The organism is Companilactobacillus insicii (assembly GCF_003946015.1).
Lineage (GTDB): Bacteria > Bacillota > Bacilli > Lactobacillales > Lactobacillaceae > Companilactobacillus > Companilactobacillus insicii.
In genome coordinates, this window is sequence record NZ_RHNU01000014.1 from 1 (window position 1) to 57,671 (window position 57,671).

The 57,671-nt window shown below is 34.1% G+C and carries 53 protein-coding genes and 1 pseudogene; 10 read left to right on the forward strand and 44 right to left on the reverse strand.

Annotated elements, in window-relative coordinates; all coding sequences use genetic code 11:
• Positions 1-124: 124 nt before the first annotated feature.
• The 10 genes from rpoD to rpsU form a co-directional block, all read right to left on the reverse strand.
• Positions 125-1,246: an RNA polymerase sigma factor RpoD gene (gene rpoD / locus EKM79_RS05870; protein WP_125566854.1), complete on the reverse strand. Its 1,122-nt coding sequence runs from the start codon at positions 1,244-1,246 to the stop codon at positions 125-127.
• 20 nt (positions 1,247-1,266) lie between these two features.
• Positions 1,267-3,093 carry a DNA primase gene (gene dnaG, locus EKM79_RS05875; RefSeq protein WP_125566856.1) on the reverse strand — a complete coding sequence of 609 codons (1,827 nt, stop codon included), beginning with the start codon at positions 3,091-3,093 and terminating at the stop codon, positions 1,267-1,269.
• Positions 3,094-3,174: 81 nt separating this feature from the next.
• A complete protein-coding gene (gene glyS, locus EKM79_RS05880) occupies positions 3,175-5,244 on the reverse strand; it encodes a glycine--tRNA ligase subunit beta (protein WP_125566858.1) in 2,070 nt (689 codons plus the stop codon).
• Positions 5,237-6,148: a glycine--tRNA ligase subunit alpha gene (glyQ, locus tag EKM79_RS05885; protein WP_125566860.1), complete on the reverse strand. Its 912-nt coding sequence runs from the start codon at positions 6,146-6,148 to the stop codon at positions 5,237-5,239. The genes glyS and glyQ overlap by 8 nt, the downstream gene beginning before the upstream one ends.
• 238 nt (positions 6,149-6,386) lie before the next feature.
• Positions 6,387-7,133, reverse strand: a complete 747-nt coding sequence (gene recO, locus EKM79_RS05890; RefSeq protein ID WP_125566966.1) for a DNA repair protein RecO — start codon at positions 7,131-7,133, stop codon at positions 6,387-6,389.
• A gap of 15 nt (positions 7,134-7,148) precedes the next feature.
• Positions 7,149-8,060, reverse strand: a complete 912-nt coding sequence (gene era, locus EKM79_RS05895) for a GTPase Era (RefSeq protein WP_125566862.1) — start codon at positions 8,058-8,060, stop codon at positions 7,149-7,151.
• Between the two features lie 2 nt (positions 8,061-8,062).
• Entirely contained in the window at positions 8,063-8,464 is a 402-nt protein-coding gene (locus EKM79_RS05900; protein ID WP_125566864.1) for a cytidine deaminase, read from the reverse strand.
• Between the two features lie 25 nt (positions 8,465-8,489).
• Complete coding sequence (ybeY, locus tag EKM79_RS05905) at positions 8,490-8,960, reverse strand: rRNA maturation RNase YbeY (protein WP_125566866.1); 471 nt, start codon at positions 8,958-8,960, stop codon at positions 8,490-8,492.
• 11 nt (positions 8,961-8,971) lie between these two features.
• Entirely contained in the window at positions 8,972-9,949 is a 978-nt protein-coding gene (locus EKM79_RS05910) for a PhoH family protein (protein WP_125566868.1), read from the reverse strand.
• Positions 9,950-10,049: 100 nt separating this feature from the next.
• Entirely contained in the window at positions 10,050-10,232 is a 183-nt protein-coding gene (gene rpsU, locus EKM79_RS05915; RefSeq protein WP_025024478.1) for a 30S ribosomal protein S21, read from the reverse strand.
• 122 nt (positions 10,233-10,354) lie between these two features.
• On the opposite strand from rpsU, the gene EKM79_RS05920 reads away from it, so the two are divergent.
• Positions 10,355-11,176: a pyruvate, water dikinase regulatory protein gene (locus EKM79_RS05920; protein ID WP_125566869.1), complete on the forward strand. Its 822-nt coding sequence runs from the start codon at positions 10,355-10,357 to the stop codon at positions 11,174-11,176.
• A 10-nt stretch (positions 11,177-11,186) separates the two neighbouring features.
• On the opposite strand, the gene EKM79_RS05925 is transcribed toward EKM79_RS05920, so the two are convergent.
• The 6 genes from EKM79_RS05925 to hisS all read right to left on the reverse strand — a co-directional run bounded on the left by EKM79_RS05925 (position 11,187) and on the right by hisS (position 17,211).
• Positions 11,187-12,083, reverse strand: a complete 897-nt coding sequence (locus EKM79_RS05925) for a deoxyribonuclease IV (protein WP_125566871.1) — start codon at positions 12,081-12,083, stop codon at positions 11,187-11,189.
• 19 nt (positions 12,084-12,102) lie between these two features.
• Positions 12,103-12,981 carry a YitT family protein gene (locus tag EKM79_RS05930; RefSeq protein ID WP_125566873.1) on the reverse strand — a complete coding sequence of 293 codons (879 nt, stop codon included), beginning with the start codon at positions 12,979-12,981 and terminating at the stop codon, positions 12,103-12,105.
• A gap of 64 nt (positions 12,982-13,045) precedes the next feature.
• Positions 13,046-13,564 carry a peptide-methionine (S)-S-oxide reductase MsrA gene (gene msrA / locus EKM79_RS05935; RefSeq protein WP_125566875.1) on the reverse strand — a complete coding sequence of 173 codons (519 nt, stop codon included), beginning with the start codon at positions 13,562-13,564 and terminating at the stop codon, positions 13,046-13,048.
• Positions 13,564-14,004, reverse strand: a complete 441-nt coding sequence (gene msrB, locus EKM79_RS05940) for a peptide-methionine (R)-S-oxide reductase MsrB (RefSeq protein WP_125566877.1) — start codon at positions 14,002-14,004, stop codon at positions 13,564-13,566. The genes msrA and msrB overlap by 1 nt, the downstream gene beginning before the upstream one ends.
• Before the next feature lie 160 nt (positions 14,005-14,164).
• Complete coding sequence (gene aspS, locus EKM79_RS05945) at positions 14,165-15,934, reverse strand: aspartate--tRNA ligase (RefSeq protein ID WP_125566879.1); 1,770 nt, start codon at positions 15,932-15,934, stop codon at positions 14,165-14,167.
• Positions 15,935-15,939: 5 nt separating this feature from the next.
• A complete protein-coding gene (gene hisS, locus EKM79_RS05950; protein ID WP_125566881.1) occupies positions 15,940-17,211 on the reverse strand; it encodes a histidine--tRNA ligase in 1,272 nt (423 codons plus the stop codon).
• Positions 17,212-17,621: 410 nt separating this feature from the next.
• On the opposite strand from hisS, the gene EKM79_RS05955 reads away from it, so the two are divergent.
• The 4 genes from EKM79_RS05955 (at position 17,622) to EKM79_RS05970 (ending at position 21,514) form a co-directional block, all read left to right on the forward strand.
• Positions 17,622-18,800 carry a hypothetical protein gene (locus tag EKM79_RS05955; RefSeq protein ID WP_125566883.1) on the forward strand — a complete coding sequence of 393 codons (1,179 nt, stop codon included), beginning with the start codon at positions 17,622-17,624 and terminating at the stop codon, positions 18,798-18,800.
• 64 nt (positions 18,801-18,864) lie between these two features.
• Positions 18,865-19,251: a hypothetical protein gene (locus EKM79_RS05960; RefSeq protein WP_125566885.1), complete on the forward strand. Its 387-nt coding sequence runs from the start codon at positions 18,865-18,867 to the stop codon at positions 19,249-19,251.
• 387 nt (positions 19,252-19,638) lie between these two features.
• Complete coding sequence (locus EKM79_RS05965) at positions 19,639-20,940, forward strand: N-acetylmuramoyl-L-alanine amidase family protein (RefSeq protein WP_125566887.1); 1,302 nt, start codon at positions 19,639-19,641, stop codon at positions 20,938-20,940.
• 151 nt (positions 20,941-21,091) lie between these two features.
• Positions 21,092-21,514, forward strand: a complete 423-nt coding sequence (locus EKM79_RS05970; protein WP_125566889.1) for a hypothetical protein — start codon at positions 21,092-21,094, stop codon at positions 21,512-21,514.
• A gap of 83 nt (positions 21,515-21,597) precedes the next feature.
• Here EKM79_RS05970 and EKM79_RS05975 read toward each other — a convergent pair whose 3' ends face one another.
• The 8 genes from EKM79_RS05975 to EKM79_RS06015 all read right to left on the reverse strand — a co-directional run bounded on the left by EKM79_RS05975 (position 21,598) and on the right by EKM79_RS06015 (position 30,032).
• Positions 21,598-23,799 (reverse strand): Tex family protein, encoded by a 2,202-nt coding sequence (locus EKM79_RS05975; RefSeq protein ID WP_246005639.1) that lies wholly within the window; start codon positions 23,797-23,799, stop codon positions 21,598-21,600.
• Between the two features lie 113 nt (positions 23,800-23,912).
• Positions 23,913-24,527: an HAD-IA family hydrolase gene (locus EKM79_RS05980; RefSeq protein ID WP_125566891.1), complete on the reverse strand. Its 615-nt coding sequence runs from the start codon at positions 24,525-24,527 to the stop codon at positions 23,913-23,915.
• 8 nt (positions 24,528-24,535) lie between these two features.
• Complete coding sequence (gene dtd / locus EKM79_RS05985; protein ID WP_125566893.1) at positions 24,536-24,973, reverse strand: D-aminoacyl-tRNA deacylase; 438 nt, start codon at positions 24,971-24,973, stop codon at positions 24,536-24,538.
• Position 24,974: 1 nt separating this feature from the next.
• Positions 24,975-27,206, reverse strand: coding sequence for a RelA/SpoT family protein (locus EKM79_RS05990; protein ID WP_125566895.1), 2,232 nt, complete (start codon positions 27,204-27,206; stop codon positions 24,975-24,977).
• A 446-nt stretch (positions 27,207-27,652) separates the two neighbouring features.
• Positions 27,653-28,402 (reverse strand): RsmE family RNA methyltransferase, encoded by a 750-nt coding sequence (locus tag EKM79_RS06000; RefSeq protein ID WP_125566898.1) that lies wholly within the window; start codon positions 28,400-28,402, stop codon positions 27,653-27,655.
• On the reverse strand, positions 28,383-29,258 hold the full coding sequence (gene prmA / locus EKM79_RS06005) for a 50S ribosomal protein L11 methyltransferase (RefSeq protein WP_125566900.1): 876 nt from the start codon (positions 29,256-29,258) through the stop codon (positions 28,383-28,385). Before prmA ends, EKM79_RS06000 begins: the two co-directional genes overlap by 20 nt.
• 71 nt (positions 29,259-29,329) lie before the next feature.
• A complete protein-coding gene (locus EKM79_RS06010) occupies positions 29,330-29,737 on the reverse strand; it encodes a hypothetical protein (protein WP_125566902.1) in 408 nt (135 codons plus the stop codon).
• Between the two features lie 115 nt (positions 29,738-29,852).
• The gene (locus tag EKM79_RS06015; protein ID WP_125566904.1) at positions 29,853-30,032 is read right to left on the reverse strand and encodes a hypothetical protein; all 180 of its coding nucleotides are present in this window, start codon (positions 30,030-30,032) and stop codon (positions 29,853-29,855) included.
• A 167-nt stretch (positions 30,033-30,199) separates the two neighbouring features.
• On the opposite strand from EKM79_RS06015, the gene EKM79_RS06020 reads away from it, so the two are divergent.
• Positions 30,200-30,709, forward strand: coding sequence for an aminoacyl-tRNA deacylase (locus EKM79_RS06020; RefSeq protein ID WP_125566906.1), 510 nt, complete (start codon positions 30,200-30,202; stop codon positions 30,707-30,709).
• A gap of 52 nt (positions 30,710-30,761) precedes the next feature.
• Here EKM79_RS06020 and EKM79_RS12465 read toward each other — a convergent pair whose 3' ends face one another.
• Positions 30,762-30,890 carry a hypothetical protein gene (locus EKM79_RS12465; RefSeq protein WP_281273211.1) on the reverse strand — a complete coding sequence of 43 codons (129 nt, stop codon included), beginning with the start codon at positions 30,888-30,890 and terminating at the stop codon, positions 30,762-30,764.
• A gap of 159 nt (positions 30,891-31,049) precedes the next feature.
• Here EKM79_RS12465 and EKM79_RS06025 point away from each other — a divergent pair, with 159 nt between their 5' ends.
• Complete coding sequence (locus EKM79_RS06025; RefSeq protein WP_125566908.1) at positions 31,050-31,232, forward strand: hypothetical protein; 183 nt, start codon at positions 31,050-31,052, stop codon at positions 31,230-31,232.
• A 45-nt stretch (positions 31,233-31,277) separates the two neighbouring features.
• Here the strand turns inward: EKM79_RS06025 and EKM79_RS06030 are convergent, their stop codons facing one another.
• Positions 31,278-31,988 (reverse strand): hypothetical protein, encoded by a 711-nt coding sequence (locus EKM79_RS06030; RefSeq protein ID WP_125566910.1) that lies wholly within the window; start codon positions 31,986-31,988, stop codon positions 31,278-31,280.
• Between the two features lie 278 nt (positions 31,989-32,266).
• Between EKM79_RS06030 and EKM79_RS06035 the strand changes: the two are divergent.
• A pseudogene (locus EKM79_RS06035) lies at positions 32,267-33,496 on the forward strand (M20/M25/M40 family metallo-hydrolase).
• A 64-nt stretch (positions 33,497-33,560) separates the two neighbouring features.
• Here EKM79_RS06035 and EKM79_RS06045 read toward each other — a convergent pair.
• The 17 genes from EKM79_RS06045 to EKM79_RS06125 form a co-directional block, all read right to left on the reverse strand.
• Positions 33,561-33,875: a hypothetical protein gene (locus EKM79_RS06045; RefSeq protein WP_125566916.1), complete on the reverse strand. Its 315-nt coding sequence runs from the start codon at positions 33,873-33,875 to the stop codon at positions 33,561-33,563.
• 104 nt (positions 33,876-33,979) lie between these two features.
• Entirely contained in the window at positions 33,980-34,906 is a 927-nt protein-coding gene (locus EKM79_RS12470; protein ID WP_125566918.1) for a glycoside hydrolase family 73 protein, read from the reverse strand.
• Between the two features lie 287 nt (positions 34,907-35,193).
• Entirely contained in the window at positions 35,194-36,108 is a 915-nt protein-coding gene (locus tag EKM79_RS06055; RefSeq protein WP_125566920.1) for a hypothetical protein, read from the reverse strand.
• A gap of 219 nt (positions 36,109-36,327) precedes the next feature.
• A complete protein-coding gene (locus EKM79_RS06060; RefSeq protein WP_125566922.1) occupies positions 36,328-39,948 on the reverse strand; it encodes a BspA family leucine-rich repeat surface protein in 3,621 nt (1,206 codons plus the stop codon).
• A 218-nt stretch (positions 39,949-40,166) separates the two neighbouring features.
• Entirely contained in the window at positions 40,167-40,550 is a 384-nt protein-coding gene (locus tag EKM79_RS06065; RefSeq protein ID WP_125566924.1) for a VOC family protein, read from the reverse strand.
• 10 nt (positions 40,551-40,560) lie between these two features.
• On the reverse strand, positions 40,561-41,550 hold the full coding sequence (locus EKM79_RS06070; RefSeq protein WP_125566926.1) for an aldose epimerase family protein: 990 nt from the start codon (positions 41,548-41,550) through the stop codon (positions 40,561-40,563).
• Positions 41,551-41,566: 16 nt separating this feature from the next.
• Entirely contained in the window at positions 41,567-42,253 is a 687-nt protein-coding gene (gene pgmB, locus EKM79_RS06075) for a beta-phosphoglucomutase (RefSeq protein WP_125566969.1), read from the reverse strand.
• 76 nt (positions 42,254-42,329) lie between these two features.
• The gene (locus tag EKM79_RS06080; protein WP_125566928.1) at positions 42,330-44,573 is read right to left on the reverse strand and encodes a glycoside hydrolase family 65 protein; all 2,244 of its coding nucleotides are present in this window, start codon (positions 44,571-44,573) and stop codon (positions 42,330-42,332) included.
• Between the two features lie 71 nt (positions 44,574-44,644).
• Entirely contained in the window at positions 44,645-45,748 is a 1,104-nt protein-coding gene (locus EKM79_RS06085; RefSeq protein ID WP_125566930.1) for an ABC transporter ATP-binding protein, read from the reverse strand.
• 87 nt (positions 45,749-45,835) lie between these two features.
• Positions 45,836-46,492 (reverse strand): hypothetical protein, encoded by a 657-nt coding sequence (locus EKM79_RS06090; protein WP_125566932.1) that lies wholly within the window; start codon positions 46,490-46,492, stop codon positions 45,836-45,838.
• 15 nt (positions 46,493-46,507) lie between these two features.
• Positions 46,508-47,320 (reverse strand): carbohydrate ABC transporter permease, encoded by an 813-nt coding sequence (locus EKM79_RS06095; protein WP_125566934.1) that lies wholly within the window; start codon positions 47,318-47,320, stop codon positions 46,508-46,510.
• A complete protein-coding gene (locus tag EKM79_RS06100; protein ID WP_125566936.1) occupies positions 47,320-48,180 on the reverse strand; it encodes a carbohydrate ABC transporter permease in 861 nt (286 codons plus the stop codon). The genes EKM79_RS06095 and EKM79_RS06100 overlap by 1 nt, the downstream gene beginning before the upstream one ends.
• A gap of 23 nt (positions 48,181-48,203) precedes the next feature.
• On the reverse strand, positions 48,204-49,517 hold the full coding sequence (locus EKM79_RS06105; protein ID WP_125566938.1) for an ABC transporter substrate-binding protein: 1,314 nt from the start codon (positions 49,515-49,517) through the stop codon (positions 48,204-48,206).
• A gap of 163 nt (positions 49,518-49,680) precedes the next feature.
• A complete protein-coding gene (locus EKM79_RS06110; protein WP_125566940.1) occupies positions 49,681-50,961 on the reverse strand; it encodes an alpha-amylase family glycosyl hydrolase in 1,281 nt (426 codons plus the stop codon).
• On the reverse strand, positions 50,961-52,637 hold the full coding sequence (locus tag EKM79_RS06115) for an alpha-glucosidase (RefSeq protein ID WP_246005640.1): 1,677 nt from the start codon (positions 52,635-52,637) through the stop codon (positions 50,961-50,963). Before EKM79_RS06115 ends, EKM79_RS06110 begins: the two co-directional genes overlap by 1 nt.
• 100 nt (positions 52,638-52,737) lie before the next feature.
• Positions 52,738-53,685 carry a LacI family DNA-binding transcriptional regulator gene (locus EKM79_RS06120; protein ID WP_125566944.1) on the reverse strand — a complete coding sequence of 316 codons (948 nt, stop codon included), beginning with the start codon at positions 53,683-53,685 and terminating at the stop codon, positions 52,738-52,740.
• Between the two features lie 125 nt (positions 53,686-53,810).
• On the reverse strand, positions 53,811-54,314 hold the full coding sequence (locus tag EKM79_RS06125; RefSeq protein WP_125566946.1) for a DoxX family protein: 504 nt from the start codon (positions 54,312-54,314) through the stop codon (positions 53,811-53,813).
• A 414-nt stretch (positions 54,315-54,728) separates the two neighbouring features.
• Here EKM79_RS06125 and EKM79_RS06130 point away from each other — a divergent pair, with 414 nt between their 5' ends.
• Positions 54,729-55,952 carry a glycosyltransferase gene (locus tag EKM79_RS06130; protein WP_246005641.1) on the forward strand — a complete coding sequence of 408 codons (1,224 nt, stop codon included), beginning with the start codon at positions 54,729-54,731 and terminating at the stop codon, positions 55,950-55,952.
• Positions 55,953-56,407: 455 nt separating this feature from the next.
• Here the strand turns inward: EKM79_RS06130 and EKM79_RS06135 are convergent, their stop codons facing one another.
• Positions 56,408-57,154 (reverse strand): TraX family protein, encoded by a 747-nt coding sequence (locus EKM79_RS06135; RefSeq protein ID WP_125566950.1) that lies wholly within the window; start codon positions 57,152-57,154, stop codon positions 56,408-56,410.
• Positions 57,155-57,267: 113 nt separating this feature from the next.
• On the opposite strand from EKM79_RS06135, the gene EKM79_RS06140 reads away from it, so the two are divergent.
• Positions 57,268-57,666, forward strand: coding sequence for a hypothetical protein (locus EKM79_RS06140; protein WP_125566952.1), 399 nt, complete (start codon positions 57,268-57,270; stop codon positions 57,664-57,666).
• Positions 57,667-57,671 lie beyond the last annotated feature (5 nt).

The following is a 57,671-nucleotide window of genomic DNA, read 5'->3' on the forward strand; positions in this document are numbered from 1 at the left end:
TGCCCACCCGCATAGCGGGTGGTTTTTTGTTTCGCACGCTTATGCGCACTCAACTGGGCCTAAAGGCATAATAAAAAGAACAGCATTTTTATCTGCTGTTCTCATAATATTAATAATTATTTTTTTACTCCAAGAAATCCTTCAATTGTTTGGATCTTGATGGATGACGTAACTTTCTCAAAGCTTTGGCTTCAATTTGACGAATACGTTCACGTGTAACGCCAAATACTTTACCTACTTCTTCCAAAGTTCTAGTTCTACCATCATCTAGACCAAAACGTAAACGAAGTACGTTTTCTTCACGGTCAGTTAAGGTATCCAAAACATTTTCAAGTTGTTCTTTTAGTAATTCGTAGGATGCATGATCTTCAGGACTTGTAGCATCAGAATCTTCAATGAAATCACCAAGATGAGAATCGTCCTCTTCTCCAATAGGTGTTTCCAAGGAAACTGGCTCTTGAGCAATCTTCAAGATATCACGAACCTTACCGGTAGGCATATCCATTTCAGCACCAATTTCTTCTGGCAATGGCTCACGACCAAGATCTTGAAGTAATTGACGTTGAATACGGATCAACTTATTAATTGTTTCAACCATATGTACAGGGATACGAATAGTACGGGCTTGATCAGCGATAGCACGCGTAATAGCCTGTCTGATCCACCATGTTGCATAAGTTGAAAACTTAAATCCTAGACGATAATCAAACTTCTCAACAGCCTTCATCAGACCCATATTACCTTCTTGAATTAAATCAAGAAATTGCATACCACGACCGACGTACCTCTTAGCAATAGAAACAACTAAACGAAGGTTAGCTTCAGCTAAACGTTGTTTGGCCTCTTCGTCACCTTGTTCAATTTTCAAGGCAAGATCAACCTCTTGTTGAGCATTAAGCAATGGAACACGGCCAATTTCCTTCAAGTACATACGTACAGGATCATTAACTTTGATATCAGTTGGAGCAGAAGTATCATTTTTCTTCTTAGGATCCTTTTCTTCCTCGTGTTTTTCCTTCAAAAGAGAAAGTTTACTTGGATTACCCTTATCATCAACAACACCGATACCTTGATCTTCTAACTCGCTGATGAAGTTTGTTAGAGCTTCACCTTCTAGACCGTAAGGTTTTATGATTTTTTCTTGCAAATCATCTTCGGTAATTGAACCTGTTTTCTTAAGATCCTTAACAAGTTTCTTTGTAGCATTCTTTAATTCTTTTGATACTGTTGTTTTTTTAGTTGCCATGTATTTTCCTCCAGTATGCTTTAGTTACTTAACAATCTTCTAACATCAATCAATTGTTTTGTCAGTTCCAATTGTAACTTACTGTCACCTACCATTGCTGCCTCTTTCAACTGACGATTAATATCTGAAACCTTAACCTCTAGACTTGAGTTATTAATGTTATTGATATAATCATCAATCTCTTGATCACTATATTCGGCGGGCATGGGCATCATCTCCAATTCGGCTAAAAGATTCTTTTGATCATTATCAAGAATGTTCATAAAATCAGAAATGTTTATCTCTTCCTCATTACTTTGCTCTTGTTCAGAATACGAAAGTAACGAATTAAAGAGATTTTGATAATTAGCATGGACAAACTCAAAACCATTTCCCTTCAAATGAATTCTAACTTCAGGGAAATTGATTGCCCAATAAATTAAACAACGCTCGGACTTCTCAATTCGATCAAAATTTGAACGAACCGTGGATGTTACTTTTTCTAATGCACCTTGCTGAACATTTTTATTATTATTAGCCGGCCGCTTAATTGCCATTTTTCTGCGCAAAGTGTCTAATTCTTTATTAATGGCCTCTTTAGAAACGTCCATTTCATCAGCAATTTTCCCAACGTACATATCAACCTCAACAGGTGATTGTAGCTTAACAATTTCATTTAATGAACGATTAAGAAATTCAATTTGATCATGATCGTTGTTGAGATTGTAGTTTCTACGAAAATAATTTAAAAGAAATGACATTGGTGTCTGTACACCATTTTCAACTAAACTTTTAAACTTGTCCGCACCTTCACTACGAATATATTCGTCGGGATCCTTTTGATTAGGAACACTAATAACACCATATGAAAAACGATCATCATTTAATTGTGTGATAGCTCGATAAGTTGCCTCTACACCAGGATTATCTCCATCGTAACAGATATTAATCTGATTAGTTAAACGACTTAAAGTATAGAGCTGCTGATCTGTCAAACTGGTTCCCATTGAAGCAACACCATTGGTAACACCGGCTTTGTATGCACTAATAACATCCATAAATCCTTCAAACAAAATTACATTCTTGTTATCACGGATAGTTTTCTTAGCATTGCTTAAGTTAAACAAAGCCTTACTTTTATTAAAGATAGGTGTCTCAGGGCTGTTCATATACTTAGCAGTACCCTCTGACTTATTCAAAACTCTTCCAGAAAAAGCAATAATATTACCCGCTTCATCAGTTATAGGAACCATTACACGATCTCTAAATCGATCGAATAATTTGCCTTCCTGATTTTCAGCAAACAATCCCGATTTTCGAAGAGTTGAATCATCAATTTTACGATCTTTGAAGAACTGAAGCAATAAATTAGAATTATTGGGGGCATAACCTAAATTAAAGGTTTCAATTAAACTATTATTAAGGTCACGTCCGTTTAAATATTTTAGTGCTGGTGTACCATTTTCAGTTTTTAAAAGAATATGACTATATAACTTAGCTGCTTCTGAATACATCTTTATCAAAACTTGACTGTCAGAGTTTTGATAGTTTTCATTACTGTTCTGATATTGATCAGGTATAGGAATGTTTCCCATTTGCGCAACTTCTATTACAGATTCAGGAAAAGTTTTGCTTTCCATTTCCATAATAAACTTGAAGACATTCCCACCACGACCGCAACTAAAACAATGGAAGATTTGCTTATCTTCCGCTACTGAAAAAGATGGTGTCCTCTCTTCATGAAAAGGACACAATCCAAATAGGTTTTTACCTGATTTTTTCAGTTGAACATACTTACTAATTACATCTACAATATTAGTTTTTGAGGTAACTTCATCAATAAATTCCTGTGGAATCCGAGTTGCCATTGGCGTCACCTCCTCAAATATACCTGTAAAAACAGTGAACTATAATTTAACATATTGTTACCGCAATTACAAATATTTCGATTACTTAACTACAATTTTAGACAAATCTCCTAATTTTGCAATTAAATGGTTTGCAATTACTAATTGAGTAAGACGGTTATTTTTAATTTTTTCATCTTTGGCCATAATCATATTTTCATCAAAGTAATCATCGATAGCTGGTTTCAATGAAGCCAACTCACCATACAATGCTTCAGCATCTGATTCATTTGATTTAATTATAGCTTGCACTTGATTATCCAATGTTGATTCTGATGGATTTTCAAACAATGATTCATCTAGTTTGAGATCATCACTGTAACCAAATTTAGCTTTTTTAGATAGGTTAACAACACGTCCAAGTGCCTCAATAACAGACTTGAAATCATCATCTGATACGTGTGCTTGTAGTACTTTGGCTGTATCAATCATCATAATTGGATCAATTACAGAACCCGCAGTAACCGCATCAACAATGTCATTTCTAACTTCAGTTGTTCCAAGTAGTTGACGTACACGGTCAACCATAAATTGATCAATATCCTTAATATGAGCTGATAAGTCTAGTTTAGCAGGAACTGTTAAGTTGGACTTCAAATATGCTTGCAAATCATTCAAGTTCAATGACCATTGATACTTATCAAGAATTCTTACAATACCATATGCTTGACGACGCAATGCATATGGATCGTTTGATCCACTAGGAATCAAATCAACTGCATAAAATGTAATAAGTGAATCAATCTTATCTGCAATGGCTAATGTTGCTCCAACTTTTGAAGCTGGCAAGTCACCTTCAGCAGAGATTGGCATATAGTGCTCCTTAACGGCGGCAGCAACTGCATCGTCTTCACCCATCAAGCTGGCATATTTTTCTCCCATTACACCTTGTAATTCTGGGAATTCATCAACCATACTTGTAACAAGATCAAATTTGTAAATATCACTTGCACGTAAAACATCTTTAGTTTCAGTATCTGAAAGACCAAATAGCTTAGATAAGTGCTCAGCTATTTGATGTACACGTTCCATCTTTTCGTACATAGTACCGATCTTAACGTGGAAATTAACTGTCTTCAATTTGTTTACGTAATCAGCAATAGATTTCTTTTGATCTTCTTTATAGAAGAAATCGGCATCTTCCAATCTAGCAACAAGAACCTTCTCATTACCTTGGATAACATTCTCAATATGTTCAGAATTACCATTTCTAACACCAATAAAGTAAGGCTCTAACTTACCTTCATGATTTCTTACATAGAAATATCTTTGGTTATCTTTCATTGATGTGATCAATACTTCTTCAGGAATCTCTAAGTACTTCTTATCAAATGAGCCGTAGAATGTCGTTGGATATTCAACTAAGTTATTAACTTCTTCTAACAAATCAGGATCAACATCAATTACCCAGTTATTATCTTCGGCAATCGTTTGAATTTGATTAGCTATTAAATCCTTACGTTCCTTAGCATCAACAATAACAAATTGTGATCTTAATTTTTCAACATAATTCATTGCATCATCGATTTCAACATCTTCACCTAAGAATCGATGTCCGCGAGTCATACGTCCTGACTTAATATCCAAAATTTGCAATGGAACTTCTTCATTGTTCAACAATGAAACTATCCAATGAATAGGACGAATATATTCAAAATCATATGAGGCCCAGTGCATTCTTGTTGGGAATGTAAGTGATTTTACAACGTCAGTAATATCAGTTAAAACATCTTCAACCTTTTTACCATCTTCATGCTTTTGAATATAAGCATATTCTGTACCCTTTAAGTCTTCGAAGAAAATGTCATCAGGTGACATCCCTTGTCCACGTGCAAATCCTTGAGCAGCTTTTGTCCAATTACCATCAGCATCTTGAGCAATTTTTTTTGATGGTCCTTTTGCCTTAACATCAATATCAGTTTGCTTTTCAGCAATGTCTTTAATAATCAAGGCGAGACGTCTAGGAGTTGAATACTTTTCAATAGTAGAGAAAGAAATACGATTATCCTTTAAAAACTTAGCTGTCTTTTGAGCTAATTGGTTCACACTATTAGTAACAACATGAGCCGGCATTTCTTCCAAACCGATTTCTAGTAGATAATTTTTAGTCATTTTCGTTCTCCTTTACTGCATCACTGTTTGCCAAAAGTGGGAATCCACGTTTCTTACGTTCTTCAACGAACGCCTTAGCAACTTTATGGGCCATTTTTCTAATTCGTGACAAAAAGGCAGCTCTTTCAGTAACTGAAACAGCTCCACGAGCATCTAACAAATTAAATGTGTGGCTACATTTCAAAATATAATCATAAGCTGGGTGAACTAGTCCCAAATCCATTAAGCGATTAGCTTCCTTTTCGTATTCATCAAAGAATTTGAATAACATATCTTGATTACTTTCTTCAAATGAATATTTTGAATGTTCATACTCTGGCTCTTTGAAAATATCTCCATAAAGTACTCCATCACCCCATTCAAGATCATAAACTGAATTAACATCTTGGATGTATGAAGCCAAACGTTCAACACCGTATGTGATTTCACTAGTTACTGGTTTGCATGCAAGTCCACCAACTTGTTGGAAATATGTAAATTGAGAAACTTCCATACCATCAAGCCAAACTTCCCAACCAACACCGGCACAACCCATTGATGGATTTTCCCAGTTATCTTCAACGAAACGAATATCATGTTCCAAAGGTTCAATACCCAAAGCACGTAATGAATCCAAATAATACTCTTGTATATCCTCAGGTGCTGGTTTCATTACAACTTGGAATTGATGATGTTGATACAAACGATTAGGGTTTTCACCATAACGACCATCAGCTGGACGTCTTGATGGTTCAACATATGCTGCATTCCATGGTTCAGGTCCGATTGCACGTAAGAATGTGTATGGACTCATAGTCCCAGCACCCTTTTCAGTATCATAAGCTTGCATAAGCATGCAGCCCTTGTCACCCCAAAACTTCTGAAGTGTCAAAATCATATTTTGTACATTCAATTTTTTCGTCATATTGTCTCCCTTCGGGTAAACACAAAAAGTCCCTTGCAAGGTATAGTTTATCCACCTAGCAAGGGACGAATGATTTCGCGGTTCCACCCTAATTCAGGACTTTAGTCCTGCTCTTTTATTCAAAAAATTAAATTGTTGTTCACCATTAAATCTATAGTGGCTTTCACTATCCCACTTCGCTGTTTTCATAAAGTCAATTATAGCAACTATAAAATTATTGTCAATTGCCTAGTAACTGCTAAATATGCCACGTCTTCATATCATCAATAAATTTTTTACTTTTTGGATAATATCCAACTGAACCCTCATATATTGAGTCGATTGCATGTTGAATCATATCCTTATTGTTATCTTTAATTTCAATTTTACCAATTTGATCAAGATTAATTTTTGTAAACAAACGCAAGAAATAAACTATTCGTTCAGAAATATGTAAACGATGAATATCAGAGTCAAAGTGTTTAGAACAAATTATTCCACCAAGAACAACTGAAAAATCAAATCGACCTTCAGTCTCGCCACCGACAACACACGAATCCATATTCGGAGCAACTCCAAATACTTGTAACAGGTGCATCTGCATGATATTAACTACAATTTGAGCGTCAAATCCATTCTCAATGTACAATAATGCTTTAAACAAACCACGATACCATTCATCTGGTAAGGGATCGTCGATAAATGCATTATGAAATAAATCAAACAGAAAAGTAGCATACGCATTTAATTCTATATCCTTAATTATTTCATCAAATTGTTTAACGTCACTAGCGGAATTTAGATACGACAATCCTTCATCCTTAATAACACCAGTATAGTTACCATAAGAAAATGTGATAACTGATCCAGAAATCTTAGACTTAGAGCCTTGAGTTCCACGGACTAAAAACGTTTTGAACCCGTACTCTTTGGTAAGAATAGTAACTAGTGCATCACGCTCTTTATATCGTTGTCGTCTGACAACAATACCGAAGAAATTTGTCACTTCATTGTGAGACAACTATTTAATATCCTTTACCGAATAGCCTGCTTGACTTAAGAATAATGGATCATCACGCCAATTCTTTTTAACTCTTACCCAAAGTTTTAGATTTATCTTCTCACCAAGTAAATGCTCAATCTTAATACGAGCACCAATACCAATATTCTTCAACATGCTGCCACCTCTACCAATAATAATTGGCTTTTGGCTTTCACGCTCAACGTAAATACTTGCCTCAACTTGAAGTTTGCCGGCATCATTACGTTGATTCATTGATTCAACTATAACAGCAACTGAATGAGGAATTTCATCACGTGTATCTTCAAGAATCTTCTCACGAATTAATTCACCAACAATAAAATATTCCGGATGATCAGTAATTTGATCATCATCATAATATTGAGGTCCATTTGGCAATGCTTTAGTCAATGCATCAAACATTTCCTCAATATTATTACCATTAGTGGCACTAATTGGAATTACTTCAGCAAAGTCCATCAATTCTGAATATTCACTGATCTGTGGTGCCATTTCATCTGGATTAATTAAGTCAATTTTATTAAGAATCAAGAATACTGGTGCTTTGACATTCTTCAATTCATCAATAATAAACTTGTCTCCAGGTCCAGCACTTTGGCCAGCCTCGGTCATGAACAATACAGCATCAACTTCTTTCAATGCAGAAATTGCTGCCTTATCCATATATTGATCCAAACCATTGTGTGGTTTATGAATACCAGGTGTATCTAGAAAAATGATTTGGCGTTCATCATCAGTGTAGATACCTTGAATCTTATTTCTAGTTGTTTGAGCTTTAGGTGATGTAATTGCAATTTGTTCCTTGATAATACGGTTCATAAATGTTGATTTTCCAACATTAGGACGTCCTACAATTGCAACAAATCCTGAACGAAAGTTTTTGTTATCCATAATTAATCCATATCCTTATCACTGAATGCCAGTGGCAAAATTTCTTTGAACTTAAATTCTTTATATTGATTAGTATTGTTAGCTAAAAATACAGGTGCATCTGCTTTCATAAATTCACTCATTACCTGACGACAAGCGCCACAAGGTTTCGACATTTCATAAGTCCCATTAACAATGGCAATGGCTCTAACTTCTTTTGCTCCTTCAGATACAGCTTTAAATATTGCTGTACGTTCGGCACAATTAGTTAATCCATATGAAGCATTCTCGATGTTACCACCAGAATACACTTTCCCATCATCACAAAGTATTGACGCACCGACTGTGTAGTTAGAGTACGGTGCATATGCATGTTCCATAGCTTTAAATGCTACATCAAATAATTCTTGTTCATTAATTTCCACTAGCTCAGTCTCCTATTTTAAAATACTATTTTTTTAAACCATAAGCGCTGAGGATTTGTTCTTGCAAACCAATCATGACTTTTTCATCCTCTGGCTTAATATGATCATAACCGTTAAGATGTAAAATCCCATGAACAATAGTATATCCTAGTTCACGGTCAAATGAATGCTCATAATCCTTAGCATGTTCATCAACTATTTCTACACTAATGAACAAATCGCCTAAATCAAGTGGTAAATCAGGAATTTGTTCTTCCAAATAATCAAGTGAATCTTCACCATCATTGATTGCAAAACTAATTACATCCGTTGCACGGTCAGTATCACGATACTCTTTATTTATTTCGTGAATCTTGTCTTTAGTTACGAAATGAATCGATAATTGTGTATTATCTTTCAATTCTAACTTATCAAAAGTAAAACTCACAATATCGTTGACCCAATCCTCACGTGTTTGATCAATTAAATTATCATCATTATAAATTTCTAAATCCATCTTAATCCCCATTACTTTTCAATTTTGTCAGAGTCATCATAAGCATCGATTATTTCAGCAACTACCGGATGTCTTACAACATCGGCTGAAGTAAAGTCTACGAATTGAATGTGTGGCAAATTCTTTAGAATCTTTTGTGCTTGAACCAAACCACTCCGTGCATTACGTGGAAGGTCAATTTGTGATATATCACCGTTTACTATCATTTTTGAATCAAATCCTAAACGGGTTAGAAACATCTTCATTTGTTCTCTAGTAGTATTTTGAGCCTCGTCTAGAATAACAAACGATTCATCTAACGTACGTCCTCTCATATAGGCCAATGGCGCAATTTCTATTACACCACGTTCAAGCAATCGCCCAGTATGATCTGCCCCTATAATTGCATACAATGCATCATAGATGGGGCGTAAATATGGATCAACCTTTTCCTTTAAATCTCCAGGTAAGAAACCTAAGCTTTCTCCAGCTTCAACCGCAGGCCTTGTTAAAACAATACGTTTAACAGTTCCCTTCTTCAAAGCGGCTACAGCCATTACAACAGCCAAGTATGTTTTACCTGTACCTGCTGGTCCTATACCAAAGGTAATATCATTGTGATTAATGGCGTTAATGTACTGTCTTTGACCAAAGTTTCTAACCCTAACAGGTTTTCCGCTAAAGTCTTTGATCAATTCAGTCTTGTACAAATCTTCAAAATAATCCAGTGTTCCGCGTTCAGCCATCTTCATACCGCTGACAATGTCAGCTGAACCTAGTCCAATACCACTCTCAATTAATCTTATTAATTTGACTACTAGTGAATAAGCTTTGTTAACATTATCCTCTTCACCAGTAATATCGAGTTCCTCTCCAAAGGCGTGAATTTTAATATCCATCCCTTCTTCAATTAACTTAAGGTTGCTATCGTTAATACCGAATAGACTGACTGCATCTTGTGGATTTTTAATATGAATGCTTTTTTTAAATTGCTCTTTATTTTCTGCCAATAAATACACATCCTCCTATTATTACTTGAATGATAGCACACGAATGTAAATTTTTCGTAAAAAAAAGGTTAAAACATAAAATGTTTTAACCTTAATCTTATTAACGACGTTTCTTGTTACGCTTACGAGCGGCCTCTGATTTTAACTTTTTCTTAACACTTGGCTTTTCGTAGAACTCGCGTTTTCTATATTCTTGAAGTGTACCACTTTTTGAAACAGAACGTTTAAAACGACGAAGAGCATCATCGAGCGACTCATTTTCATGAACAACAGTTTTTGACATATGATATCCCTCCTTCCGCTTTGAACGTAACTGCTCTATTTCTTTCACAGCTCATATGTTATTATAACAAAAAGAGTTCAATCTTCAAACATTTTTCTATGTTTTTTTTAGGAGGAGTTTATATGACCCAAAAAATTGACGTTTTTGTTCTATCAGATTCAGCTGGAGAGACTGCTGTACGTGTGGCTAACGCTGCTTTTGCACAGTTTCCAAATATAGAAACTGAGTACACAAAATATCCATTTGTAAAAAACGATAAGCACTTAACTGAGATATTGGAACTTGCAAAGGAAAAAAAGGCCATTGTTTTGCACACAATCGTGTCAAAAGAACTCTGTGATATTATCAATGGATTTTGCCAAAAAAATAAGCTTACTTATTATGATATTCTAAATCCTATCATAGGTACATTCTCTCAGATGACTCATCAAGAACCACTGCGTAAAAAGGGAATTATTCATAACTTAGATGACGAATACTTTGACATGATTTCAGCAATGGAATTCACCGTTTCTAATGATGACGGTCAAAATCCTAAAGGTTTACTAGAAGCCGACCTAGTTCTATTAGGTATTTCTAGAACTTCTAAGACGCCTTTGTCACTATATCTTGCAAATCGAAATATCAAAGTTGCCAACTTACCTATTGTTCCCAAAACTAAAGTTCCTGACGAACTTTGGCAAGTGGACAAATCCAAGATAGTTGGACTTACAAATGATATGAATGTTCTATTAAAGATTCGTCGTCAAAGAATGATTGCCTATGGATTAAATCCTGATACAACTTATTCTGAAGAAGGAGAAATTCAAAAAGAATTAGATTATTCGAATGACATTTATGAAAAACTAGGTTGCCCTGTAATTAATACAGCCGACCGTTCGATTGAAGAGACCGCAGCACTAATAATGGAAAAATTACAAATTAATGGATACAAAAAAGGTTAATCCTCACGGATTAGCCTTTTATTAATTTATTCTTCATTTCTGGATCAAACTTTTGTTCACGCAACATATCAATTTCAGCCTTAAAAGGTGCGATGCCCTTCTTATCATTCTCATCGCGCTTTACATAAGGAGTTTCCATAATTTTTGGAATATCTTCCAACTGTGGATGATGAGCAACGTAATTCAAAGCATCGAATCCTATAGTACCGAATCCAATATCATCGTGACGATCTTTGTGCGAACCACGTTCATTTTTGGAATCATTCAAATGAATAACTGATAATCTATCTAAACCAACAACATGATCAAATTCATTCAATACACCATCAAAATCATCTTTAACATCATAACCAGCATCGTTCATGTGACAAGTATCCATTGTTACGGACAATTTATCATTATTCTGACAATGATCAAATATATATGCTATTTGTTCAAAATTAATTCCTACTTCTGTACCTTTACCTGCCATAGTCTCGATAGCTACACTAACTTTTTGATCAGGTAAAATAGCTTTATCCAATGACTGAGCTATTTGTAAAAGTGCTTTTTCAGGACCTTGCTTTAGATGTGCACCGGGGTGGAAACTTATTGCTTCAATACCCAACGCATCAGCACGTTCAAACTCATCATGCATAAATGAAATTCCAAAAGGTAACTTCTCCGGTTTAACTGTATTACCTAAATTAACAATATATGGCGCATGACCAATTACATGATCTATGCCGTACAACTTAAGTAATCTTTTACCTTCAGGAATATTCATTTCTGAAATATCTTTACGACGAGTATTTTGCGGAGCACCCGTAAAAATCATCATAGCATTTGCACCATAACTGTGGGCCTCTTTAGCTGAACCAGCCAACATACTAGGTGCCTTCATTGCGACATGTGATCCAATTATCATTGAAATAGCCCTCTCTTTTTTAATAGATGTGTTTTTGATAGAACCTACCTAATATCTTAACAGTATCCGTGACACTAACAAAGGCATGTGGATCTGACATTGACATAGCCGTCTCTAGATCATGCAATTCAGCACGAGAAATAACTGTAAATAAGATTGTCTTTTCTTCATGTTTAAATGCACCTTCAGCATCATGCACAATTGTGATACCACGACGCATCTCGCTTTGGATTTCTTTTATAACATACTTCGGTTTTGAAGTAACTATCATAACCTGAAGTTTTTGATCTTTGTTATAAATCATATCTATTACTTGACCATTTATAAAAATACTTATTGCACTATATAAAGCATGCACCCATCCGAACAAGAAGCCCGCACAAGCAATGATGAACAAATTAAACATAATATTAATTGTTCCCACACTTTTACCAGTTTTTTTGCGTAAAATAATTCCAACAATATCAATACCACCTGTTGATATACCGTTGCGTAATGCCATCCCCGTACCAAATCCATTAGCGACAGCACCAAAAATAGCACAGACTAAAGGATCTGCGGTAATTTTAGCAGTAGGAAAAAAGTGCATCATGAGTGAAGCAAACGCTACAGCGATAACTGTAAACACCGTAAAATTGTGATCAATTTTTCTCCATGCCAAAACAAACAATGGCGCATTAAATGCAAAATACATCACAGCGGTAGAAATGTGAAATGGAAACCAGCGCTCAGTAATAGTGGAAATTAACTGGGCAGCACCAGTTACACCTGAACCATAAATACCTCCTGGTGTCCAAAACATATTAACCGCGATCGATACAGCAATTGAGTATAGAAACGCAACTGACATTTTGGATAAGTTCTGATGTCTTTCAATCAGCTTATCTATTTCATCCATTTAAAATTACTCCTAATATCGAATTTACCCTAACAATATTAGCACAAATCGATATTATTTCAGCCTATTTCCAATGTTTTTCAATGAAATCTGCTCTTCCACCACTTTCTTCCAATTCATAGCGAGCCGGATTCTTCTTATAAAATTCTTGATGATATTCATCAGCTGGATAAAATGGTTGGACTGGAAGAATTTCAGTCACAATTGGATCATCAAATTTTTCCGCGTCAGCTAAAGCTTTTTTGGATTCTTCAGCAGTATTCTTTTCAGATTTATCGGAATAATATATCACTGGTCGGTAGTTGTCGCCACGATCTTGGAACTGACCTCCGGCATCAGTTGGATCAGTAACTTGCCAATAAATCTCTACAAGTTGTCTATATGTAACTTTATCTGCATCATAAGTAATCTCAACTGCCTCAGTATGACCAGTCGTTCCTGTACAGACTTGTTCATATGTTGGATTAGGAACATGACCACCTGTAAATCCTGATACTACTTTAATAATTCCGGGTTGTTCATCAAATGGCTTAACCATGCACCAAAAACAACCTCCAGCAAATACAGCTTTCTTTTCGTTCATTATTTATCTCCTTCTTCAACATATTTTTTAAAATCTGAATATCCTTTGTCATCCATTTCTTCATATGGAATGAACTTCAATGCAGCGGAATTAATACAGTATCTCAATCCACCAAGTTCTTTAGGACCATCATTAAAAACATGTCCCAGATGAGATCCAGCATCTTTACTCGTGACTTCAGTACGTTCATGGCCTGTTCTTAAGTCGGTACTTTCATTCAGTTGTGCAATTGGTTGACTGAATGATGGCCAACCACAACCTGCATCAAACTTATGTGTTGATGAAAATAAAGGTTCTCCACTAGCAATATCGACATAGATACCCTTCTTATAAAAATCATCATACTTACCTGTAAACGGCATTTCCGTTCCACAATTTTGAGTTACATCCAATTGTTCATCAGTTAGACCCTCAAGATTCTTCTTATATTCCTTCTCCAATTAAATCACTCCAGTCATAGCATATGCTTATAAGTATACGCAACTTATTGACCATTTCTAGCAAACTGCTCATGAATATTAAAATTAAATTAGTAAAAAAAGCGCCACAGAAAGTAAGTTCTGTGACTCTTCTAATTTATTGTTAATTTAACATATGATTCTATTTATTATCTTTTTTTGAAACTTCGATGCCTAGATCAACTAATTGATTATCAGCAACTTCTCTAGGTGCATGCGTCATTGGTTCCGTGGCATTAGAATTCTTAGGGAATGCAATAACGTCACGAATATTGTCCTTACCAGCTAATAGCATAGCAAATCTATCCAAACCAATAGCCAAACCACCATGTGGTGGGCAACCGTATTGCAAGGCATCTAATAAGAAGCCAAATTGTTCATAAGCTTTTTCTTTAGTGAATTCCAAAGCTTTGAGCATCTTTTCCTGAATCTTGTAATCGTGAATACGAATTGATCCACCACCAAGCTCGTAACCATTAAGAACAATATCATAACTTTGTGCATATGCCTTATGTGGATCTTCATCTAAGTAATGAACATCCTCTTCATTAGGCATAGTAAATGGATGGTGAGCAGCAGTCCAACGTTGAATACCTTCGTCATATTCAAATAATGGCCAGTTAACAACCCATGTGAATGCAAATTCATTAGGGTCATAAAGGTGCAAATTCTTAGCAATATCAACACGCAAATAACCTAATGCATCAGCAACAACCTTTTTCTTGTCAGCAACGAACAATACCAAGTCATTATTTTCAAGGCCTAAGCGTTCTACCAACGCATCGTGTTGTTCAGTAATAAACTTAGCAACTGGTCCAGTAATCTTATCATCATTGTACTTAAGCCATGCAAGACCCTTGGCACCAAAACGCTTGATATATTCCTGATACTCTTCAATATTCTTTCTTGAATATTTATCAGCATTATTCTTAACAACGATTGCCTTAACTTGACCACCGTTATCGATAGTACCCTTGAATACTTTGAATTCAGTGTCTTTAAACACATCATTCAAGTCTTGTAGTTCCATACCAAAACGAATATCAGGTTTGTCAGAACCATAACGAGCCATAGCATCGTCCCAATCAATTCTTGGGAATGGTAATTTTACATCAATACCCTTTTCATCTTTCATAACACGAGCGATAAGTCCTTCTGTAACTGTTTGAATCTCTTCAGCAGACATAAAGCTCATTTCCAAATCAATCTGAGTAAACTCTGGTTGACGATCACCACGAAGATCCTCATCACGGAAACAATGTGCTAATTGATAATAACGATCAAACCCACCGACCATCAACAATTGCTTAAACAGTTGTGGTGATTGTGGTAAGGCGAAGAAATGTCCAGGATATACACGTGAAGGTACAAGGTAGTCACGAGCTCCTTCTGGAGTCGAAGGTGTTAAATTTGGTGTTTCAATATCAATGAATCCATTATCATATAAATATTCATGAACTGAATGCTTGATTTGAGCACGTGTACGAATTGCTTTTTGCATTTCAGGTCTGCGAAGATCAAGATAACGATACTTTAACTTAGTTTCTTCAGAAGCATCAACATCATCAACGATTTCAAATGGTGGTGTAACTGATTTGTTTAATAATTCAACAGTTTCAACGACAACTTCTACTTTACCTGTTGGAATATTTTCATTGATTGCACTCTCGTCACGTAATCTAACAGTACCGATTACATTAATAACATATTCTGATCGTAATGATTCAGCTGTTTCTAATGCCTCTTTGTGATCAGTATTAAATACTAGTTGTACGAATCCCTTGTAATCTCTTAGATCAATGAAGATCAATCCACCAAGATCACGACGTTTTTGTACCCAACCATCTAAAGAAACTTTTTTACCAACATATTCTTCAGTAATATTGCCACAATAATCTGTTCTTTCTTGCATATTGCCTATCCCTCTATCTTTTTTAATTCTTCTGCTAAATTTTCTAACGATACACTAACTTGATCACCTGTAGACATATTCTTAACATTGGCTGTGTCATTCTCTAATTCAGTATCACCAATTGTTACAGTGTACTTAGCATTCAAATGATCTGCTGTCTTAAATTGTGCCTTTATCTTTCGTTGCAAATAATCCTTGTCGGCAGAGAAACCTGCACGACGTAAATTAGACAATATTTTGACAGAAGCACGTTCAGCTTTTTCACCAATTGTAACTAGATAAACATCTAAGTTATTCTCGACATGAATATCTTCATCCTTAAGCAACAACATCAAACGTTCCATCCCTAAACCAAAGCCGATTCCTGGTTCAGGCTTGCCGCCAAGTTCCTCAACCAATCCATTGTAGCGACCACCGGCAAGAACAGTTATTTCCTTGTTGTTAAAGGCTGGATCTGTAACCATAAATTCAAAAATAGTGTGATTATAGTAGTCAAGACCACGAACCATAGTTGGATCAACTACATAATTAATATCAAGATCATCTAATAATGATTTTAAATACTCAAATCTTTCTTTTGATGCATCATTTAAGTAGTCCAAAATTGAAGGAGCATTAGCAACAAGCTTTTTGTCATTATCATCTTTACTATCAAGAATTCTCAATGGATTCTTTTCAAGGCGAACCTTAGAATCATCACTCAGCTGATCTTTGAATGGCGTAAAATAATCAACCAAAGCCTTGTGGTAATTCTCACGTGATTCAGGATCTCCCAAAGTATTAATGGCTACCTTAAGATTATTAACTCCCAATTCATTTAAAAAGTTTAATCCAACAGAAATTACTTCTACATCTAATTCTGGAGAATCTGATCCAAAAGCTTCAAGTCCTATTTGATGGAATTGACGTTGACGTCCTGATTGTGGACGTTCATATCTGAACATAGGTCCCTTATACCAGACCTTATAAGGATGTTGATGTTCTGGACCGTACAATTTATTTTCAATGTACGCACGAACAACCCCAGCCGTACCTTCAGGACGAAGAGCAATGTGTCTGTCACCCTTATCTTTAAAGTCATACATTTCTTTAGAAACAATATCAGATGTATCACCTGATGAACGTTCAAAGACCTCGTATGATTCAAAAATTGGTGTTCTAATTTCTGAAAAACGGTAACGACTAAAAACGTTTTGGGCAACTGATTCTACATATTGCCACTTTTCTGATTCTCCGGGTAAAATATCCGCTGTACCCTTTGGTTTTTGATAGCGCATAAAATCCTCCTTCACGATGCATCGCACATATAAAAAAATACACCCCTGCCTAAATAAGACAAAGGGTGCATTTGCACGGTACCACCTAATAATTTGCTACAGTTAACGCCTGCCACACGATTGATAATACGTCACTCAAATGAATTACTTACCTGATCTCAGCATTCCAGGTTCTCTGTAGAGCAATTTTTAATTTGATTCGAATATAGTTATAAGTTAGTCAAAACTGATACAAATGTCAAGCGCATTACTATTTGAAAGTGATTTCAACATTTCCTTCAAGCAAAAAATAATTAATTTATAATAAAAAATAAAAATTTCACTCATATTAATTCATAGAATATAATTATGAGTTAGTATGTAACATGGTGTATTTATAATGGATTCAATTTTATATCTAGGGGGAAAGTATGTTTTTTAAGATATTATTAATTTCAATTTTAATTTTGATTATTGCCGCAGTAATCTACTTTTTGGTTAAGGGATTCAAAAGTAGAACCGCCAAAAACAAATTACCTAAAATGTTATTAATAGCAATCGTGGTTGCTGTACTTGTCATACCAGTTTCAGCATATGAAATAATTCACACCACAATTGTTTTAGCAACACCAGTACCAACTATTAACTTACCAAGTAATAAGCTTAATATAACTGGAACCAATAGAACAGCAAATCTACACGGTAAAACCACTCCAAATACTAGAGTTTATTTGAAAGAAGTCTCTGATATAGATCCAATCAAAAAAAATACTGTATCGGACAAAAATGGAAACTTTCATTTCAATCACCTTGAAGATTCAATGGATTATAAACTAGTGGCAAAAAATAAATATCATTCATCAAAAGTCACCAAATTTTCAGTCAGCGATATTCCGGATTCTGCCTATACAAAAATTCATTTAAAAAATGAAGATGAAGTTGGAGACTTGGAGATAAAGCAAGATTCAAACAATCAAGTAAATATTTATGGAACCTCAAATAAAAATGCAAAAATAAAAGTAGAAAATGATGACATGAATACTGTTAAAACTATGCATGCTGACAGTAACGGAAAATGGAATCTCACACTACCAGGTGCTGGAGATAAAAAAGAAAAAGATTATACCGTATATGCCAAGATACCAGGGCTTCTTCAATCACTCGGTAATGACATTACAGTAAAAAATCCTAATTATGTAAAACCTACTAAGAAATCTGAAGCAAAAAAAGAAACTCAAAAGTCTGAAAATACAGACTCTAGTGATACTTCAACAAGTAATTCGACACCACATGCAAATAAAAATAAAAGTTCTCAATCAGACGCAAAACAAGGATATACAGACGACATGAATGAATATTTATCCAATAAGTATCCTGATGTAAGCTTTACCCTTTCAGATAATGAAGCTACATTCGTTGTGCCTGATGCAGTCGCATACTTAAAGAAAAATGCAATGAAAGCATATGTTCAGCCATTATTTGATAGAAACGAACTGTTTGCTAACGCAAACGGCTTAAAAGAATCTCCAGCCTTTTTAGTAAAAACACAAAGTGGATCAAATATTGCTAGAACATCTATATTTGGCTTCAAAGTATATGCAGATAAATAATACATTGTCCAAACCTGAAGACTTAAAAAGCTGTGATTATATATATACACGGGGGGAAATATTGATGAAATCTAAAAAGTTAGCTTTAGCCAATGGTATAGTCGGACTAGCTGGCGGTATTTTTATGTTATTCGGATCATTCATCCCTATAATGATGGGTGCAGCAGCTGTTACAGCAAGTGAATCTGACTATGCAAGTATGGGTGCATTTACTGTTTTTTCTGTTGCTGTATTATACATCGTAAAAATAGCAGTTTTAGTGCTAGGTATTTATGGACTCGTTTATTATAAAAATGACTCAAGAATACAAAATTCACCTAATATCCTTTTAATAGTTGGTGGTGCCATTTCATTAATTCCAATGTTGGGATGGATTGGTGGAATACTTTCCATCATAGGTGGATCAATGTGCCTAAGCAGTTTAAAAAAATTTAATACTGACATCAAATAGCTTTTAATTCCTAGAAACTAGGGATGACACAATAAATTTAGCGAAGAGCCTTAAGGGCTCTTTTTTTATATCATCGCTTTCTTATCCAACAGGCCAGACATTAACCACTGGAGATTAAATGATATAAAATAAGCCTTAGAAAGTGTTCAATCGCTTATTTACTGAAAAGTAAAAGACACCCTAAAAAAGCTTTTAATCATGTATGCAAATCATTAATTAATACATATGACACATTATTATAAATAATAAATTGATTTAACGACTAAAATCACTCAAAAATGTCAATTTTCTGTGAATTTTTCACTTTCTGCCTTTTAAGTTGCACTTTTTTTCAGTAAGATATACATATATGATAATCATTATAGCGACAACAAAGGAATCCTTTAAATGAAAAAGATAATTACTTTTTTAATTAAAAACAAGTTATTTGTTGCCATTGTTTTTTTAATTGCCTTATCAAGTTGGTCGACAGTAGCTTTGGCGAATGCAAATGCAATTGTTGTCGAATCTGATTCAGTCAACGTGCGTGTTGGACCAGGGCTCTCCTACTCCAACATGGGTCAAGTAAAAAAAGGCGACAAGTTAGCTATATTAGCTGAAAAAAATAAATGGTATCAAGTTCGTCTCTCTGGAGATCGAATTGGCTGGGTTGCCAGTTGGTTAATTGACAACACAGAAGTAAGTTCTGCAACTAATAAAGTTGGTATTATAAAAGTTCCAAATACAACGGTTTTTAAAAACGATAGCGCTAATAGTGATGTTCTTGGTACAATTGAACAATCACAAAAAGTCACAGTTATGTATCAAGAACAAGAATGGTCACAAATACTCTATAAGGGAACTGCCGGATGGGTAAAGAGTCAATTCATTCAAGGTACAAATGAAACTTCTGGTTCAAGCAACGAATCTAAATCTGATGATAGTGATATTAAGAAAGTAACCGTAACACAATCAAACACCAAACTGCGTATTGAACCCGATAGCAATAGTCGTGTTATTAAAACAGTCAATGTTGGTAAAAAATTCGATTATTTAAGTAAAAGTGGAAAATGGTACAAAGTAAGAGATGATGATGGTTCAGTTGGTTACGTTGCCAGTTGGGTAGTTACAATTTCTGGAACTAAGAGTGCCATTAAATCTGCAGCAACTAATATCTCTGAAGCAACTATCGTAATCGACCCCGGACATGGTGGAAACGATGTTGGAGCCGAGTCCAAGAAGAAGACCTACGAAAAGAACTTTACTCTCACCTACGCAAAAGCTATAAAAGCCGATCTTGAACGAACAGGTGCAAGAGTTGTTCTAACACGTTCTGGAGATGATACGAAGACCTTAGGTGAACGAGCAAGATTATCAAGTAAGATCGAAGCCGACGCATATATAAGCCTTCATTTTGATTCCTCGGGCGAACAAGACTCTGGTACTGGTGTAACAACTTATTACTACAATAAAAACAAAGATGGTAATTTGGCTACGGATATTAATAATCAACTAGAAAAATTAGCTATTAATAATCGTGGCACAAAGCAAAAAGATTTGTATGTATTGCACTATAACAGTCAACCGTCCATTCTAATTGAATTAGGTTATATTAACTCCACTTCTGACTATGGATACATAAAGTCAAATTCGTATAAATCTCAAGTTGCACAAGCTGTAACAACAGGATTAAAAGAATATTTTAAATAATTAAATTTGCAATATAACGAGGACCGTCATGAATAAACTTTGTGACGGTCTTTTTGTGCATATTATTAGTATTAATACATGACATTGTGATTAAATACTCTCAAGTCTATATTGGCTATATTTTACATATTATCTTATGGAGGAATTTTTCATGAAGAACATGAAAAAATTAATACTAGGACTTGTAATCCTTTCTTTACCACTTACAGCACTACCACTATCAAACAACACCACAAACGTCTTAGCTGCAACAAGCTCACAAAAAGCTGAAACACATACATATACTGGCAATGGACCAGTTAAAAAGATAGCTAAAACCGCATACCATTCAAAAGACTCAACTGGTAACATTTATTCAGCTCTATTTATGGCAGATAAACCAACCGTCAAACTAACAAAGAAAACAACATTGGATAAATATCGCACTTCTTGGTATGCAACCAAAAAGATGTCTGTTAAAGTTGATAAAAACCATTCTCGTACATATTACTATGTAACTTCAAGTGATAAAAAAGTATCTGGGTGGACCTGGAGTGGCTATTTAACAAAGGGTATTTTTAAGTCAGCTGACTAAATTAAAAAACTACGATGTCAAAATAAATATGGTCGAAAACCAGAATAGGTTTTCGGCCATATTTATTTCGAACATACTTTAACTTAACCATTACGATGATCTTTACGCATTGTCAATTGTATACGATTGCGATTTTCATCAACGCTCAATACCCAAACAGTCACAATATCACCAATTGTAACCATTGTACTTGGATCACTGACATATCGATCCGCCATTTGCGAGATATGTACCAATCCATCTTGTTTTACTCCAATATCAACAAAAGCACCGAAATCAATTACGTTTCGAATTGTTCCTTGAAGCTCCATCCCCGGTTTAAGATCAGATATACTTAGTACATCTTGCCTTAATAACGGCGCCGGCATACTATCACGAAGATCACGTCCTGGCTTACTTAGCCCATCAATAATATCTGCCAAGGTTTCCTCTCCAATACCCAACTTTTGAGACCACTCATGTTTATTCAATTTCATTAAACTTTGATGTATTTCATCGGTACCAATCATATCAGTGGAAAGGCCAATTTCAGCCAATAATTTTCGTGTAACTGTATAGCTTTCGGGATGAATATCAGTATTATCCAATGGATCACTACCAGATATAATTCTTAAAAATCCGACTGATTGCTGATAGGCTTTAGGTCCCAATCTGGGAACAAGCTTTAAAGACTTTAGATTCTCAAAAGTGCCATTTTCGTTTCGAAACTTAACAATATTATTCGCCGTACTAGACGTTAGTCCGGAAATATGAGTCAACAATTCGGGACTTGCGGTATTAACATTCACTCCAACTTGGTTAACAGCAGTTTCTACTACCCGATCCAACTGTTCATCCAAGTCTTTTTCAGGTACATCATGTTGATATTGTCCTACACCAATTGACTTAGGATCAACTTTGATTAATTCTGCCAAAGGATCCTGTAACCTGCGACCGATACTAATTGCTGAACGTTCTTCAACATGTAGATCTGCAAACTCATTGCGAGCATTCTCACTAGCAGAATAAACTGATGCTCCCGCTTCATTAACAATGACATAGTAAACTGGTCGTTTTAAAGTTTTTAAAATCCCACTAACAAACTCTTCTGATTCCCGACTAGCAGTACCATTACCAATGGCGATCATCTCAACTTGATAATCTTCTAATAATTTTTTAAACTCCTCACTAGCAGCATTTCGCTTTTCTAAACTTGCCGGTTTGTGAGGATAAATTACTTTCTTTGTCAAAAAACGTCCGTTAGCATCTATGATTGCTAACTTACACCCTGTGCGATATGCCGGATCAAAGCCCATGACAATTTTTCCCTTCAAGGGAGACATCATTAAAAGATGATACAAATTATTTCCAAAAATTTTAATTGCATGTTCATTTGCTTGATCAGATAATCCTCGACGAATCTCTCTTTCTATAGCTGGTCCTAAAAAGCGCTTGTATGCATCAGAAAAAGCATCAGTTATTTTTTCAACTGCAGGACCTTGCTTATGCCTGACTATTCTTGAATATCCAAAATTCAAAATTGCATCAGTATCAACAGAAATACCAACAGTCAATATCTTCTCACGCTCGCCACGGTTGATAGCTAGGATTCGGTATGGCGGGATTTTTTTTAACGATTGTTGAAAATCATAATACGTTTCATAAGTTTGTCCATCATCTTTTTCTTCGGCGCCACGCTTCAATTTACTCGTTAATTCACCATTTTTCCAAGTATACTTTCTTATCCATTCACGAAAACTTGCTTCCTCACCAAATTGCTCAGCTAAAATCTCATGAACTCCAGCCCATACAGATTCTATATCAGGCAGATTCTTGTCGAGGTCTATAAAAGAACTGGCTTTATTATCCAAGTTCTCATTTGGAAAACTTAATAGCCAATTTGCTAATGGTCCCAGTCCAGCTTTACGTGCAATACCAGCTTTTGTTTGTTTCTTTTGCTTGTATGGTAGATACAAATCTTCCACTTGTTGCAATACAGTTGCCTGTTCAAGTTTATTCTTTAATTCAGGGGTTAGTTTACCTTGTTCTTTGATCAAATTAATTACATCATTGCGACGTTGATCCAACTTCATCAATCTATGTGCTTCATCTTCTATATTTCGAATTGCTACTTCGTCTAATGTACCCGTCCGTTCTTTTCGATAACGTGCAATAAATGGTACGGTATTCCCTTCATCCAACAACTCGAGAACTGATTCAATTTGTTGAACTTTATATTGATCCAACTGTTGATTGACTGGTTTAGCGAAGTCAGCCAAACTTTTTTCCATTTTATTTACTACCATGTAATCCTCCGACTTGAACTATCTATATGTTGAACAAAAATAAATTTATAAAAGCATTACCAAATAATCCTTCTAGGGACTTTGATAATGCTTTTAATTAAAATTTTTAAATTTTAAAGTATTTTATCGATTTCTTGTAAACTCTTAACTTGATAATCCACATCAAAATCAACTTTCTTATCACTCAACAAAATTGTTTTAGTATGAGCTGCTTTACCAAAATCAATATCTATCTTACGATCACCAATCGACCACATCTCACTAGGATCAATTGAATATTTATTAATCAAGTAATCCAACATCTCAGAATCTGGCTTACGTGTATGACCATCTTCAACACTAATTATTTCAGTAAAATATTTTGCAATATCCAATCGTTTAGCAATATTAAAAATAGAAGTATCTCGATGCGTAACAATAAATTGTTGATATCCTTGTAACTTACAATATTCTAAGATAATTCTTGCATGAGGCATTAATTTGATCTGATCATAATAATTTTGTTCAAATAATTTGTATGACTTATAAAAAGCCTTAGCTTTATCAGCATCCCCATCTAGCAATTCAGTTGTAAGTTTACGTACTGATGTTTTTAATATCTCTTTATAAATTGAATCCTTAGAAATATTAATATCAAAGTTTTCTTTTAAGGATTTTTGAGTTGCCATAACTATCCCAGGATAACTGTTAGCTAATGTCCCGTCAAAATCCCAAACAATACTCTTCATAATATAATTTATCTCTCCATTATTATCGTCACAGGTCCATCATTAATCAGCGATACTTGCATATCAGCACCAAATTCACCTGTGGCAACATTTATATTGTAATTTCTTAAAGCCTCATTAAATTGGTCGTACTTTGCACTGGAAGTCTTAAAATCACCAGCTCCAGTGAAACTGGGCCTATTCCCTTTTTTAGTATCAGCATACAAGGTAAATTGCGAAATAGATAAAATTTCTCCATCAATATCTTTGATCGATAAATTCATTTTATCATCCGAATCAGAAAATACCCGCATATTAGCAATTTTTCGTGCCATATATTCTATTGTTTCATCATCGTCCTCATCAGCGAACGCCACCAACAAACAAAATCCCTGATCGATTTGACCAAGGACTTTGCTGTTTACACTAACTTTTGCTTCTGAGACACGTTGGATAACCACTTTCATATTATTCAACCGTCCTTTTAATTTCGTAAACATCTGGTACATTTTTTAACTTCGAAATAATTTGATCCAAGTGTTCCTTATTGTTAACACCAACACTTACATGAATAACCGCCATTTTTTCTTTATCCAAACGTCCATTAACGTTGATCAAAGAATTAGTATTTGAATTAATTACTTGCAGTAATTCATTCAAAAGACCATTTCTATTAAATGCGTAAATATCAAGCTCAGCGGTGTAACGCTTTTCACGTGTAACATTATTCCAACTAACTTCAATAAAACGCTTTTTAGCTTCTTCACTTTGAACATTTGGACAATCAGCACGATGAATGGTCAATCCACGTCCCTTTGTAATGTACCCAACAATCTCATCACCAGGAATTGGATTACAACACTTAGCCAAACGAATTAGTAGATTATCAATGCCTTGAACAGAAATACTTGTATTAGCATTAGCCTGTTCTTTTTTTAGCTTGGTATTTTCTGGATTAGGCTTTGGAACATTTTCATGTGTTTCGGTAATCACATTTTCTTCTAATTCTTTTTTCTCAGCCTTCTTCTTATTTTCTGGATCTTCACTAATCAGCTTATGAATTACATTAATTGGTGATAATTCACCATAACCAACAGCATTGAATAATTCTTCTTGATCAGTGAAATTAAATATATTAGTTGCAAGTTCAAGGTGTTTTTTATCAAGGTACTTCTTACTAGATAATGAACGATTCTTTAACTCTGTTTCTAGTAACTCTCGACCAATTTGAATATTCTCTTGACGATCTTTAACTCTAAAGTAGCGTTTGATTTTATTACGTGCACGAGAAGTATAAACCATTTGAATCCAGTCACGACTAGGTGTTGAATTCTCATTTGTCAGCATCTCAACAATATCGCCATTCTTGAGTTGATAATTCAATGGTACCATTCTGCCATTAACCTTCGCACCAACAGAATGACTACCGACTTCAGTGTGTACTTGGTAGGCGAAATCCAATGGAATAGACCCCTTAGGCAGCTCTCTTACCTCACCTTGAGGAGTGAAGATATAAACCCTATCATTAAATATCTCACCCTTGACGGATTTCATAAAATCGGCTGCGTTGTCAGAATTTTCTTGTAGCTCAAGAATTTCACGAAAGACATCAATCTTTTGTTCATTCTCGTCCAGATGTACACCTTCAAAGTTACCTTCTTTATATGCCCAGTGTGCAGCCACACCATATTCAGCAATCTCATGCATCTTAAATGTTCTAATTTGAACTTCTAGTGGTTGTCCACCAGGACCAATAATTGTTGTATGTAGTGATTGATAACCATTAGCCTTAGGAACGGCAATATAGTCTTTGAAACGTCCTGGAATCGGCTTCCATTTTGAGTGAATAGAACCTAGAACAGCGTAACAATCCTTTACAGAATCAACGACTATACGAATAGCCAACAAGTCATATAATTCAGAGAACTGCTTATGCTTATCTCGCATTTTTTTATAAATGGAATAAATATGCTTAGGACGACCATAAATATCATATTTGATACCTAACGCATCAACGCTAGTCTTAATGTAGTCAATCGCTTCAGCAATATAAGCCTCACGTTGATCACGCTTGCTATTCATTAAATGGACAATACGGTAATACTGTTGAGGATTAATATAATGAAGTGAAAGGTCCTCTAATTCCCACTTAATTTTACTGATACCTAATCTATCAGCTAGTGGAGCATATATCTCTAAAGTTTCGTTTGCAATTCTTCTTTGCTTATCAGGACGCAATGCTTTTAATGTACGCATGTTATGCAACCTATCAGCAAGCTTGACCATAATGACACGTAAGTCTTTGGCAGTTGCCAAAAGCATTTTACGGTGATTCTCAGCTAGTAATTCTTGATGTGAGTGATACTTATACTTACTGATCTTAGTTACACCATCAACAATTGTTGAAACTTGATTGCCGAATAACTCTTCGACATCGCCGAGAGTAACATTAGTATCCTCGACAACATCGTGCAAATATCCTGCAGCCACAGTGTATGGGTCCATGTGTAATGAAGCTAGAATTTGTGCAACTTGAGTAGGGTGAATAATATAAGGTTCACCAGTAGCTCTCTTCTGCTCCTTATGAACGTATGCAGCAAAATTATATGCTTTATTAACGAATTCGACGTGTTCATCATTCATATATTCACGACAAATATCGAGAACTTGATCAGGAGTATAATCTTCATTTTTTTTCATTTTTGTTCACCCCTTCGATTACAATAAAAAGCACTCTGATTTAAGACGAGTGCTTTTCTTTACGTATTATTATGCTTTCTTTAGTTCTAAAAAACAATCAATTTTCATTATCAAAAAGAAAATATATCAAAATACTTAATACTAAATATATTCCTGATAAAAAATAACCATATCGGCCGTATTTAACAAAAACACTAACGACAAATATTACCGGAAAAATCACCACATTAAAGAATGACAAATGATATTTTCTTGTAAACCAACCGATAAAGCCAGCAAATAAAATATTAATTACAAAAAATAACCAAATAATTCTATTTGTTCTGCCAAGATGAAATAAATTAAATAATATCGGCATAATAAAAACTAAAATAATAGATATTAGTGCAATGTAAGTTGACTTGGACTTCTCAACTTTATTCCAAAGATTCTTCAATATTCATTCCTCATTTTGAATTAAGTTCATATTTATATGATAGCACTGATAGGAAGTACATTGGGGCAGTTTCTGCACGCATTATACGTGGTCCCAATCCTATTGAAACAAACTCATGATTTTTTAGTTCTGAAACCTCTTCGGATGAGAAACCACCTTCTGGGCCAAATGCGCAAATAATCGATTTTGGTGATTTTGATAATGATTGAGCCAAAATACTTGTTTCGCCTTCTTTGGCAGATTCCTCATAAGCAATTAATTTTAATTCCACATCGGAATTATTTAACTTACTGATGTCGCCCAAATAGACTACTTCCGGAATCAACCGGCGTTTCGATTGTTGTGCTGCATTTTTTGCAATTTCCTGTAATCTAGTTAGCTTTTTTTCAATCACATTCGACTTCCAGTGCATTATCGAATACTGGGAATCAAAAAAGATGATTTTTTTAGCACCCAATTCAGTTGCCTTCTGTGTGATCCATTCAATCTTATCTTTTTTAGATAAAGAGCAGGCAACAGTTACGTCCACAGGCAACTCAGTTGATGGCTTATTGCTTTTTTCTATGCTGAATTGAATACATTTATTATTAGTATCAATTTGTGTTACTGTTGCTTGAAATAAATCATTATCCTGATCAACCAAGTAAATCACATCACCTGCTTTGTGACGTAATACAGTAGCCAAATGTTTATAAATTTCTTTATCAGAAATACTAAGTGAATTTCCTTCAACTTTTTTACTAACGAAGTATTGCTCCATTTTGTTCCTCGATATCTTTTGTTCTCTTACAAATTAAAGTTGACCAACCCTTTAGATGAAGAACTTCAATCGCTGAAAAGCCTTGTTCTTTCATTAAGTCGGTAACCAATTTTTCCTTTTCATTAATAATACCAGATAAAATGACAAATCCCTTACTATTTAAATGTGATTCGATATCAGGAATGAATTGTTGTAATACATCTACCAAGATATTGGCAACAATTACATCCACTTTACCTTCTACGCCGTCTAATAACGAATTCTCATAAACCTCAATATCTTCACATCCAGGATTAAGTTTAATATTTTCTTTAGCCGCTGTGACTGCTTCCGATGCCAAATCAAACGCCTTAATGTTATTGACACCTAATTGACGTGCTTGAATGGATAAAATACCCGACCCAGTTCCAACATCATACAATGATTCCGCATTTCCTAGAATCATTTCTAAAGCTTGCATACATGAGAAAGTAGTTGGATGCGTACCTGTACCAAATGATTTTCCCGGATCCATAACAATAATATGTTCATCAATATTCTCAGGCACATAATCAACCCACTTTGGAACAACGGTTAGATAATGACTAATGTGCACGGGATGATAATATTGTTTCCATTCATTCTCCCATGAACTCTCATCAACAGAACTTTCTTCTATTTCAACTCCATCAATATTAAATCCATATTCTGGAAGTTTATTTATTTCTGTCTGCAACTCATTTATTAATTCTGGCTTATAAGTATTTTCATCATCAACGATTTCAGTACCTTGTGCTCCAATCTTCATAAAAGTATCTGAAATTATTTCTTCATTAATTGTGCTTGGGAACAAGACACTAATTTTTTTCCAAATCATAATTTGCCTCCATATCAATAACCTTAAGATTACTAGAAATCGGCCATAAAAAAAAGACGTTTATAACGTCTTTAATCAATATATGATCTAACTTCATTCATAAAGTCCACTTCTCGATCACGAATTACTGATCTTGCCTTAGCAACTTGTGCCTTATTAATAACATTGTTGTCATAGTCCAAGTACTTCAAAGCATCAATTAAAGCAACAAAGTAATTGTTAAGACTCTCATACATCTTGGAATTCTCCAAGTTGTATTTCTCAATATAAGAATTACCTAACTTTATAAATCTTTTAATGTTGTATACATAATTGTCGGCTAGGCGTGAATAATTCTCATATGTCAGAGCCTCGCCTCTTTCAATTAGATTCATTGTCTTGAAATATTCAACGAATACGTCGCGATATGTCAAGAACCTCTCTACGAATACATTTGTTTCCAATACATGTGTTCTCTCTGCACTAATGAAATTCATCATTCCTTCACCTCAATATTTATTTTTTTATAATATACCATAAATTATTGATTATGCAAAGCATAATTTTATTCTTATGCTAAGATAATAAAAAAAGAATGCCATTTGAAATAGCATTCTAAACATTCTTAGATTCAGTCTTTTTTACATTTGTTGCTGGTTGTCTTAAAGACTCATTATTTTTAAACAATTTCTGTGCTTCTGATAATTTCTCTGGGCTTTTTTTGATTTCCTGTGATATTTTGCTGAAATCATTATTAGCAGGGTCATTAGTTTGCTTGTGTCTAAAAAAACTCATGATCATCGCTCCTTCTGTTACATTGGTAACTATTATATAACAAGTATTTATTATTTTAACTTAAAAATTTTCAAAAAATATAATTATTTGGCAGTTCGGCTCACTTTAAAATTTATCTTAGTTTGTTATGATAGTAAGAGTATGAATTTGCAGTTAAGGTGATATATATGGGAAAAAAGAAAAAAATACAAAAAACATTAGTTGAAAAAATTTTGGACAAGGAAAAGGTTGCTTATGAACCAATGACCTTCCCCACTCAAGCAGAAGGAGATACGCAGGAGCTCGTTAACGACGGTAGCGAGAAAGATGGTTATAAAATATATAAGACGCTAGTACTTACTGGTAACAAAACTGGTCCGCTTGTCGGGATGGTAGCATTAGACAAACATTTAAGTTATAAAATGCTAGCAAAATTATCCGGAAATAAAAAAGTTGGAATGGTCCCTCTTAAAGATCTAGTTAAGACCAGTGGTTTTGAACATGGCGCTAATAGTCCAGTTGGTATTCATTCACTGCACAATTATCCTATCTTCTTTGATACCGAGGCAGATGAAGCAGATAAAATAATTGTCTCTGCTGGTAAAATTGGGCAATCAATCTTAGTTGAACCACACGATTTAGCCAAAGCCGTTAACGCTACTTTCGGTACATTTGCTGTCGAAGAACCTGAATCATAAGATACAAAAAAAGACTGAAGCCGAGATGCTTCAGTCTTTTTTCATTCTATAATTAAGCAGCTTGTTTAAGGTTTTCGATAGCTTTTTCAATGGTTGTACCATTACCAAAGCGATTGCTATTATTAACGTCAACTGCTGTGAATAATTGATTATCTAAATCTAATAAAATTCTATATCTCATATTATTCACGCCTCCTTTGTTGTTCCGTATATCTAAGAGGTAGCGATAGATGCTACTATACTAGGATGTTATCAAATAGTCAACCTTTTTTTCATAATTCTTGACAATAACTAATATAAGTAAGATTATATAGACACAAATTAAAAAAGGAGAATTTAATTGGCCGATACACTTTTAAATATTTTAAAATGGATTCTAATTATTGTAGTTGTTGGCTTCTTGATCATTCATGTAGCTATTCCACTAATTATAATTGCTGCAATCGCAGGTGGTATTTACTACCTATATCGTAAGCATAAGGCAAACCAATACACACCCGAGGGTCGTAAAAAAGTAAACTAATCTACACAATAAGCTGTCAATCATTAAGATTGGCAGCTTATTTTATTACTCTTGAATGTAAGGAACTCCCGCTTGATCAGCAGCTAATCGATCAATACCTTCTGTAATTGAATCTTCAGCGTCATTAATGTAAGTAACCTCAAAATCGGCAACTTCACCATTGATTTCACCATCTAAATCCAACTGTTCTATCATTGGACGAATCATTGCAACATATGATTCTGAATCCTTTTCAGTATACTCACCCATACCCATAAAGTAGAACTGTCCAACCATCAAGAATGCGTCCATCAGGTCAAACTTGTAACTACTATCTGAATCACCATAAGTAACCCAAGGGTAGCGGCCAGCTAATTTATCAAGTATCTCAATCAAATCTAAAAATGAGTCATACGCGTTCACATGAGCTTTTTTATATGAATCAAACTCCTCTTTAACCGCATCTTCATCGTTTTCAGATTGAAATAAAATAGTTTGTTCTAAGGCAATCGCACTGATACTTTTTTTAGTGATATTACTATTGAATCTTGCCAATTCATAACTAAGATCATAAATGATTTGAGTACAATCATCCGCAATCGATTGATATGAAGACAACTCTGGTCTGTCACCAAAATCATCTAATAAATTCAACTCAGTTTGAACAGCAACTTGGATTTTCTCAACCCATTCAATCAAATTCCCGTAATTATTAGCGAAATGTACCGAATTGGTCATTAAATAATCTTCAAAAGTAATATTCTTATTGTCGTCCATGTGTTTTCTCCTTAGGATCTTTTTTGTCTGATGTAAAAGATATTATAATTAATAGTAAACCAGCTCCAGCGGCAGACCACAAATAATTTGTCGTAAACCAACTGAAGATAAATCCTAATATAGCAACAACTAACAGAAATATACCTAAATACCTGTCAATTTTCATCAATAAATTCAATATTTAATCCTCTTTTTTTACCGTTTTGCTTAAAAAAATACTAAAATAGAACTGTTGAACTAATTAGTATTATACATAAAAAGTTATCGGAGGACTAGATATGGAAAAATCTGAAAGATTAGAAATTCTGGATGATCTTATCAAATTAAGAACTATAAATGGTGACGAAAAACTGGTTGCAGACTATTTAAAAAAATTATTTGATAAACATGGAATAAAAAATGAATTGGTTAAGTACGATGATAATCGCGACAATTTGATTGCTACTATCAATAAAGGTGATGGGCCGGTACTTGGATTCACTGGACATGAAGATGTGGTCGCTCCTGTTGACGAAAGCAAATGGAATTACGACTCATCGTTCAAGCCAAAACATATCGACGGAAAAATATTTGGACGTGGTGCTTCCGATATGAAGAGTGGATTAGCAGGAATGGCTATTGCACTTATTGAATTAAATAATGATGATTCATTCAAGGGTAACATCAAATTCATCGCTACCGTAGGTGAAGAAATTGGTGAATTAGGAGCTAAACAACTATCAGATGCTGGATATGCTGATGATTTAAAAGCATTAATTGTTGGTGAACCAAGTAATTCTACATCTAAGTTAGTAACTGACAAACTTGCTGCTAGTGGATTGATCAGAATTACTCAACCTAATCCTTCTGAATATGGCCGCCATTCAATTTTCTGCGCACACAAAGGATCAGTTACTTATCAAGTTATTTCACGTGGTAAGGCAGCTCATAGCTCAATGCCAGAGGTTGGGGTCAATGCCCTTGATAATTTGGTTACATATTATAATAAGCAAAACGAATATTTCGCTAAATTAACAAGTGCCGATGACGATGTACTAGGTAAAACTAAACCATCAGTTACAGTATTCAAGTCTGGTGATCAAGAAAATACCATCCCTGATTACGCTGAAATGACAGTAAAAATCAGAACTATTCCTGAATACAACAATGATAAAATAATTACTGAGCTAAAAGAATTGGTAAATAGCATGAATGAAGCTGATCCAAGAATGAATCTTGAAATCAAAATTGATAGTAGTAATTTGCCAGTAAAGACTGATTTAAACTCTGACTTTCTAAAGATGGCACGTGACGCATACAAGGAAATCTGAACACAAGATGCTGTTGCTGTCGGTGCTCCAGGCGGTACAGATGCATCTCAATTTGTAGAGGCCAACCATGACCTTGAGGTGATTGTAGCCGGTCCTGGTAACGAATCAGCTCACCAAATCAATGAATTTGTCTTTGAAGATGATTATTTGAAGTTTATTGATATTTATAAGTTGATTGCGCAAAAGTTTTTTGCATAATTTATTAAGAATAAAACTCCGCTAGAGAAATTTCTAGCGGAGTTTTTTAACATGAAGATAGTATTTAGAATTGTGCTCTTGGATCAGTTGGTCCCATCGGTGAAGCTTGAAATCCTTCGGATCGAGCTAACACTATCAATTGTTTCAAACGATTCCAATTTTCTGAATCGAGCTTTGATTTACTAGTTAGGTTAGCTAGCAAAATGCCATTGACCGTTTTAGAAGCAATTAATTGTGGAGCACTCTTTTTTTTACTTAAGTAAGTACCGGCAGTCATCAATGTCTTTATAACATCTGGATTAGTGTCAGGTTTCTTTGATAATGAGTTGTACATTTCATCAATAATTTCAAAAACTTGATCATAGACTGATTCTTTCATATAAGTTATCTCCCCCTTCGTAAATTGTACTTGAACAGAAAAATACAATCAACAAAGTAAAAATGGTCACATCCACTTAGAATAGTAAATGCAACCATTATATTTTACAATTTATATACATCACTCGAACTAACCCATTCATTAGTAGCAACGTGATACCAAGTTGTTCCATTTGAATCAGTCTTAGTTCTATTGAAGTACCAATCAGAATTAGACATCAATGCTCTATTAGAGATTAATTTATTATCATTATTATAAATTCTGGCATAAGGTGTTACTTTTACATGAACGGTTCCAGTCGTTGCGTCATCTTGAGAGCCACCATTTGTTTCAGCAGCACCGTCGTATTGTGACAAGTTATACGTAGCAATTGTATTATTTAGGATCTCTGCATAATGAGGTTCAGTAGCATATCTTCCTTGCAACCATGCTGTAGCATCTTTATATGATGATGCATTTTCCTTCCATGCACCCTTATAGTAGCTGGAATCCCATGAAACACCATTACGAATCTTATTTCCATTGTCAGCAAATGACTCATAATAACTAGGATACTTGCTGAAGTTAGCATTGATCCAATAGTAATCATTTAGGGAATTACTCCATTCTCTAGTTGGAACAAGATAAGTTGATCCATTATATGAACCTTTCAATCCAAACAAGTTATTAGCATAGACAGCTAAATCAGACTTTCCCCAACCACTTTCAATAATTGCTTGGGCCAACATAACTGAAGCATAAATATTGTATTTTGCGGCAACTTGTTGAGCAATCGGAACGACCTTAGCCATAAAGGCTTGTTGTTCAGCCGGTGTTGCGTAGTTGTTAGTGGCTTGCACGATAACTTGTTGGTCAGAATTTGATTTTGAAACAGGTCCAATACTGTCGGAATGTCCGATAGTTGGATCTGCTTTCTTTACAGATGGACCAACTATTACATTGGTATTCGCAGCATTAACTACCAAAGGTGTTCCCATAGAAGCAAATGTACTTAATACAGCCACACTTGTTAAGATAACTTTTTTATTCATTTATGAATCCCCCTGTACGATCTTGTTTGTTAGAAAATAAAAATCAGCACAAAAAATATAGACTTTACACATCACATATAGAACAAATTATCCCATAATATAATTTATCCATATATTTCATCACTTAAACTATAAACCTAATAATCATTACACATTATCAAGATTTGATTACATTTTGGTTACATTAAAAAATAGCAATTAATATTTCAAAATTTAACCATTTATCTGTTACTCACATAAAAAAAGCCATCCAAAAATGGATGGCTTTATATAACATCTACTATTAACTAATTAATGTAATTATGCTGACCTTTACTAGCATAGTCACTAACATTGACCCACTCATTTGTAGCAACACGAGCATAAATCTTACCATTATAATTTCTAATATTATCTATCTTCCAATCAGTATTAACCTTCAAAGAACGATCATTAATTTGTTTAAATGAACCGTCTTTTTGAAGAGCCATAACTGGTACATATTTACCTTTACTATTAAATAAGAAAATTTCACTTTCATTGTTAGTATCTGCAGTACCATCAGAATAATTTCCATAGTTTGTAATTTCTGAAACATTGTTACGTACTGTATTTAATTTTTTAACTCGTGGTGAGTTAAAATACAAGTTATCCCCTACTTGCCAGCATTCGTTACCGTCAATGTTGACTTCATTAGCTTTCCAATATTGCATCAAAAAACCTTTTGCGGAATTTACACTTTTACCTGTATCAACTAATTTACCATTTTCTTTTTTATAAAGATCGATTGTTGTACTATCTGACCTTGGATCGTTACCTATAAAGACAATGTCTTTACCATCATAATTTGGTAAATCTGGTGTGTAATTAGCATATTTTACCTCATTTGGGTCAGAAATATTACTTGTGATCTTTTCTGAACCTTTTGTACTAAAGTATTCATTCTCAGAAACTTGCCACCAGTCTTTACCATTAACGTTTACTGAATTAGCTCTCCAATTCTTAGGTTGGCCTTTAGCATCGTATATTTCCTCTTTGTTATTCGTCTTAACTATCTTCCCATTTTGCATCTTATAAACTGCAACCTCAGGAGAATTACTCTTCATAAATATTGTATCGGAAGCTTCAAATGTATACGTCTTACTAGATGCCTTGACAACATTAATACTTGTCAAAGTACATCCAATTAATGCTACGGTTAGTGCTAAGATAGATTTTTTCACGATTACCCTCCAGTATTTATCAATATTTTATAACATTGATATTTCACCTTTAATCGTATCAAAGATAACAATACATTTACAATGCTCATAAATAAATATAATTATTTTTTATTTTATGGTCAAAAAGCAAAAAAATTATTGATATAAATTTAAAAAGTACCCCTTAAAGTTAGACTTATACCTAGCTTTAAGGGGTATTAAAATTAATTAGGCTTTAATTTAAATAACATCTGATTTCTTAACAAATTCATCAGTCGCAACCCGATAATAAGTTTCATTATTAATTTGAACCGTCATATCGATCTTATAATCTTCATTTGATAGGAGTGTACGACCAACATCATTGCCTCGCTCATCGAATATAGGCGTTGCATGCTTTGAACGTATTGTATCTGAGTCATCCCAATACTCATACACTTTGTCAGCTGGAACAAATTCATTGGTTGCAACTCGATAATACTTTTCTCCATTAAACATCACATAACGATCAGTTTCCCAATCTGTTGATGGATTAAGACTACGTACATTATCTAAGTGTGCGTTTATCAATTGAACTTTATTTTCTTTATAAGTTCTAACCTTTGAAATATGCTCTACATAAACATAAACTTGGTCAGCTTTAACCCATTCATCTGTAGCGACTCGATAATAAGTTTGTCCATTTAAAGTCATCTGTTTATCATTAAACCAATCGGTATTGACATCCAGGTATTTTCCATCAATTGTATTACCATCAAAATCATACAATTGTGCCTCTGGTCTATCGCTAAATGTTGCGATTGTTTGATTAATATTTGTTACAGTTCTATTTGATGTTGTGCCACCAGAATGGCTGCTACTATTATTGTTGTTGTCGGTACTATCGTTTCCAGTGTTTGGTTTATACGATACATTGATATTAATATTGGCAGGTATTGTAATTACCTGACTAGTCTGATCGGAATCCTGTCCTAATGATTTAATAAGAAGTAAAACAAGATCCTTAATATTCTTAGATGGATTAGATCCACCAAAAGCCTCTGTTTCACTTACTGGATCATCAGAATCAATCGAAATAGTGGTTTTATCAGGGTCCAATTCTTTTACTGTATTCAAGCTTTGCAAAATTGTATTATCCTTAATTGCATCAGGATCATTAACCTGCAAAACTATTTCGTCAGGTACGTCACTTATCTTAATAGTAAACGGAGCTGATTTCTTCAATTTTACAGTAAAGTTTGAATCTTCAATTGGAGAACTTTTATCAAATGTTGGTAATTTTTCTGCATACCCCCATCCCGTTTGCTCAGAATCAGTCTTAACATGATAAGATGCAAAATCAAGTTTATCACCTTTGGAATCATAAACTACACTGGAATCATATCCTGGAACACTTATATCGCTTCCACTTGGAACGGCGACATACCAACCTTCTCTATTTTTTGAATTAAAATCATATATCTCTTTACCAGTTTCGAAGTCAACATACTCTATTTTATAGTTAACTTCATGACGTTCAGCAATGACCCAAGTTTCATTAGGACGTATAGCCCCGTTGTAACCTTCTGCACTGTATACCTTCATCATATCTGTACCATCTTTTAACTTATAATTCCCTTGAGGATCATCATCAGTCCCAGTACCGACGTTATACCAGCCCTTATATATATCATAAAAACTTAAACTTGAGTCGGTTAAATAATCATTACTATTTAATTTTATTTTATAAAGATAATTCGTATAAAAAAACATGCCACTTCTATCAGTATTTTCCGGAATATTAAAATTGGAAAAATCTAAAAAGTGCAAGTTATTGCAATAAGTAAACATACTCCCCATTTTGATATTACCTTTAGTCGGTTTATCAAATATTGGTAGTTTAAATTCAGTCAAATTTTTACAATAACCCAGGAAATATTCCCAATCACTTACGTTATTTGTTTCCCATTGTGACAAATCTATACCCTTAAGTGACGTATCACGGTCGAACATATAACTTAAGTCATTTGCGGATGCCATATTCCATAACTTCACCTCTGGTAATGATTCTAAGCTTGTACACCAGCTAAACATGCCATAAAAATTTGTTACCTTACTAGTATCGAAGTTACTTAAGAATTCAAGATTATCTGCCGTTAAACTTTCATCTTCATTAAACATTTTTTCAAATGATGTCGCTGACTTAGTCAATATATGAGGCCACTCTATAGTTGTTAATTTAGGACAATTGCTAAACATATATGAATAATTTTCAATATTTTCACCACTGAACTCCGGCAAGTCAACTTTTTGAAGATTAGAACAGCCCTTGAAAGCTCCATATACTGCTCCTCTGTTATTTTCACCAACTTTTAAATCATCAGTTGATAGCATAGGAGTTTTTAAGTTATCTAAATCAACTTCAGTCACTTTATTAGCACCTTCAAACATATTACTCATATATTTCAAACTAGCGCCATTAAAGCTGGGAAGCTCAACTTTACCTGAAAGACCAGACTGAAGAAACATATCACTAATATCTTCAACTTTTGATGTATCCCATGATTTTAAATCTTCAACATTAAAATCTGTATGTGCGAACATGCCAAACATATTAGTTACTTTTGATGTATCAAATTTATCCAAACCTTTAATGTTTAATTTATCACCGTCACTGTTAAACATACCATCCATATTAGTTACCTTTGATGTATCAAAATCTGACACATCAATAAATGTAAGCCTAGTATCATTATTAAACATACCTGCCATTGTAGTAGCACTACTCGTATCTAAACCAGTAAGATCTAAAGACTTTAAAGATGCATCAGTGTCAAACATATTCAAAAAACTTTTAACTTTGGAAGTATCCATAACATTTCCTAAATCATCCTTAAATTTTACGTCTGTTAAGGATGAACAGTTAGCAAGCATATAATTTAAATTTGTAGCATTACTTGTATTAAGCTTCGATAAATCAATGGATTGGAGACTTTTACTACCAGAAAAAAAGTTACTGAAATCCGTTACATCTGATGTATCCAAGTTTTCCAAATTATCAATAGTTTTTGCTGATGTTGCATGAAGAAAATTATGTACATTCCCGTGTAATGTAACTTTCCCATCAAAAGAAATTTTATCATATGATATTTCTTGATCAAAAACATTACTTCTATACAATCCTAATGCTATTTTATATGCATCATCATATTCAGCTTGAGTAATGTCACCAGCTCCGATATGTAAAGTACCATCTTTAACATAATAATCACAGCTACCTATACTGTAATATAAAGGTTTTTCCTTATCTGATTGTGCTTGACTAATTTGCAGATTCTGAGACCTTGATTGTGCAACTGGACTATTTGAATTTTGATCATTTCTTAAAGGAACATTTTGATTCTGAACATTATTATCATCTGATTGAATATCAGAATTAGACGTACTATCGGTTCCGTCATTTTGATTATTACTCTGATTTGTTACTACATTTGTCTTAGTATTAGATGTTGTTTGATTACTATTCTGATTTGTTATTACGACTGTCTTAGTATCAGATTCCACCTGATTATTATCCTGTTCTGTTTTAGCACTAGATAGTTGTTGACTATTTTCATGATTAATTTCATTCGAATTATTATCGTTTGAATTACTATTTAACTTGGAAGTATCATTTTGCTGCGACTCAGCAGAAGAAGCACTTTGTTCAGTTTGAACGGAGTCTAATGAATCAGCGGAAACATTAACGAATTGTGTTGCGCCAAATAGAATTAGACCACCTGCAAAACTCAAACTAGATTTTATAACCCAGCTTTTACCTGATTTATATAGTTTCTTCCTTAAAATCGAATTCGGTTTACGTTTTAATTGTTGAAATCTCATGGTTGTCAGTCCCTCCCTATGTATATATCATAGTTCCTTTTAACAACAACAATCAAAAAAATAATCAATTTAACATGAAAATAATTATATTACATAATATATATACCAATTCAATATTTACACTACAAAAATAATATAAAAAAGACAAAGTTCTAAAATTCAGAACTTTGTCTTTTACCTAAATCAACTACATAATAACTATTTTTGTTGCACACTCTCTATACTGTCAATTCAATTTGATTACCTTCAGGGTCACAAACAACACTTTCATAATATCCATCACCGGTGACTCTTGGGCCACTTAAATGACGATATCCATCGGCTTCAATTTTTGCAGTCAATGTATCAACAGCCTCTTTTGAGCCTAGTGAAAATGTTATATGCATATATCCCAATGGAAAACCGCTAATATGATGTGGATTCAAATCATCTCTGCTGCATACCTCAAGTCTTGCACCATCAGGAAAAGTCAAAAATCGAGATGAGAAAGTCGATACCGGATTGTTATATTTTTCTGACGACTTAGCATCAAAGTATGTCTCATAGAACTTAACTACCTTTTCAATATTTCTAACAAATAAACCTACATGATCGATTCTCATAAAACTCCCCCTACAATTTTCTATACCGATACTTGTCAGTATAAGAAACTGTTTGATTCTTCCTCAAAATGATATTTCCAAAATCACTATGATTAATAGCATCAGGTAATGTTTGTAACTCCATTGCCAGACCAGTATACTGACGAGATGCCTCATTACTAATCGGATTGGCTGTAAAAATAATTAATCCATTCCGATTGGAACACAAATCTACCGCATATTTATCAGAACTTAAACTAGCAACTTTATCGCCAGATGTCTTAAAGGCATTATCAAACTCCAGTTTACCATTTTGCTTTTTCAATTTATATAAAGCGTTTTCGATACTTTGACCTTCCTTAAAATCAAATGCCTCTCGTGTAGGAATTAAAGAGCCTGTGGGAATTTTTTCATCATCAGTATCTAGATAATTATCTGCAGCTATTTGTAAGTTTTCTTTCATAATAGATGATTCACCCAAATCGAAATATACGTGACAAGTTGGATTGAATAATGTGTCTTCGTCACTAACAGCACTATATTTAATATTAACCTCATCATTATCATCCAACGAATATGTAATCACTATATTAATATTTCCAGGAAACCCATCATCGCTTGATTTAACTTTCAAAGCTAACGAAACAGAATTATTCTCTTCATCAATTGAACCAGCAAAATTTCTAGTTTGAATTCCATTATTGCCACCATGTAGTAAGTTATTATGCTCATTTGGAGCCAATTGATATGTGTGGCCATTGATCATAAACTTAGCCTTACCAATCCTACCAGCTACACGCCCCACGACCTTACCTACTTGAAATGGAGTGTCTAAATAACTTTGTAAATCATCAAAATGAGAAATCAATGAATGATACTCATTATTATCATACACTTCAAAATTTTGCCAAGTTGCCGCATACGTTAAAATGCTAATTCGAGTTTTATTTAAATTTTCAATAATATATTTATAAACGTCCTCACCATTAACTTGACCAAACTTAATTCTAGTTACCGACATCCTCAACACTCCTAATTTAATCCATTTTAACTTCGTTCATTGCATTTTTAATGTTATCCAATGTAACTTGTGATGTATCAGTAAAATTAATATCTGCTTCGTGCAATATTTCAGGATCTCCTATACCTACTGAGGTTTCTCCGGCACCATTAATTGACATAATACCTGCAGATGCATCTTCTAGTCCAATACATTCTTCAGGTTTCAATCCAAGAACTTCAGCACCACGTGCAAATATTTCAGGATCTGGCTTACCGTGCTTTAAGGTAGAAGGATCAATACGATTCTTAAAATATTGTGCTAATCCTAATTGTTCTAGTACCAATGGTGAATTCTTCGATGCCGAAGCTAATGACAACTTATAATCGTGTTCTTCCAAGCTTTTAATGAAATCAGCCATTCCAGGTAGGATTGCACTTTTATCCATATTCTTTAATAAATTCAAATAATTAGTATTCTTTTCGGCTGCATATTTTTCTTTTTCTTCTATTGTATAATCATTTTCTTTACCACCAGACTTAAGAATCAACTCAAGTGAATCCATACGACTGACACCTTTCAGGTCATTGGCTAATTTATCAGTCCAAGTAACACCCAATTCATCTGCTAATTGATGCCAAGCCTTGGCGTGATAAACTGATGTATCAGCAATAACACCATCTAAATCGAATACAAAACCTTTGATCTGTTCAAATTTAACCATCATATACACTCCCATTTTATAAAAAAAGACTAAGACAAATAACATGTCTCAGCCCTCAATTAATTTTTGTTTATAGCTAGTCAAGTGTGACTAGTTCACCATTAACTTCAATATCAAGTGGATCACCTGAAATTAGCTTAATGTCAGAACTAGTTTTATCAACACTTACTTCGATAACTCGACCTCTAAAGACTTGCCTAAATGAATAACTGTCCCATTTCTTTGGTAGGAAAGGCTTATAGCTAAGAACCCCATTAGAATGTACTCTCATTCCAGCGAATCCTTGAACTATAGCTAACCAACCACCAGTCATTGCAGTTACATGCAGGCCGTCATCGGTATCATTATTATAGTTATCTAAGTCTAGTCTAGCCGTTCTCTCGTATAATTCAACTGCTTTATCTTCATAATGAAGATCAGCTGCTAATACAGAATGAATTGCAGGTGAAAGACTTGACTCATGAACTGTTAGTGGTTCATAAAAATCAAAATTAGCCTTCTTTTGTTCTGGCGTGAAATCTTCAATAAAGTCCCAAATACCTTGAAGCACATCCCCTTGCTTAATGTAAGGTGAACGTAGTATCTTGTCCCATGACCAATGTTGATTAATTGGTAATTGATTTTTAGGAATTGCACTAACCGGTTCAAGATCCTTATCTAAGAAACCATCGTGTTGAACAAAAATATTCAATCCCTTGTCATATGGCATGTACATTTTGTCTACAATATCTTGCCATTTAGACTTTTCTTCGTCCGAGACATTTAATTTCTTTGCCTGTTCTGGAGAAACATCTTGAAGAATCTTCAGAGTATACTCAAGTGTCCATTTAGCTAGCAGATTAGTATCCCAGTTATTATCAACATTATTCTCATATTCATCTGGTCCAGTAACACCGTGAATCATATACTGATTATTACGTTTACTGAAATGAACACGATCAGCCCAGAAACGACTAATTTCGGTCAGTATTTCACTACCTTCGTTCAAAACAAATGACTTGTCTCCGGTATATCTAGTGTAATTATAAATAGCAAATGCAATGTCACCATTACGGTGAATCTCTTCAAAGGTTATTTCCCATTCGTTATGACACTCAATACCATTAAACGTAACCATTGGGAACAATGCACCTTTTAAGCCTTGTTGCTTTGCATTGACGAAAGCACCGTCCATTTGCTTGTAACGATACATCAACAAATTACGGGTTACTTCTGGCTTAGTAATACCAAGATAAACTGGCACGCAGAAAGCTTCAGTATCCCAATAAGTTGCACCACCATATTTTTCACCAGTGAAACCTTTAGGACCAATGTTCAGTCGCGCATCTTCTCCATAATATGTAGTGAATAATCCAAACAAATTAAAACGCATTCCTTGTTGTGATTCGTTATCACCGGTAATTTTGACGTCTGATTTGTTCCAACGTTCTGCCCAAATGTTGCTATGTTCAGTCAATAATTCGTCATACGATTTAGTCGAAGTATCATTAGCTAATTTACTCATGGCGTTAGTTAATTTTTCATTTGAATCATAATCACGAGAAGTAACCACAATGACACGTTTCTCTAAAATAGCTACTTCATTTGATTCAAGGTTGATCTTGAAAGTTTCACTCGTTTCAGAATCAGTAACAGTTGAATCAATCTTTTCCATAACAGTTACGTGGCACATTTCCATTCCAGATGTAAATCTAGGCGTACCGAAGTCATTGGGTTTGGTTTCAGCCACTAAACTATTCTCGTCTATATTTACTACATTCCAAAAATGTTCATCATAATTAGAATCTTCATTAACAACATTAGAATCCAAAGCTGATATAGCCTTTACTTCGACATTCTTATCAGACAAATTTTTAAAGCTGACTTTTTGAACGGATAGTTCTTTTTGTGCAACACTTAAAAATCTTTCAAATTTGAATTCAACCTTTGCATCACCTTTAGTGACAACAAACGACCTAGTCAAAACTGCATCTTTCATATTCAGATCCAATTTAAAATCACTGATTTGATCGGTTGCTAAATCTAGTTTAGACCCGTTGATCAAAAAATTTATTTTAATAAAGTTAATAGCATTTATGACTTTTCCAAAGTACTTTGGATAGCCATTTTTCCACCAACCAACACGTGTTTTGTCGGGATACCATACTCCGGCAAGATATATTCCTGGAAGGCTATCACCTGTGTAGTCCTCTTCAAAGTTACCACGCATTCCCATATAGCCATTACCAAGACTAGTCATACTTTCTTGTAGACGTCTATCATCTTTGTCTAACTTATGCGTGATGATATTCCAGGGATCAACTTCAAATATCCGCTTCATTCATTTATGCCTCCTAAAAATAAAAAAGGTAATTAGGTAAACAAAATACCCAATTACCTTTTTATAATTCTCTAAAGAATTGTCTCTTCTGTATCATCATCGAAGTAATGAGCTTTCGTCATTTCAATAGCCATTTTTACTTCTTCACCTGGTTCGTGATAATCACGTGAATTTACCTTAGCAATGAAATCTGTATTGCCGAGTTTTGAATAAAGCATTGATTCAGAACCCAACAACTCAGAAACTTGAACTTTAGCATTAAGAATTGCATCAGGGAAAGTCTGAATTGCAATTTCTTCGGCGTGAATATCTTCTGGACGAATACCAAATGTCAGTTTCTTACCATCATAACCTTTGTCTCTTAAGATCTTATATTGACCTTCAGGAACAGCCATATTGATACCTTCATCATTTGTAATCTTGCCATTAGCAAGCGTTACATCAAAGAAGTTCATAGCAGGTGAACCAATGAATCCAGCAACGAATTTGTTTTCAGGTTTATTGTATAGGTCTGCTGGTGAACCAACTTGTTGAATCTTACCATCATTCATAATTACGATACGATCAGCCATAGTCATTGCTTCAACTTGATCGTGAGTAACATAAATGAAGTTACGTCCTAATCTTTGATGCAATTGAGCAATTTCGGTACGCATCTGAACTCTCAGTTTGGCATCCAAGTTTGATAATGGCTCATCAAGCAAGAATAACTTAGCATCACGAACAATAGCACGTCCTAAGGCAACACGCTGTCTTTGACCACCAGAGAGGGCACCCGGTTTACGTTTGAGATAATCTGTCAAGCCTAGGATCTTAGCAGCGTTCTCAACACGTTTCTTCGTATCAGCTTTGTCATTTTTACGAATGTTCAGTCCAAAGGCCATGTTGTCAAAGACGGTCATATGAGGATACAAAGCATAGTTCTGGAATACCATAGCGATATCACGATCTTTAGGGGCAACTTTGTTCATTACCTTTCCTTCCATCTTGAAATCACCTTCAGTAATATCCTCCAAACCAGCTATCATACGCAATGTGGTGGATTTACCACATCCGGAAGGTCCAACGAAGACAATAAACTCACCATCTTTAATGTCTAGGTTGAAATCACTAACTGAATAGTCAGTATTGCCTTGATAGCGTTTATAAATGTGATCTAAATTAATTTCTACCATTTTTAACGCTCCTTTTATTTTTTTGACTTCCAGTTAACTAACGAGCTAACTCATTAATCAATCTAGATGTGTCCTCCACACCCAAAGTCAATCATTTTTTTCCATTCTGCCACCTAATAAACGATAAGAAACATAAGTAGCTAAAGAAATACTACAAATAACACTTAGAAATGCTAATTGCAAAACAAAATTTATCAGAATTAATATTAAGAATACAATCACAGAAATAATAGTTAGGAACGGTTTGGATACTAATAACGTCAACGTATTATCGCTTTCTTTAGTTGCCGACTGAAATGTTGCAGCAACTAAAGCCATCAAATAAACAAACGAAAATGTTAAGACTACCGTGTGCCATTGTGTATTGCCTGATGCAACTTTATTAAGTGCAATCATTACTATACCAACAGCTCCGAAACCAAAATTAACTTTGTAATCTCTTAATGATTCAAACCATTTTTTAAAGAAATACTTGAAGAAACTGCCGCTGCCATTAACCTGCCATTCTTGCACTGCCGAAAAGCTCGCAGTTAAACTTGGAATCGTAAATAACGAAAGCATAAGCCCAGTTACAAACAAAACCACGTAGTAAGATGCAGACATTGGCAAACTAGAAAGAATAATCGCAGTTAAAATAACTGAGAAATTGATCAGAAAGAATGAAACATTAATTGTAAATAAAGACCAAATCCAATTTCCAGCGGTCATTAATTTTTGACCATTTTTCGAGTTTAAATTAATCACGATTTCCCTCCTTAATTATTTAACAGCACCATCTGTAACACCTTTGATAATCCACTTTTGTGCGATTAGATAGAATAGAATTACAGGTAGGATTGAAATTGTAATTCCGGCTAGAGCCAAATGCCATTGCTTTGTATATTGACCGAAGAAATTGAACATTTGTAGCGGAATTGTATATTGAGTCTGTGGTAATACCAATGATGGTAATAGGTAGTCATTCCAGATTGCAATAATGTTCAAAATAGCAACTGTAACGGTCATAGGACTAAGCATTGGAAAAATAACTTTGTAGAATATTTGCCAACGGCTTGCCCCTTCCATCTCAGCAGCCTCATCCATTGCTAGAGGAATACTAGATAAAGTACCTTGGTATAAGAAGATAGACAAACTACAATCGAATCCTAAGTACATAACGACAAGTCCCCACATATTTAGGAAGTGAACACCACCGAAGTTAGCAGTTAATGGAATCATAACTGATTGGAATGGAATCAACATAGCTGAGATAAACAGCATTAATAATCCACCACTCAGTTTAGATTTATTTCTTTGAAGCGCATAGGCACCCATTGAAGATCCCAAAATAATGACAATTACAGATGCAACGGTAATGATCAATGAATGTGTTAATGAAGCCATAAAGTCCAGAGCCTTAAAGGAATTAACATAATTATCAGTTGTACTGTTAACAGGAAGTGATAAAACTGATGCGAAAATTCCTTTAGGTGTCTTAAATGAGTTTGTAACAATTAGGTAAAATGGGAATAACCATAAAATTCCGATGATAAATCCGAAAATACCTAAAGCTTTTCTACTATTCTTACTCATTAGAGATCTACCTCCCTCTTACGGTTGTAGAAGACTTGCAATAATGAAATTGCAGCAACAATCAAGAAGAAGATCATAGCTTTAGCTTCTGATAAAGCGAAGTTACTTGAATTATATGCTGTATTAACAATATCCATCGCTAACATTTGGGTTGAATGATAAGGTCCACCATTCGTCAATGAAAGGTTTTGGTCGTAAATCTTGAATCCGTTTGAAAGAGTTAGGAACATACATACTGTGAATGCTGGTGCAATCATTGGGAACGTAATTTTAGTGAAACGTTGCCATGCTGAAGCACCGTCAATCTCAGCAGCTTCGATAACTTCATTAGGAATGTTTTGTAAGTATGCAATGTAAATGATCATAATGTAACCACTCATTTGCCATACTGTAACAATAACTAATCCCCAGAATCCTGTTGTTTCATTTGTAAGCCAGTTTTGCAACCAACTCATATGTAGTGCATCACCTAAAGCTGAAAAGCCTTGTGTGAAAATAAATTGCCAAATAAATCCTAGGATCAAACCACCAATCATATTTGGCATAAAGAATACGGTACGTAGGAAATTACTTCCCTTGAATTTTTGTGTTACTAGTAAAGCTAACCCTAAACCAATTACGTTTAGTAAGATAACAGTTACAATAACAAAGCCCACTGTAAACCAAAAGGCGTTAATAAACGCCTTATCGTGGAACAATTGAATGTAATTTTGAAATCCTACCATCTTGGTATAAGTAAGACCATCCCAATCAGTAAATGAATAGAATAAACCTTCAATTACCGGAATGAATACAACCAAGGCTAACGCAACGAGGGTTGGCGTTAAAAATAGCCAAAATGAAAGACTTCTATTTTTCATATTCATTGCCCTCTTTTGTCAAACTAGTTACTCTTTTGTTGTTTTGCCCAGCCATCTGTCATGTTCTTGACTGTCTTATCCCAGCTTTGTTTGCCAGATAAGTACTTTTGCAAGTTAGGTTGTGCAACATCTGGATCCCAAGCAGTACCTGTGTAACCAGGGAATGCCCATCCAGTTGTTTGACCCTTCTTCTCATAGTTATAAACTACTGATGTTAGTGGGTCTGGCATCTTCAAATTGTCGTAACCTTTGTATGCTGGTACATAGTGAAGTTTATCAACAACGGCTTTCTTACCTTCTTTAGATGTATATAGCCAATCTAGGAAGTTTGTAGCAGCCTTTTGTTCTGTTGCTGACTTACGTTTGTTAACAGCCCAGTATAGTGATGTTCCGACTGGTAATTTACCTTCTTCACCAGGTACGGGAATAGGAATCATACCAATATCATTTTGTGCGAAGTCCTTATCAATACCTTCAACTGTAGGATAGATCCAGTCACCTTGTTGAATCATGGCTGTCTTACCTTGTGAGAAGTATTGGTTAACTTGTGCTGAGTAGTCCATTTGCATTACTGGTTTAATTGAATACTTCTTTTGTAAATCAAGCATTGTCTTCATATCAGCGTTCTTTGAGAACTTCATGCTCTTTGACTTGTAAAGTTTTTGTGCATTACCGTCGTAATCTTGTGCTAAGTAAAGGTTTAGCAAGTGATCTGACATGATCCATGCTTCTTTACCAGGTAATGCGAATACACCCTTAATACCTAATTGTTCTTTTTGTGCATCTAATTGTTCAACAGCAGCTTGTAACTTATCAACTGTTGTTAGGCTTTCTGGATCAATTCCAGCCTTTTCGAAGACTTTCTTGTTGTAAACAAATCCATAACCTTCAACGTTGAATGGAAGTCCAACAGTCTTACCGTCTGACTTAACAGCGCTCAGAACGCCAGGAAGTGCGGCTTTAGCAGTCTTTGTCTTTGATAGGTCTGCTTCGTATGACTTGAATTGCTTAACATCAGCAGGACCAGCCAAACTAAAGATTGTAGGTGAGTTACCAGAAGAAATTCTTGTCTTCAAGACAGGATCATAATCAGTACCACCACCGATAGAAGTGATTTCGATAGTAACATTCTTATGAGTCTTCTCATATTGTTTAGCAATTTGTTTCAATTGCTTATTGTTTTCTACCTTTCCTTGTAGAATAGTGATTTTAGTTTTACCACCGGAAGATGATGAACTACCACTACTGCTACATGCAGCTAATGTAAAAGTTGCTCCAGCTGCCAATGCAACTACGGCAACACGTTTCCCGAAACGTTTCCAGAAACCTTTTTTCATTACCTTGACCCCCTATATAATAATTTCTTTACTACGCTTATAATTATTGTTCTGATACCGGTTTCTTGCAAGCGTTTTCGCTATGTTACCGATAACAGGATTGTTCCATACCAATTAAAAAAACCACGCTAGTTCCTTGACTAGCATGGCTTACAGAGATTTTTTAATATTCTATTATGATGGGATCATAGTCAACGGTCAACAATCCATGATGAATTTCAATGCTATTTTCAGTAATTAAATTAGTATATTTTGCATCAGGAAGGTTAATCTTTACGCGAGATGATTTACCCTTCAAGGTAAAGATACCTACACGAGTTTTATTATCTAACTTAAAGGTAACTTTAACAACATCATCATCCAATGCTTCGATATCATATGAACCCTTGTACTGAATCGCATCTTGACTTAATTCGTGCATACATTTGATCAATGAACTTATGTCAAGATTTGTATTCCAATTCAGCTTATCAATATCAAATAAACTTGGTTGATGCTTCATTCCTACTTCTTGACCAGCATATATCAATGTTGAACCTTTTTGGAAGGCTGAAAAAGCAGTCCAGTTAATTAAATCATTTTCATTAGGGAACAAGTGATGTGCTCTCGGCTGATCATGATTTTCTAAGCCACGCATTTTAATATAGTTTGCTGGATAAATCAATTCTTGCTGATTCAAGGATTCCACATAACGACTAAGCGTTATTTCTCCATTAATATAACTACGATAAATTTGATCAATATCGTAATCATAGGCAAAATCAAATGCACGATATATTTCGCCATCTGATGAAATCCAGTAACCCTTATTGCGAATTGCCCTTATATAGTCTCCACCAGTTGATTCAGCTAGCCACAAAATATTGTCATTAACTTTTGATACTTCTTGGCGAGCTTTTTCCCAGAATTGAATTGGAACTTGAGGAGCAACATCGCATCGGAATCCATCAACAATTTTTGCATACATCTTCAAGGTTTCAATTTGATAATCCCATAATCCTTGTTCAGAGTAATCTAATTCAGCAACATCACTCCACTCTGGATTCTTGTTATATAGATTTCCTTCATCGTCATGTAAGAACCATTCGGGATGTTCTTTAAGTAATACAGAATCTCTAGAAGTGTGATTGTAGACAATATCGATCATAACTTTCATCCCATGAGCATGAATAGCCTTTGCCAAATGTTCAAAATCGTTCCAGGTACCTTGAGATTTTTCAATCTTCCGATAATCACTAATTGCATACGGCGATCCGACATCACCTTTGCGATCAACTACACCGACAGGATTAATTGGTAGTAACCATATATAATCCGTACCAAGGTTCTTAATACGTTCAAGATCATTTTCCAGTGCTTTAAGAGTCCCCTCTTGTGTATGATTTCGTGTAAAAACACTATAAATTTGAACTTTTCTTAAATTTATATTTGTTTGATAAGCCATTAATCAATTCTCCCATCGTTGACCAATGCACAACATCCCCATGGATCAAGGTGAATTTGTCCATTAGTTAATTTTATATCTTGGTTTGACAAAGCTATTCGGCAATCAAATTTAACCGGTAAAGGATAATCGATACTCTTATTTGAAATATTAACTACCACTAAGCCATAATCATTACTAGTTCTACGTTCAAATACAAACAAATTATCATCGGTTTTTAACAAACGATAATTCCCCAAGGTAAAACAGTCAGTAGATTTTAAACGTAATAACTTTTCGTAAAAATTTAAAACACTGTTTGGATCACTTTGCTCCTGCTGAGCATTTTCTTCAGAGTGTTCCGCCCAATTCCATGGTTGAGCATTAGAAAAACCTACAAATTGTGAATCATCCCATTGAAATGGTCCACGAGCGGTCATTTCATCTTGATCATTCAGCAACTCCAAAATTTGTTCATCAGGAATATCTTTAGCACGTAAATTCTGAATCAAATCTACTGCTCGCTGATCATCAAAGTCCTCTAACTTTTCGTATTTCAGTCCATGCTGTCCAAGTTCCTCACCATAGTAAATAATCGGAATTCCTCGCTGAAGAAACATCATCACTGCCAATGATTTTTTAAGTTTATTATCATCAGTGGGCAAATTAAGTCGGTCAACAAAGCGACTAATATCGTGATTACCCCAAGTTAAAGCAGGAAAACTCGTATTTGCTAATACACTCTCCCACTTAACAAATGTATTTTTGAATCTGTTAAGTGATAACTTTCGAGGTCTAAAGAACTTAGGTACATCACCAAAGTTATCATCGTCATATACCTCACCAAAATTGTCAGAAGAAACGACCATGTCACAACCATTTTCCTCTGGTTGAGTATATTCTGCTGCTTGATAAGCATTTGCAGATGCTGCCTCTCCTAGCAAAAAAATATCCGAATTTTCTTTTTTTATTTGGCTAACAAACCCACCAAGATATTTTTTTAATTCGGGTAAATTAGCAAAGAAAGTATCATCGACTGGATATTTCTCAGAGTTACTCAGTGCCATCTGGCCCAAATCAGCTTTTGCCATATGAATAAAGGCATCCAGCCTAAAACCATCAACGCCCTTTTGAATCCAAAACTTTGCGATATCGGCCATTGAATTTTGAACTTCAACATTCTTCCAATTTAAATCAGGCATCTTCTTATCAAATAAATGGAAATAATAGTAATCACTGTCAGAATGGACTTTGGACCAAACACTTCCGCCAAAAAAAGATCCCCAGTTATTTGGTTCGTGGCCATTTACTTGTTTTTTCCAAATGTAATAATCCTTAAAAATACTATTTTTATTGGTTACAGCATCTCTAAACCATGGATGTTGATCTGACGTATGATTAATTGGCAAATCCAGTATTATATATATATTTCGTCTGTGTGCTTCTTTTAAAAGGTCTTCAAAATCATCTATTGTTCCCAAACTAGGATCAATTGCAAAATAATTAGATACATCATAACCATTGTCAACCTGTGGCGAAACAAAAATAGGATTTAACCAAATAGTATTAACACCGAGTTGTTCAATATAATCCAAACGTTGAATAATACCTGGCAAATCACCAATGCCATCGCCATTAGAATCTTGAAAACTTTTCGGATATATTTGATAAATAATTGCATTATCATACCATTTCATTATGTTTAAGCCCTCCTAACCGGTAACCGCTTCCAAACAAGTATAAAAAAATAAGCCCAATAATAATAGGGCTTACACAAATGTTACCGATAACATCTTTTTAATCTCTTAAAGTTCCACCAATACTTATCTTAGGTTCAAAAATCAAATTTCCTTGAGACATCTTTGAATTGATCTTGTCCAATAAGTTTTCACCACAAGCACTTCCCATCTCAATTATTGATTGTTTAACCGTGGTAATTTTTGGCGAAGCAACTTGGCTTAAGAATACTCCATCAAATCCAGTTACACCATAATCATCTGGAATAGAACCACCACAACGTGAAATGCCACGCTCAATTCCCATTGCCAAACGATCTGAGGCACAAATAAATGCGGTATTCGGTTCAATCTCTTTCCAATGTTCAGTAATAAACTCTTCTGCTAAATGACTGTGATTATCAAATCTATATAACTCTGGAATCATTTGATTTTCCTGAACTTGTTGAATATATCCCGCCTCACGAGAATACTCAAACGACTCTTTACTATCTATACCAATATAGACTAAGTGATCATATCCTCGTTCCAATACTAACTTAGCCATTTTATAAGTTCCAGCCTTATTATTAGTGTCTACATAATCCAGACCATATCGGTTTTCACCAAACATAATCAATGGTTTATCTAATTTTTTAATCCAATCAAGATCCTCTTTACGCATACCTGTAATAATATAACCGTCACAGTTACCAATATCAAAATTGCGACGAGTGACCAATTGTAATGAATATTGGTGCAAGTCTAGAGTCTTGGCAATTCCTACCATTAGGTTCATATAATAAGGTTCAGTCGTATCGATATCTTCTAAAATACACAACTTTACGATTCTTGTTGAATTGTTGACCAAAGCTTTGGCAATCAAATTAGGACGATAATCCAATTCCTTCATAGCTTGATAGACCAATTGTTTAAGTTCATTAGTAACCATATCTGGATGATTAATGACTCGTGATACTGTCATTTTTGAAACGTTGGCACGCTTTGCCACATCCATAAGTGTTGCCATACCTTACAACTCCCTTAATAAATATTTCCCTTATGCTTACAATTATACCAATTTGTTCTTTTCTGTTCATTATTATTTTTATATAAAAAAATTCCAATCCTAAAAATTAAGATTGGAATTACGAACTAATTAAAGTCTATTTCGGTTTTTTTCTTAAAAATATGCTTTCTCATCCATGGAATTACCCAATAATCCAAACCAATTTTACCGGCATTAAATCCAGCAAAGATAATAAACATTTCTAAGAAAATGTATTCAGGGTTTACTGAAACTGTTCCAGCTAACATGTATGAAAAATTCATCATCATTCCGAAGAAAGTTGCTGCAGTTGTTAAACATCCAAAAATTAGACCAAGACCAACTAAGAACTCTCCCCATGCGACCATGAAGCTAATTGCACCATTATTAGGTAGGATCATGTGTTGAATCATACTGTTAAACCAAGGATACAATACATTACCTTCTGGTCCCTTTACAGGATTCTTAACAACACCCATCAACATTCCTTGTGCTGAGAATCCACCAGTAATTTTACCCCATCCAGCGATTGCCCATTCAAAACCAAGATATATTCTAATAATTGCCAAAACAATCGAAGCATACTTATTACTACGTAAAAACTTAACCATTATTTCCCCTCCTTTGATAATATACAAATCATACTACTTTGAGATTATATACACAAAGAATTATTCTTTTATATAAAAAAATCATAATTATCAAAAAATCATCGAAATATGTATATACATCATTACAGAGGTAAATGCTGCTGTTATAGGATTAATCACAATAATCAAACATAGTAATATTTTAAATACATTATAAAAAATGATAATCAATTATTTCACTATATCCAATAACTAACGAACAAATTTATTTATCATCTTTTATCAAGATAAATTCTTCTATACATTTCAGCAACATATTTATGCACTTATTATTTGATAATTACCGTATACCCGACCAAAATAGTGCATCAAAGGGGTGGTTGTATGATTTTCTATATCGTTGCTTTAATCATATTTATGACACAATGCTTTCTGATGATATTCTCATTTTTTAATGATCAGTATCAAAAAACAAACTCTAATAATACAAATAAAAAAGAAAAGTTTTTTTATATCATATTAATTCCCTGTTTAAATGAAGAAAAAGTCATTGGAAACACTTTGAAACAGTTACTTGAAATGCAAATGGAAAAACATATTATAGTTATCGATGACGCATCCATCGATAACACAGTTTCAACGGTAGAAAATATATCTGGTCCTATTACTATCATTAAGCGTAAAAAACCTAATGCACAAATAGGTAAAGGAAGTGCATTGAATTCCGCAGTTCCAACAATTAAAAGTATTATTAAACAATCATCATTTGATCAAGCTCATTCAATCATCGGTGTGATGGATGCCGATGGTGTTTTGAGTTTCAATTCAAGTGTTGAACTAGATAATGCATTTGCAGATAAAAGCGTTGCTGCCGCTCAGTTACGAGTTAAAATGAAATCGCCAAAAACTATTTTACAAACTTTCCAAGATATTGAGTTTTTTGTTATAAATCATTTAACACAGTTGTTTAGATCGTATATTGATGCAACTGCACTTTGTGGTAATGGTCAATTCTTCAGAGCTTCTTCTGTTTTTGATAAACTCGGTGACAAGCCTTGGGGCAATGCCCTTCTCGAAGATTACGAACTAACACTGCGTATGAAATTAAAAAGCCTAAAAATAAAATACATTGGAAATGCTTATGTTGATCAAGAAGCACTTACTAGTCTTAAAAAATTAGTCGTCCAAAGAGCTAGGTGGTCACAAGGTGGATTCAACTGTTGGAAATACTTAAAACAAGTTATGCGTTCTAAAACCATGTCAAAACTACAAAAATCAGATGTTCTCTTGTTTTGTATAATGCCAATACTGAATATTTTGTCAGATATAACTATTATTATTTACACCGTAAAATTCTTCATAATTGACTCAGGAGATTTACTAAATGGATTAATAGACTTTTTCTTCCTCTCAATTTTGGGATTGTTATTTGGAGTTTTATTTACTGAATTGTACATACGTGAACTAAAGAAGACCGAAAAAAACGGTGTGATTATAAACCACACCGATTTCTTAAATGAACATTCGAATCTAGTAAAAAGATTAAGAGCCATTTTATTAGTTTCATATATGTATATAGTATTTTTTGTAAGTTTAATGATATCGATCTTTAGATTATCTAAAAATAATAATAGTTGGGTAAAAACTAAAAGAATTTAATTTCTTTTCCTTTTATTAATAAAATACAAAAACAATGCTGAACCCAATAGAGCGCTAATCAATAAACAAGGCAAATAATAGTTAGGTACGAAAATACTTTTACTAATTAATTGAAATATAGCCAACTTAAACATGTTTATCACCTCAAATTATTATTTATAGTGATTGTTACATGTTTAAACATATAATTCAAATAATCAAACTTATGACAAAAAGCAATTTTGCACGATTTAATTATATAACTTAAAAAAATAAGCTTAAAGCCGTATAGGCCTTAAGCTTATTTAATTACAAATTTAGCATATGATATGTAGTTTATATTTGATAAATGTTCAAACTCATCTATCAATATTAATTATTACGCTGATAAGTACTTTAGTAAATGGTTTATGGTGAATGTAACTGAATCGTTAGTTCAGTCTTACAATTTCGTAAGGTTGAATTCTTACCTTAATTTACTTAGCAAGATAATTAGCAACAAGGTGAATAATCCATAGATGTGCTGGATAAAAAATATAAAACAAATATTTCAATCGCGATGCATATTTCCATTGTTTGCCGTTATACAAATGCAATAATGGAACTATCAAAATAAAAAATAAGTTACTTGCGTTCATAGCAATACTATCATAAACACTAATAAGATTGCCGGTATCCATTACCGGTATAGTCATTGATAATTCAATAATACCGAAGAAAGCTGCTAATCCTAAATAAGATAAATCACGTTTTTTGACATTATCATATGTTAAATTAGTAATGAACATAAAAGGAAGTAACAAGAAACTACCTTCAAGTATTGGAATACATCCAATCAACATTAGTAAAAATGAAATGCATTTATTACGCTTGGATCCAGTATTCCATAACATGGTTATTGCCGCACCAACAGCCAGTGTTATAAAAATATTGTCTCCTAAGATGGACATTTTATAGTCTTGATTCAAGAATTGGTTCATAATGAAATTACCTAGGGCCATAAATACGCCCCAACCTGATAATCTAAGTAAATAATTTCGTTTACTATGTGTATATTTCAAGCCTTCTATAACTAAGTATCCAAATCCTACCGCAACAACACGAGTTATTAAATGAAACGTATCAGCCAAATATGGTGATATAAAATATGGTATGTGATCCAAGACCATTAAAAACATTAGTATCAATTTAAAAATTTCTCGATCGTACATAAATTTACGCATCCAATTATCCTCCAAAATATTTATCCTTAAAACATTATTTAGAAAATATGAAGATAAGTAAATAGACCTTTCACAAGTGTTAGCGGAAATGACGAAATCGTAAGGAGATCATAATGATGGCACCATTTAATGAATTTACATTAGCAATTTCAGCAATAATATTGGTAGTAACTACCATAGTCGGAGTAATCCTTTTGTCTACCTCAATCTTCAAAATAAATTCTTCCATGAAAAAAGCCGTTGATATTATTGAAAAATATCAACGACCATATCTGATCATAAATTTAGATGACACTAATTTGATCGTTAAAAACACTGGAAAATCAGTCGCCATTATTGATTCTATAATTATTAATAATGAAGAAAAATTAGATGAACTAACAGGAAAAATTATTAATCCAGAACAATCAATTCTAGCAAAAGGCAATTATAAAAGTCAGAAAAGAATTTTTATAGAATTAAACTATCATGATGAAAGCAAAATCTATAAAGACTCACTTCCCCTTAGATAATAGCA

Excerpts from the sequence above, each read along its gene's own strand:
- hisS (WP_125566881.1), bottom strand. The coding sequence starts at position 17,211 with ATGCGCTATCAAAAACCAAAGGGTACAGCGGATATTTTACCCGGAGAA.
- ybeY (WP_125566866.1), bottom strand. The coding sequence starts at position 8,960 with ATGGATTTAGAAATTTATAATGATGATAATTTAATTGATCAAACACGT.
- EKM79_RS06135 (WP_125566950.1), bottom strand. The coding sequence starts at position 57,154 with ATGCGTAAATTTATGTACGATCGAGAAATTTTTAAATTGATACTAATG.
- EKM79_RS06015 (WP_125566904.1), bottom strand. The coding sequence starts at position 30,032 with ATGAGTTTTTTTAGACACAAGCAAACTAATGACCCTGCTAATAATGAT.
- EKM79_RS06000 (WP_125566898.1), bottom strand. The coding sequence starts at position 28,402 with ATGGAGCAATACTTCGTTAGTAAAAAAGTTGAAGGAAATTCACTTAGT.
- EKM79_RS06120 (WP_125566944.1), bottom strand. The coding sequence starts at position 53,685 with ATGGCAACACTTATGGATGTGGCAAAGCGTGCCAACGTTTCAAAAATG.
- EKM79_RS06130 (WP_246005641.1), top strand. The coding sequence starts at position 54,729 with ATGATATTCTCATTTTTTAATGATCAGTATCAAAAAACAAACTCTAAT.
- EKM79_RS05990 (WP_125566895.1), bottom strand. The coding sequence starts at position 27,206 with ATGAAAAAAAATGAAGATTATACTCCTGATCAAGTTCTCGATATTTGT.
- EKM79_RS06030 (WP_125566910.1), bottom strand. The coding sequence starts at position 31,988 with ATGGACGACAATAAGAATATTACTTTTGAAGATTATTTAATGACCAAT.
- EKM79_RS05920 (WP_125566869.1), top strand. The coding sequence starts at position 10,355 with ATGACCCAAAAAATTGACGTTTTTGTTCTATCAGATTCAGCTGGAGAG.
- prmA (WP_125566900.1), bottom strand. The coding sequence starts at position 29,258 with ATGATTTGGAAAAAAATTAGTGTCTTGTTCCCAAGCACAATTAATGAA.
- EKM79_RS06115 (WP_246005640.1), bottom strand. The coding sequence starts at position 52,637 with ATGAAATGGTATGATAATGCAATTATTTATCAAATATATCCGAAAAGT.
- EKM79_RS12470 (WP_125566918.1), bottom strand. The coding sequence starts at position 34,906 with ATGAATAAAAAAGTTATCTTAACAAGTGTGGCTGTATTAAGTACATTT.
- EKM79_RS06100 (WP_125566936.1), bottom strand. The coding sequence starts at position 48,180 with ATGAAAAATAGAAGTCTTTCATTTTGGCTATTTTTAACGCCAACCCTC.
- EKM79_RS05975 (WP_246005639.1), bottom strand. The coding sequence starts at position 23,799 with ATGGTAGTAAATAAAATGGAAAAAAGTTTGGCTGACTTCGCTAAACCA.
- EKM79_RS06105 (WP_125566938.1), bottom strand. The coding sequence starts at position 49,517 with ATGAAAAAAGGTTTCTGGAAACGTTTCGGGAAACGTGTTGCCGTAGTT.
- EKM79_RS06020 (WP_125566906.1), top strand. The coding sequence starts at position 30,200 with ATGGGAAAAAAGAAAAAAATACAAAAAACATTAGTTGAAAAAATTTTG.
- EKM79_RS06045 (WP_125566916.1), bottom strand. The coding sequence starts at position 33,875 with ATGAAAGAATCAGTCTATGATCAAGTTTTTGAAATTATTGATGAAATG.
- EKM79_RS06065 (WP_125566924.1), bottom strand. The coding sequence starts at position 40,550 with ATGAGAATCGATCATGTAGGTTTATTTGTTAGAAATATTGAAAAGGTA.
- dtd (WP_125566893.1), bottom strand. The coding sequence starts at position 24,973 with ATGAAAGTGGTTATCCAACGTGTCTCAGAAGCAAAAGTTAGTGTAAAC.
- glyQ (WP_125566860.1), bottom strand. The coding sequence starts at position 6,148 with ATGACGAAAAAATTGAATGTACAAAATATGATTTTGACACTTCAGAAG.
- EKM79_RS05930 (WP_125566873.1), bottom strand. The coding sequence starts at position 12,981 with ATGGATGAAATAGATAAGCTGATTGAAAGACATCAGAACTTATCCAAA.
- EKM79_RS06070 (WP_125566926.1), bottom strand. The coding sequence starts at position 41,550 with ATGTCGGTAACTAGAATTAAGTTTGGTCAAGTTAATGGTGAGGACGTT.
- rpsU (WP_025024478.1), bottom strand. The coding sequence starts at position 10,232 with ATGTCAAAAACTGTTGTTCATGAAAATGAGTCGCTCGATGATGCTCTT.
- pgmB (WP_125566969.1), bottom strand. The coding sequence starts at position 42,253 with ATGGTTAAATTTGAACAGATCAAAGGTTTTGTATTCGATTTAGATGGT.
- EKM79_RS05965 (WP_125566887.1), top strand. The coding sequence starts at position 19,639 with ATGAAAAAGATAATTACTTTTTTAATTAAAAACAAGTTATTTGTTGCC.
- EKM79_RS06140 (WP_125566952.1), top strand. The coding sequence starts at position 57,268 with ATGATGGCACCATTTAATGAATTTACATTAGCAATTTCAGCAATAATA.
- EKM79_RS05970 (WP_125566889.1), top strand. The coding sequence starts at position 21,092 with ATGAAGAACATGAAAAAATTAATACTAGGACTTGTAATCCTTTCTTTA.
- glyS (WP_125566858.1), bottom strand. The coding sequence starts at position 5,244 with ATGACTAAAAATTATCTACTAGAAATCGGTTTGGAAGAAATGCCGGCT.
- EKM79_RS06060 (WP_125566922.1), bottom strand. The coding sequence starts at position 39,948 with ATGAGATTTCAACAATTAAAACGTAAACCGAATTCGATTTTAAGGAAG.
- dnaG (WP_125566856.1), bottom strand. The coding sequence starts at position 3,093 with ATGGCAACTCGGATTCCACAGGAATTTATTGATGAAGTTACCTCAAAA.
- EKM79_RS05960 (WP_125566885.1), top strand. The coding sequence starts at position 18,865 with ATGAAATCTAAAAAGTTAGCTTTAGCCAATGGTATAGTCGGACTAGCT.
- EKM79_RS06080 (WP_125566928.1), bottom strand. The coding sequence starts at position 44,573 with ATGAAGCGGATATTTGAAGTTGATCCCTGGAATATCATCACGCATAAG.
- EKM79_RS12465 (WP_281273211.1), bottom strand. The coding sequence starts at position 30,890 with ATGAGATATAGAATTTTATTAGATTTAGATAATCAATTATTCACAGCA.
- EKM79_RS06125 (WP_125566946.1), bottom strand. The coding sequence starts at position 54,314 with ATGGTTAAGTTTTTACGTAGTAATAAGTATGCTTCGATTGTTTTGGCA.
- EKM79_RS06010 (WP_125566902.1), bottom strand. The coding sequence starts at position 29,737 with ATGATGAATTTCATTAGTGCAGAGAGAACACATGTATTGGAAACAAAT.
- rpoD (WP_125566854.1), bottom strand. The coding sequence starts at position 1,246 with ATGGCAACTAAAAAAACAACAGTATCAAAAGAATTAAAGAATGCTACA.
- EKM79_RS05925 (WP_125566871.1), bottom strand. The coding sequence starts at position 12,083 with ATGATAATTGGATCACATGTCGCAATGAAGGCACCTAGTATGTTGGCT.
- EKM79_RS05980 (WP_125566891.1), bottom strand. The coding sequence starts at position 24,527 with ATGAAGAGTATTGTTTGGGATTTTGACGGGACATTAGCTAACAGTTAT.
- EKM79_RS05955 (WP_125566883.1), top strand. The coding sequence starts at position 17,622 with ATGTTTTTTAAGATATTATTAATTTCAATTTTAATTTTGATTATTGCC.
- EKM79_RS06095 (WP_125566934.1), bottom strand. The coding sequence starts at position 47,320 with ATGAGTAAGAATAGTAGAAAAGCTTTAGGTATTTTCGGATTTATCATC.
- msrA (WP_125566875.1), bottom strand. The coding sequence starts at position 13,564 with ATGAACGAAAAGAAAGCTGTATTTGCTGGAGGTTGTTTTTGGTGCATG.
- EKM79_RS06085 (WP_125566930.1), bottom strand. The coding sequence starts at position 45,748 with ATGGTAGAAATTAATTTAGATCACATTTATAAACGCTATCAAGGCAAT.
- aspS (WP_125566879.1), bottom strand. The coding sequence starts at position 15,934 with ATGCAAGAAAGAACAGATTATTGTGGCAATATTACTGAAGAATATGTT.
- era (WP_125566862.1), bottom strand. The coding sequence starts at position 8,060 with ATGGATAACAAAAACTTTCGTTCAGGATTTGTTGCAATTGTAGGACGT.
- EKM79_RS06110 (WP_125566940.1), bottom strand. The coding sequence starts at position 50,961 with ATGGCTTATCAAACAAATATAAATTTAAGAAAAGTTCAAATTTATAGT.